Source organism: Anaerococcus sp. (assembly GCF_030825785.1).
Taxonomy (GTDB): domain Bacteria; phylum Bacillota; class Clostridia; order Tissierellales; family Peptoniphilaceae; genus Anaerococcus.
In genome coordinates this window covers 1-50,308 of record NZ_JAPJPG010000009.1, presented here as the reverse complement: position 1 = coordinate 50,308, position 50,308 = coordinate 1, and the positions used below count along the sequence as shown (strand labels likewise).

General features: G+C 35.6%; 45 protein-coding genes, 2 pseudogenes and 1 riboswitch. Of the genes and pseudogenes, 42 read left to right on the top strand and 5 right to left on the bottom strand.

Going from position 1 to position 50,308, the window contains the following annotated elements; genetic code table 11:
* The 31 genes and pseudogenes from RCH56_RS02555 to RCH56_RS02405 all read left to right on the top strand — a co-directional run.
* On the top strand, positions 1 to 321 hold a 321-nt coding region (locus tag RCH56_RS02555; protein ID WP_306483434.1), incomplete at its 5' end, for a hypothetical protein.
* A 157-nt stretch (positions 322 to 478) separates the two neighbouring features.
* A complete protein-coding gene (locus RCH56_RS02550; RefSeq protein WP_306483433.1) occupies positions 479 to 949 on the top strand; it encodes a cation diffusion facilitator family transporter in 471 nt (156 codons plus the stop codon).
* 71 nt (positions 950 to 1,020) lie between these two features.
* On the top strand, positions 1,021 to 1,320 hold the full coding sequence (locus RCH56_RS02545; RefSeq protein WP_306483432.1) for a cation transporter dimerization domain-containing protein: 300 nt from the start codon (positions 1,021 to 1,023) through the stop codon (positions 1,318 to 1,320).
* Positions 1,321 to 1,416: 96 nt separating this feature from the next.
* Complete coding sequence (locus RCH56_RS02540; RefSeq protein WP_306483431.1) at positions 1,417 to 1,611, top strand: hypothetical protein; 195 nt, start codon at positions 1,417 to 1,419, stop codon at positions 1,609 to 1,611.
* Between the two features lie 74 nt (positions 1,612 to 1,685).
* Positions 1,686 to 1,784, top strand: a riboswitch (TPP riboswitch).
* A gap of 29 nt (positions 1,785 to 1,813) precedes the next feature.
* Positions 1,814 to 3,109: a phosphomethylpyrimidine synthase ThiC gene (gene thiC / locus RCH56_RS02535; RefSeq protein ID WP_306483430.1), complete on the top strand. Its 1,296-nt coding sequence runs from the start codon at positions 1,814 to 1,816 to the stop codon at positions 3,107 to 3,109.
* 137 nt (positions 3,110 to 3,246) lie between these two features.
* Complete coding sequence (locus RCH56_RS02530) at positions 3,247 to 4,401, top strand: MFS transporter (protein WP_306483429.1); 1,155 nt, start codon at positions 3,247 to 3,249, stop codon at positions 4,399 to 4,401.
* Between the two features lie 10 nt (positions 4,402 to 4,411).
* On the top strand, positions 4,412 to 5,671 hold the full coding sequence (locus tag RCH56_RS02525) for an amidohydrolase family protein (protein WP_306483428.1): 1,260 nt from the start codon (positions 4,412 to 4,414) through the stop codon (positions 5,669 to 5,671).
* Positions 5,672 to 5,834: 163 nt separating this feature from the next.
* Positions 5,835 to 7,490, top strand: coding sequence for a formate--tetrahydrofolate ligase (locus RCH56_RS02520; protein ID WP_306483427.1), 1,656 nt, complete (start codon positions 5,835 to 5,837; stop codon positions 7,488 to 7,490).
* A 304-nt stretch (positions 7,491 to 7,794) separates the two neighbouring features.
* A complete protein-coding gene (purF, locus tag RCH56_RS02515) occupies positions 7,795 to 9,138 on the top strand; it encodes an amidophosphoribosyltransferase (protein WP_306483426.1) in 1,344 nt (447 codons plus the stop codon).
* Entirely contained in the window at positions 9,135 to 9,680 is a 546-nt protein-coding gene (locus RCH56_RS02510; protein ID WP_306483425.1) for a formyltransferase family protein, read from the top strand. Before purF ends, RCH56_RS02510 begins: the two co-directional genes overlap by 4 nt.
* A complete protein-coding gene (purH, locus tag RCH56_RS02505; protein ID WP_306483424.1) occupies positions 9,677 to 11,182 on the top strand; it encodes a bifunctional phosphoribosylaminoimidazolecarboxamide formyltransferase/IMP cyclohydrolase in 1,506 nt (501 codons plus the stop codon). Before RCH56_RS02510 ends, purH begins: the two co-directional genes overlap by 4 nt.
* A 9-nt stretch (positions 11,183 to 11,191) precedes the next feature.
* Positions 11,192 to 16,087, top strand: coding sequence for a phosphoribosylformylglycinamidine synthase (locus RCH56_RS02500; RefSeq protein WP_306483423.1), 4,896 nt, complete (start codon positions 11,192 to 11,194; stop codon positions 16,085 to 16,087).
* Positions 16,084 to 17,535 carry an IMP dehydrogenase gene (guaB, locus tag RCH56_RS02495; RefSeq protein WP_306483422.1) on the top strand — a complete coding sequence of 484 codons (1,452 nt, stop codon included), beginning with the start codon at positions 16,084 to 16,086 and terminating at the stop codon, positions 17,533 to 17,535. The genes RCH56_RS02500 and guaB overlap by 4 nt, the downstream gene beginning before the upstream one ends.
* Before the next feature lie 8 nt (positions 17,536 to 17,543).
* A complete protein-coding gene (purE, locus tag RCH56_RS02490; RefSeq protein ID WP_306483421.1) occupies positions 17,544 to 18,020 on the top strand; it encodes a 5-(carboxyamino)imidazole ribonucleotide mutase in 477 nt (158 codons plus the stop codon).
* Complete coding sequence (gene purM, locus RCH56_RS02485; protein ID WP_306483420.1) at positions 18,020 to 19,039, top strand: phosphoribosylformylglycinamidine cyclo-ligase; 1,020 nt, start codon at positions 18,020 to 18,022, stop codon at positions 19,037 to 19,039. Before purE ends, purM begins: the two co-directional genes overlap by 1 nt.
* Before the next feature lie 11 nt (positions 19,040 to 19,050).
* Complete coding sequence (locus RCH56_RS02480) at positions 19,051 to 19,731, top strand: phosphoribosylaminoimidazolesuccinocarboxamide synthase (RefSeq protein WP_306483419.1); 681 nt, start codon at positions 19,051 to 19,053, stop codon at positions 19,729 to 19,731.
* 148 nt (positions 19,732 to 19,879) lie between these two features.
* Positions 19,880 to 21,807 (top strand): annotated as a pseudogene (locus tag RCH56_RS02475) (aconitate hydratase).
* A 4-nt stretch (positions 21,808 to 21,811) separates the two neighbouring features.
* Complete coding sequence (locus RCH56_RS02470; RefSeq protein ID WP_306483418.1) at positions 21,812 to 22,819, top strand: isocitrate/isopropylmalate dehydrogenase family protein; 1,008 nt, start codon at positions 21,812 to 21,814, stop codon at positions 22,817 to 22,819.
* Complete coding sequence (locus tag RCH56_RS02465; protein WP_306483416.1) at positions 22,812 to 24,164, top strand: citrate synthase; 1,353 nt, start codon at positions 22,812 to 22,814, stop codon at positions 24,162 to 24,164. Before RCH56_RS02470 ends, RCH56_RS02465 begins: the two co-directional genes overlap by 8 nt.
* Positions 24,165 to 24,324: 160 nt before the next feature.
* Positions 24,325 to 25,221: an NADH:flavin oxidoreductase gene (locus RCH56_RS02460; RefSeq protein WP_306483415.1), complete on the top strand. Its 897-nt coding sequence runs from the start codon at positions 24,325 to 24,327 to the stop codon at positions 25,219 to 25,221.
* A 7-nt stretch (positions 25,222 to 25,228) separates the two neighbouring features.
* On the top strand, positions 25,229 to 26,296 hold the full coding sequence (locus RCH56_RS02455) for an enoyl-CoA hydratase/isomerase family protein (RefSeq protein ID WP_306483414.1): 1,068 nt from the start codon (positions 25,229 to 25,231) through the stop codon (positions 26,294 to 26,296).
* 49 nt (positions 26,297 to 26,345) lie between these two features.
* Positions 26,346 to 26,609: a hypothetical protein gene (locus RCH56_RS02450; protein WP_306483413.1), complete on the top strand. Its 264-nt coding sequence runs from the start codon at positions 26,346 to 26,348 to the stop codon at positions 26,607 to 26,609.
* Positions 26,610 to 26,688: 79 nt separating this feature from the next.
* Positions 26,689 to 27,168 carry a thioesterase gene (locus tag RCH56_RS02445; RefSeq protein WP_306483412.1) on the top strand — a complete coding sequence of 160 codons (480 nt, stop codon included), beginning with the start codon at positions 26,689 to 26,691 and terminating at the stop codon, positions 27,166 to 27,168.
* A 75-nt stretch (positions 27,169 to 27,243) separates the two neighbouring features.
* Complete coding sequence (locus tag RCH56_RS02440; protein ID WP_306483411.1) at positions 27,244 to 27,675, top strand: GNAT family N-acetyltransferase; 432 nt, start codon at positions 27,244 to 27,246, stop codon at positions 27,673 to 27,675.
* A 460-nt stretch (positions 27,676 to 28,135) separates the two neighbouring features.
* A complete protein-coding gene (locus RCH56_RS02435) occupies positions 28,136 to 28,816 on the top strand; it encodes a response regulator transcription factor (RefSeq protein WP_306483410.1) in 681 nt (226 codons plus the stop codon).
* Positions 28,809 to 29,720 (top strand): HAMP domain-containing sensor histidine kinase, encoded by a 912-nt coding sequence (locus RCH56_RS02430; protein WP_306483409.1) that lies wholly within the window; start codon positions 28,809 to 28,811, stop codon positions 29,718 to 29,720. Before RCH56_RS02435 ends, RCH56_RS02430 begins: the two co-directional genes overlap by 8 nt.
* Positions 29,721 to 29,803: 83 nt before the next feature.
* A complete protein-coding gene (locus tag RCH56_RS02425; RefSeq protein WP_306483407.1) occupies positions 29,804 to 30,559 on the top strand; it encodes an ABC transporter ATP-binding protein in 756 nt (251 codons plus the stop codon).
* A complete protein-coding gene (locus tag RCH56_RS02420) occupies positions 30,559 to 32,532 on the top strand; it encodes an FtsX-like permease family protein (RefSeq protein WP_306483406.1) in 1,974 nt (657 codons plus the stop codon). The genes RCH56_RS02425 and RCH56_RS02420 overlap by 1 nt, the downstream gene beginning before the upstream one ends.
* Positions 32,533 to 32,623: 91 nt before the next feature.
* Positions 32,624 to 32,902, top strand: coding sequence for a hypothetical protein (locus RCH56_RS02415; protein WP_306483405.1), 279 nt, complete (start codon positions 32,624 to 32,626; stop codon positions 32,900 to 32,902).
* Complete coding sequence (locus RCH56_RS02410) at positions 32,899 to 33,117, top strand: DUF3784 domain-containing protein (protein WP_306483404.1); 219 nt, start codon at positions 32,899 to 32,901, stop codon at positions 33,115 to 33,117. Before RCH56_RS02415 ends, RCH56_RS02410 begins: the two co-directional genes overlap by 4 nt.
* 107 nt (positions 33,118 to 33,224) lie before the next feature.
* Positions 33,225 to 33,536, top strand: coding sequence for a glutathione S-transferase N-terminal domain-containing protein (locus tag RCH56_RS02405; protein WP_306483403.1), 312 nt, complete (start codon positions 33,225 to 33,227; stop codon positions 33,534 to 33,536).
* A 117-nt stretch (positions 33,537 to 33,653) separates the two neighbouring features.
* On the opposite strand, the gene RCH56_RS02400 is transcribed toward RCH56_RS02405, so the two are convergent.
* The 5 genes from RCH56_RS02400 to RCH56_RS02380 form a co-directional block, all read right to left on the bottom strand.
* The gene (locus RCH56_RS02400; protein WP_306483402.1) at positions 33,654 to 35,264 is read right to left on the bottom strand and encodes a DEAD/DEAH box helicase; all 1,611 of its coding nucleotides are present in this window, start codon (positions 35,262 to 35,264) and stop codon (positions 33,654 to 33,656) included.
* A gap of 94 nt (positions 35,265 to 35,358) precedes the next feature.
* Positions 35,359 to 35,745 carry a dihydroxyacetone kinase phosphoryl donor subunit DhaM gene (gene dhaM, locus RCH56_RS02395; protein WP_306483401.1) on the bottom strand — a complete coding sequence of 129 codons (387 nt, stop codon included), beginning with the start codon at positions 35,743 to 35,745 and terminating at the stop codon, positions 35,359 to 35,361.
* Positions 35,738 to 36,337: a dihydroxyacetone kinase subunit DhaL gene (gene dhaL, locus RCH56_RS02390; RefSeq protein ID WP_306483400.1), complete on the bottom strand. Its 600-nt coding sequence runs from the start codon at positions 36,335 to 36,337 to the stop codon at positions 35,738 to 35,740. The genes dhaM and dhaL overlap by 8 nt, the downstream gene beginning before the upstream one ends.
* Positions 36,337 to 37,314 (bottom strand): dihydroxyacetone kinase subunit DhaK, encoded by a 978-nt coding sequence (gene dhaK / locus RCH56_RS02385; protein WP_306483399.1) that lies wholly within the window; start codon positions 37,312 to 37,314, stop codon positions 36,337 to 36,339. Before dhaK ends, dhaL begins: the two co-directional genes overlap by 1 nt.
* 86 nt (positions 37,315 to 37,400) lie before the next feature.
* Positions 37,401 to 38,939: an NAD(P)/FAD-dependent oxidoreductase gene (locus tag RCH56_RS02380; protein ID WP_306483398.1), complete on the bottom strand. Its 1,539-nt coding sequence runs from the start codon at positions 38,937 to 38,939 to the stop codon at positions 37,401 to 37,403.
* 105 nt (positions 38,940 to 39,044) lie between these two features.
* On the opposite strand from RCH56_RS02380, the gene RCH56_RS02375 reads away from it, so the two are divergent.
* The 11 genes and pseudogenes from RCH56_RS02375 to RCH56_RS02325 all read left to right on the top strand — a co-directional run.
* Complete coding sequence (locus RCH56_RS02375) at positions 39,045 to 39,458, top strand: EamA family transporter (RefSeq protein WP_306483397.1); 414 nt, start codon at positions 39,045 to 39,047, stop codon at positions 39,456 to 39,458.
* A gap of 66 nt (positions 39,459 to 39,524) precedes the next feature.
* The gene (locus RCH56_RS02370; RefSeq protein ID WP_306483396.1) at positions 39,525 to 40,859 is read left to right on the top strand and encodes a GTPase; all 1,335 of its coding nucleotides are present in this window, start codon (positions 39,525 to 39,527) and stop codon (positions 40,857 to 40,859) included.
* A 102-nt stretch (positions 40,860 to 40,961) separates the two neighbouring features.
* Positions 40,962 to 43,400: a phospholipase D family protein gene (locus RCH56_RS02365; RefSeq protein ID WP_306483395.1), complete on the top strand. Its 2,439-nt coding sequence runs from the start codon at positions 40,962 to 40,964 to the stop codon at positions 43,398 to 43,400.
* A 16-nt stretch (positions 43,401 to 43,416) separates the two neighbouring features.
* Entirely contained in the window at positions 43,417 to 44,094 is a 678-nt protein-coding gene (locus tag RCH56_RS02360; RefSeq protein WP_306483394.1) for a TIGR02206 family membrane protein, read from the top strand.
* 215 nt (positions 44,095 to 44,309) lie between these two features.
* Positions 44,310 to 45,089, top strand: coding sequence for a gamma-glutamyl-gamma-aminobutyrate hydrolase family protein (locus tag RCH56_RS02355; protein WP_306483393.1), 780 nt, complete (start codon positions 44,310 to 44,312; stop codon positions 45,087 to 45,089).
* Positions 45,090 to 45,091: 2 nt separating this feature from the next.
* Complete coding sequence (locus RCH56_RS02350) at positions 45,092 to 45,724, top strand: nucleoside triphosphate pyrophosphatase (protein ID WP_306483392.1); 633 nt, start codon at positions 45,092 to 45,094, stop codon at positions 45,722 to 45,724.
* A 2-nt stretch (positions 45,725 to 45,726) separates the two neighbouring features.
* Positions 45,727 to 46,410, top strand: a complete 684-nt coding sequence (locus tag RCH56_RS02345) for a YjjG family noncanonical pyrimidine nucleotidase (RefSeq protein ID WP_306483391.1) — start codon at positions 45,727 to 45,729, stop codon at positions 46,408 to 46,410.
* Positions 46,411 to 46,416: 6 nt separating this feature from the next.
* Positions 46,417 to 47,661 carry a peptidase T gene (gene pepT / locus RCH56_RS02340; protein ID WP_306483390.1) on the top strand — a complete coding sequence of 415 codons (1,245 nt, stop codon included), beginning with the start codon at positions 46,417 to 46,419 and terminating at the stop codon, positions 47,659 to 47,661.
* 167 nt (positions 47,662 to 47,828) lie between these two features.
* Positions 47,829 to 49,154 carry a magnesium transporter gene (gene mgtE / locus RCH56_RS02335; RefSeq protein ID WP_306483389.1) on the top strand — a complete coding sequence of 442 codons (1,326 nt, stop codon included), beginning with the start codon at positions 47,829 to 47,831 and terminating at the stop codon, positions 49,152 to 49,154.
* 192 nt (positions 49,155 to 49,346) lie between these two features.
* Entirely contained in the window at positions 49,347 to 50,066 is a 720-nt protein-coding gene (locus RCH56_RS02330) for an alpha/beta fold hydrolase (protein WP_306483388.1), read from the top strand.
* A pseudogene (locus RCH56_RS02325) lies at positions 50,047 to 50,308 on the top strand (hypothetical protein); the annotation flags it as partial. The gene RCH56_RS02330 and the pseudogene RCH56_RS02325, both read left to right, overlap by 20 nt.

Sequence of the window (50,308 nt, the reverse complement as noted above, 5' to 3'; positions counted from 1 at the left end):
GAGTTATACATGAAATTAGAAGATTTTACACAAAAAGAACAAGAAGAAATAAATGAAGGGTTATCAAGCGGAGAAGTTAGTGATAAGGAAGCAGGAGATAAGATCTTGGCACTGCTACCAGATGGATGGATTAAGAAAATCCCTTTTTTTGTAAGGAAACATTCAACAACTAAGACCATCGAAAGAATCGCAAATGACTATCCAGATCTTTATGCGGTTGCTAAAAAACCAGGTGAACTTCCTGAAAAAGAAGGTGAAGAGCTAAGGAAAATTATTACTGATATATTTACTGAGAAAATGGAAAAGCATAATATAAAATAGTTATTAAGGCAAATACATATTTGATGATATTTGCCTTATATTTTAGAAAGATATAATTTTGTATCAAGGATTTATTAATGGATTACATAAATAATAGATAGATTAATATAATCATTAAGTACATACACTAAGATAGTATATATAATTGGGAGAAAATATGAATCATGATAATTCTGATGTATTATTAATTGCGGAAAACAGAGGAAAAACTATAGTTAAAACAAGCATAATAGGAATACTTACAAATGTAGTCCTTGCAGGATTTAAGGCAGTTTTAGCTTTGTTTGTAAACTCAATCGCTCTGTTATTAGATGCAGTAAATAACTTATCAGATGCTCTATCATCTGTAGTTACAATTATTGGCGAGAAGTTTGCCAGCAAGGCTCCTGACAAAAAACACCCCATGGGCTATGGGCGTATTGAATATTTATCTTCTATGATAATTGCGGGTTTAGTATTATATGCTGGTATTACATCATTAGTTGAATCTATAAAAAAGATAATTAATCCGACAGAAGCTTCATACACTGTAATATCTATTGTAGTAATTGGAGTGGCTGTAGTTATTAAATTTATTCTAGGCAAATATGTTAAAAAGCAAGGAGAGAAGTTAAATTCAACAGCCTAATAGGCTCAGGAGTTGACTCTCTTTTTGATTCGATTCTATCCTTATCTGTTTTTCTATCAGCATTAGTATTTATGAAATGGGGTATATCTCTCGAAGCCTATGTCGGCGTTGTCATTTCTATCTTCATGATTAAGGCAGGAATAGAAATGATGATAACTACAGTAGATGACTTGATAGGGCATAGGGCTGATAAAGATATCATTAGTAAGGTCAAAGAGGTAATAAGCAAAGAAGAGGCTGTCTTGGGTGTGTACGATCTTGCCCTTTTTAATTACGGGCCTAATAAATATTATGCCTCTGCTCACGTGGAGCTTAATGATACTATGAATATCAAAGAAGTAGATAAGATAACTCGAAGCTTACAATACTAGCTTTATAAGAAAACAGGGATAGTTCTTATAGCACTTGGAGTTTATTCTTTTAATACACAAAATGAACAAGCAAAAAAGATTAGAAAAGATGTTGAAATGAAGGTAATGAGACATGATTGGGCCTTGCAAGTGCATGGGTTTTATGCTGATACAGAAAAAAAGATACTAAGATTTGATGTTGTATTAAATTTTGAAGTAGATAGGAAAGAAAGTTTAGATAAAATAAAAGCAGAAATCGAATCGCTATATCCAGACTACCAAGTACAAATTGTTCCAGATTTGGACCTATGAGATAGCTTTAAGGAGATTAAGTAAGTTATTTATTTTACTTAATCTCCCTTTTCTATTATAATAGAAGATGTAAATTAATGATCTATGGGAGCTATATGCTGAGAGGAAGTTTTGACTTCGACCATCTTACCGGTCAGGATAATGCCTGCGAGGGATGAAGCATTTTTTCTCCTATAAGTATTTTAGGAGGTTTTTTTAATTTATGAAGTATAAGACACAGATGGAAGCTGCAAAGAATGGTTTTGTAACTGAAGAGATGAAGATTGTTGCCAAGAAGGAAAATGTTAGCGAAGAATTCTTGCTAGAGAAAATAGCCAAGGGTGAAATTGTTATTCCTAGAAATAAGAACCACAATTCAATTTCTCCAGAAGGTATTGGAACAGGCCTTAGGACTAAGATTAATGTAAACTTGGGTATCTCTAAGGACATCAATGACCTTGATCTTGAGATGCAAAAGGTAGATATGGCCCTTGATATGGGATCTGAATCTATAATGGACCTTTCAAACTACGGCAAGACCCAAGAGTTTAGGGAAAGACTTATAGAAAAATCTACAGCAATGATTGGAACTGTACCAATGTATGATGCGGTAGGATTTTTGGATAAGGGGCTTAGCTTTATCAAGGCCCAAGAGTTCCTTGACGTTGTAAGAAATCATGCGGAAAACGGCGTAGACTTTGTGACTATCCATTGTGGAATTAATAGAGCAAATGCTGAGATTTTTATGAGAAATAGAAGGGTTAACGAGATTGTTTCCCGTGGTGGATCCTTGTTATTTGGATGGATGATGATGAATGACGCCGAAAATCCTTTCTATGAATATTATGATGAACTTTTGGATATTTTAAGAGAATATGACGTAACCTTATCACTAGGAGATTCACTAAGACCAGGTGGCATCCATGATGCGACAGACCCTGCCCAAATAGCTGAGCTAATCACCTTAGGTGAGCTTACCAAAAGAGCCTGGGAGAAGGACGTTCAAGTAATAATCGAAGGACCAGGACACGTTCCAATAAATGACATAGAAATGAATATGAAGCTTGAAAAGAAACTCTGTCACAATGCACCTTTTTATGTATTGGGACCTTTGGTTTGTGATGTGGCGCCAGGTTATGATCATATAACAAGTGCAATCGGTGGAGCGATTGCCGCAAGCCATGGGGCAGACTTTTTATGTTATGTAACACCAGCAGAGCATTTGAGACTACCTGATGTAAGAGATGTGCGAGAGGGAATAGTTGCAGCCAAAATTGCAGCTCATGCTGGAGATATCGCTAAGCTAAAGGATGCTAGAAAATGGGACCTTGAGATGAGTAAGAGACGACAAAAACTTGATTGGGAAGGTATGTTCGATCTTGCCATAGATCCAGAAAAGTGTAGAGAATATAGGGCATCTTCTGCTCCAGAAGAGGAAGACACCTGTACTATGTGCGGGGCAATGTGTTCTGCAAGAAATATGAATCTTATCCTTGAAGGTAAGGATATTGTCCTATGAAGATTGTATCCATTAATTGAAAAGTATATAATAAGATAAGATATATAGCTTAGGGGAGCTTTGCTAGATCAGCCGACATAATTAGACAGGAGGCTCGATGAGGTATAGGCCCCTAGCTTTTAATTTGTGGAGGTATTGTGGTGGCAAAAGAAAAAATATATTGGCCGAATTTCATCTTACTTTTAAGCGTGACCTTTATGGCAATCATCTCAGAGCTTATCCCTTCGGGGATTTTGCCAGAACTTACAGAGGGTCTAAGAATTAGCGAAACTCAGGCCGGAAATCTTTTGGGCTTTTATGCTATAGCAAGTGCAATTTTTTCGATTCCCCTTATATCTGCTACGGTTGGATTTTCTAGGAAGAAATTGATCCTAGCTCTTCTTATGGGCTTTGCCCTAGGTAATTTCCTAGTGGGGATTTCCACTACATATGGCATCGCTCTTCTTGGGAGGATGATTGGAGGAATTTGTGCAGGGATTCTTTGGCCCATGGTTGCATCTTTTGGCATGAAGTTAACTGATAAGGACCACAAGGGTTTTGCCGTCGCCTTTATCATGAGTGGGACGACCTTTGGTATGAGCCTGGGCCTTCCAATTTTTACTGCAATAGGTAGAAAAATTTCTTGGAGAGCAGAGTTTTTTGCTGTTTCACTCGTTATTTTCCTTATAGGAATCCTTATATACTTTATCCTACCAGAAGTTAGCGGTGAGATTCGTGATAGGACGAACTCCCCTTTTACCTTGGTTAGAAACAAGGGCGTGCTCATAGTAATGCTTCTTACTTCCCTTGCAGCCATTGCAAACTACGGGGTTTATACTTATATCACAAACTTAATAAGGGCTATCGATTACACAAGAGGGATTGGCTTTGCTCAAGTTTTGTTTGGCCTTGGCTCTATTATTTCTGTCCTTATTGCAGCTAGGGTAATTGACAGGCATATCAGATCTCTTACGATTTTTATGTTCGGATCAGCTCTTTTGTCCCTAATCATATTTGCTTTTTTCGCAAATTATAGCCTGCTTTGTGATATGGCCTTTCTACTTCGGGGAATAGGATTTGGGGCCTTGGTTAGCCTATTTCAAACAGCAGTAGCTAGGCAGGTTAGGGAAAATGCATCGGCTGTAGCCACATCCCTACAGTCAGCAAGCTTTAACTTTTCTATAATGCTTGCAAGTTCCCTTGCGGGGAGCCTTCTTACAAATTATTCTGTTAAATTTATGCTTAGCTTTATGTGTCTGGTCCTTGTAGCTGGCATATTTGTGGCGTTTTTATCAAAGAAAACTTTATCTTAATGGAGGTTATATGAAGAAAAAATTCATCAATGCAAAAATTTATGGTTATGAAGATGCGAGAGAAATTCTCGTAGAAGATGGTAGTTTTAAGGAATTTGGCAATAAGCTAGAAGCTTGTGATGAAGTAATCGATCTAGTTGGAAGGCTTGTAATCCCACCTTATGTAGATAGTCACCTTCATCTTGATTATTATATGATTGGCAAGACCGATGAGGTAAAGAATGAATCGGGAACTCTTTTTGAGGCAATTGACCTATGGAATGACTTCAAGAAGGGCACAAGCAAGGAAGAGATGAAAGAAAGAATCTATGGGGCTGTAGAAGAATGCCTATCCCACGGAACTCAATATATCAGAGCCCAAACCGATTGTACAGATCCTAATCTTACAGGAATTAAAGCAGCCCTTGAGGTTCGTGATGAATTGAAGGATAAGGTCACAATCCAAGTCGTAGCCTTTCCACAAAATGGTATGTATTCATATGAGGAAGAAGGAAAGACAGGTAGAGATCTTGTAGAAGAAGCCCTAAAGCTCGGTTGTGAAGTAGTCGGAGGCATCCCTCATAACGAATGGTCCAGGGAGCTTGGAGAAAAATCCATCAAAGAAATCGTAAGGCTTGCCGTAAAATACGATAGGCTAATAGATGTGCACTGTGACGAGACAGATGACGTGATGGCAAGATTTGTCGAAGTACTCAATGCAGAGGCTATGATTAATAAAATAGGGGAAAAGACTACAGCAAGTCATACCTGCTCTTTTGGGTCTGCGGATGACTCCTATGCCTTTAGGATGATGGGCTTATTTAGAAAATCTAAGCTTAACTTTATAGCCCTTCCTACAGAAAACGCATTTTTGCAAGGTAGACAAGACTCTTATCCAAAACGTAGGGGACTTACCAGAGTTTTGGAATTTGTAGATAATGGAATCAATGTCTGCTTTGCCCAAGACTCCATAGTAGACTTATGGTATCCTGCTGGAAACGGTAATCTTATGAATATCCTAGACAATGGGATTCACCTAAGCCAACTTATGAGAGAAAAGGACTTCGAAAAAGACTTCGATCTTGTTACCTACAATGGGGCAAGGACCATGCACATAGAAGATGACTACGGTTTTGATCCAGGAAAGCCTGCCAACTTTATAGTTTTGGATGCAGAAAATGAATTTGAAGCTATAAGAAACAGGGCCGAGTGTTTGGCATCAGTACGTGAGGGAGAATTCCTATTCAAAAAGGCCAAAAGAGAATATGATGTGAAACTAAATATAAGATAAATTGATAAGGGGCATGACTTAGAAATGCCTCTTGTTCTAATATTTTCTAGTTGAATTTAATAATTATAAAATAAAATCCCTTAAAAATTTATAATTCAATGGTATATTCATGGTGGAAGCCGATTCTAATTTTAAGTATTTGCGAGTGCGAAAGGAAGTAATGATGAAGACTGATATTGAAATAGCTAAGGAAGCCCAACTAAAAGACATAGATGAAATCTGTATGGATTTAGGCATTAAGGATTATGAGAAATACGGAAAATACAAGGCTAAACTATCACTAGCTTATGCAAACAAAATGAAAAAAGACGCTAAGCTAATCCTTGTTACTGCGACAAATCCAACCCCAAGTGGTGAGGGAAAGACTACCCTAAACATAGGCCTATCCATGGCCTTAAACAAAATCGGCAAGAAGGCAATATCTGTCCTAAGAGAGCCATCTATGGGACCTTCCTTTGGAAGAAAGGGCGGAGCTGCTGGTGGAGGCTACAGCCAAGTTCTCCCAATGGATGAGATCAACCTACATTTTACAGGAGACTTTCACGCCATAACTAGTGCGGTAAATCTCGTGGCTGCTATTTTGGATAATCATATCTACCAAGGTAACGAAAAAAGAATAGATCCAAAAAGAATCGTCTGGAGAAGGTGTGTAGACCTAAACGACAGGGCTCTTAGAAATGTCGTAATAGGACTTGGAAATAGGACTGACGGGGTTAGTCGTGAGGATAAATTTGATATAACAGTTGCGACAGAGATGATGGCAGTTTTATGCCTTGCTACAAGCATCGAAGACTTTAGAGAAAAAGCAAGCAAGATGATCGTAGCTTACGACTATGATAACAATCCTGTAACAGTTGATGATATCAAGGCTACAGGATCTGTCGCTGTAGTTATGAAGGAAGCTCTTAAGCCAAACCTAGTTCAAACAATAGAGCATACCCCAGCCCTAATCCATGGAGGACCTTTCGCAAATATTGCCCACGGTTGTAACTCCCTCCTTGCGACAAAGACTGGCCTTGGCATAGGAGATTATGTAGTGACAGAAGCAGGTTTCGGGGCAGATCTTGGAGCTGAGAAGTTTAATGATATCAAATGCAGGCTAGGAGGACTTACACCTTCCGCAAGTGTAATAGTAACATCAGTAAGAAGCCTTAAATATCATGCTGGAGTGGACTTTGATAATTTGAAAGAAGAAGACCTAGAAAGACTTGAAATAGGTTTTAAGAATCTTAAAATTCATATAGAAAATATGAGAAAATTTGGTCAAAATATTATAGTCGCCATCAACAAATTCGATACCGACACCGACAGAGAAATAGAACTCTTAAAAAAGATGACAGAAAAGCTAGGTGTTAAAGCGATTGAAACAAGTGTGTTTACTGATGGTGGAGCAGGTGGAAAAGCGCTTGCCCAAAATCTAATTGAGCTTTGCGAAAATGATAATGATTTTAATTACCTATATGACCTAGATCAAAGTGTAAAGGGAAAAATAGAGACTATAGCCAAGGAAATCTATAGGGCGAAGGGTGTAGTTTATAGTAAAAAGTGCGAGAAGGATATTAAGAGAATAGAGGACTTAGGATATCAAAACCTACCAATTTGTGTAGCCAAAACACCTTATTCCCTATCAGATGATGGAAATATCAATATCACAGAAGACGACTACGATATAACGATTAGAGAAATTAGGATCAATGCTGGAGCAGGATTTTTGGTTGCCTATACTGGAAATATTTTAACCATGCCAGGACTGCCAAAGGCTGCTAATGCTTACAAAATTGATTTAGATGAAAATAATAAAATAGTTGGATTATTCTAATTCTTTAGCTTTGCGCGAAATAATTTTAAAGAAAATACTTAAAAAAACTTGCAAAATTTGTTAAATTATTTATAATATAGGTATACAAAAATTTAGGGAAGATGGAGGGTGCTATGAAAAACAAATGTCTAACAAATAAAACATTTACTATAAAATCTATTTCTATTGGCATGATTAACTCTATCTTTGCCTGCATCAAAAAGTTGAGATTTACAATTGAATTTCTTTGCCCTGCACTAAGAGGACCCTGTTTAGGGTTCTCTTTTTATGTGTGTAGATAAGTGATATAGGAGAAAAAAGACCAATGAGCGGTGTAGTAGGTATAAAAACTAAAGTAAGAAAAACACAGAAATTATTTTATTCATTAAGCTCGATCCAGCATAGGGGCCAGGATGCTTCTGGAATTATCTTATCAAATGGAGAAAACTTAAGAAGAATAAGAGGTCTAGGACTTGTCAATGAAATTTTTGCTGATGAGAATCTTAAAGATAGCGAGGGCGAATACGGTCTAGGCCATGTGAGAAGTGCTCCAGAAGGATGTAACCAAGATTATAATGTCGAGCCCTTGGTAAGCTTTGCTAAAGGAAACGAATTTTCCTTAGCTCATGATGGAAATCTGGTAAATTATAAAACATTAAAGAAAAAAGAAGAAGAAATGGGCATGGCCTTTCATACATATACAGATAGCGAGCTGATCCTTCTTCTGATTACTAGATACTTTGAGGGCGATATAGTAAAGGCTATAAGACGCGCTATGAAAGATTTAAGGGGAGCCTATTCATGTGTGCTTTGTATGCCAGATAAGATCGTAGGCTTCAGAGACTACAATGGGATAAGGCCACTAATGCTCGGATTTGATGATGAGACTACGATTATAGCGAGTGAGAATTGCTCTATAGAAATTCTTGATATTGAAAATTATAGAGACATAGAAGCAGGTGAGATTGTAGTTTGCGACAAGGACGGGATTAAGTCCTACAAGGAAGACAGTAAGGTAGATTGCAAGCATTGTATCTTCGAATATATCTACACGGCAAGGCCTGACGCCAACATCGAAGGAACTAATGCCTACATGTTTAGGAGAAGAAGTGGGGAGAAGCTTTTCGACCAGGCTCCTGTAGAGGCTGATCTAGTCTGTCCGGTACCAGATTCTGGAACTCCTTCAGCTATAGGTTTTGCCCAAAGATCAGGTATTCCCTTTGCGGCAGGTCTTGTAAGAAATAGATATATGGGAAGGACCTTCATAAAATCAGACCAAAAGGAAAGGGAACTTTCAGTAATGCTTAAGCTAAATCCACAAAAGTCGGTCCTTAGGGACAAAAGAATTGTTCTCGTAGATGATTCCATTGTAAGGGGCACTACGAGTGCTAAGCTTATACAAAGGATAAGAAAAGCTGGGGCTAGGGAAGTTCACCTAAGAGTTACCTCGCCTCCAGTTACAAATCCTTGTTACTACGGGGTGGACACTCCAGATAAGAGCAAGCTTATAGCGGCAAATCATTCGGTAGCAGAAATCAATAAGATGATAGGAGCAGATAGTTTGGAATTTCTAAGCATTGACAATTTGATGGAGCTTGTAAATAATCCTTGTGATTATTGTAATGCTTGCTTTACTGGCGACTATCCAATAAAGAGGGAATCGAAATGAGACTTGCAGTATTTATTTCAGGAACGGGATCGAACTTAAAGGCTCTTATAGATGCGGAAAAGGAAAATTATTTCGATAGCCAGATTGAATTAGTAGTCTCAAATAAAGATGCAAAGGGGCTCTCTTTTGCGCAAGAGGAAGGTATTTCATATATCATAAGCAAAGACGAGGGAGAAATCCTAGAGGTGCTTAGAGATAAAAAAATAGATTTCATAGTTCTTGCAGGATATTTACCAAAAGTTACTAAGAAGATTATAGATAAATACAAAATAATCAATATCCATCCATCACTATTACCCAAATATGGAGGTAAGGGATTTTATGGAATGAATGTCCACAAGGCAGTATTTGAAAATAAAGAAAAGATTAGCGGAGTGAGCATACATTTCGTAAATGAAAACTTAGATGATGGAGATATAATTCTTCAAAGAAAAGTTGACATAAGTAAGTGCGAAAGCGCCGAAGAAATTGCAGAAAAGATTCTACAAGTAGAGCATAAGAGCTTGAAAGAAGTAATCAAACAATTGGAGGAATTAAATTGAGAGCTTTACTATCAGTTACTGACAAGACAGGTATAGAAAAACTTGCAAAAGAGCTTAGCAAATTAGGTGTAAGCCTTATATCAACAGGTGGTACATACAAAAAGATTAAAGATAGTGGAGTAGATGTATCTGAAATTGAAGATATAACAAACTTTCCAGAAATCCTAGAAGGAAGAGTAAAAACCCTATCTCCTTATGTTCATGGAGGAATTCTTTACAAGAGAGATGATGAAGGACATGTTTCAACTGTAGAAGAATTAGGAATAAAGGCGATTGATATAGTAGTTGTGAATTTATACGAATTCCAAAAGGCACTAAAGAATGGAAATCCAGAAGAGATAATCGAAAATATCGACATCGGTGGTCCATCCATGGTTAGGTCTGCTGCTAAAAACCACAAGGATGTACTAATAGTAACAGATCCAAGTGATTATGATGAATTAATCGAAAGACTTAAAAATGATGATATCGACCTAGCTTACAGGCAAAGACTCGCCATGAAGGCCTTTAGCCTTACAGCCTTTTATGATTCAATAATAGCAAGGTACTTCACAAAACTTACTGGAGAAGAATCTAAATATAAGACCTACGGATTCGAGAAAGAATCTGACCTCCGTTATGGGGAAAATCCAGGACAGGCTGCAAGTCTATATAATGACCCATTCGTTACAGGACTAATGGAGGATATAGAAGTAATTCACGGCAAGGAAATGAGCTACAACAACTACAACGACCTAAACCCAGCCCTAGAGCTTGCCCAAGAGCTAGGAGAAAATGCAGTAGTTGCTCTTAAACACCAATCACCATGCGGGGTTGCTGTAGGAAGTGATGTCTATGATTCATACATCAAGGCCTTCGAGTGCGACAGCCAATCGATATTTGGAGGAATACTTGCAGTAAACGGAGTAGTTGATGAGAAAGCAGCAGGAAAAATGCATGAAATATTCCTAGAAATAATAGCAGCTAAGGACTTTACTAAAGAAGCTCTAGAAATTCTTACAAAGAAGAAAAATGTAAGGCTCGTCAAAGTAGATTTTTCTAATGAAAGTGTAAGAGAAGAGATCAGATATCTCAATGGAAAAGTCCTAATACAAGGAAAAGACTTCGGCAAGGACGAAGTAAATATAGTAACCGACAAAAAGCCAAGTGAAGAAGAAATCAAAGACCTCTTATTTGCCCAAAAGGTAGTAAAATATGTCAAATCAAATGCCATTGTAGTAGCCAAGGGAATGAAGACCCTAGGTTGCGGGGCAGGTCAACAATCAAGGGTTTGGGCTCTTGAATCTATCAAAGATCACTTTAAGGATAGGGACTTTGAGGGAGCAGTCCTTGGATCAGATGCCTTCTTCCCATTTTCAGATACAGTAGAACTTGCCCACGAGATGGGAATTAGCTCAATCATCCAACCAGGTGGATCAATAAGAGATAAAGACTCAATCGATAAATGTAATGAATATGGTATGAGCATGGTATTTAGCAAATCGCGTCACTTCAAACATTAAGGAGAAGCAATGAAAATTTTAATTGTAGGATCTGGTGGAAGAGAACATGCCCTGGGAGAGAAAATTAAGTCCTCTGATAGAAAGCTTTATTTTGCTCCAGGAAACGCTGGTACCAGTGAAATTGGCGAAAATATAGACATAGAAGCTACTGATATTGAAAAGCTTGTAGAATTTGCCAAGGAAGAAGAAATTGACTATACAATAGTGGGACCAGAAGATCCCCTATGTATGGGCTTAGTAGACAGATTCCAAGAAAATGATTTAAAAGTTTTTGGGGTTAATAAGAAGGCTTCTAAGTTCGAATCAAGCAAGACCTATTGCAAGAATTTTCTAGAAAAATACAAAATAAAGACACCAGCCTATCTTAAAAGCGAAGATAAAGAAGAAATTCTAGCCTACGGAGAAAAGTTAATAAAAGAAAAAGGAAAACTTGTCCTAAAAAGAGACGGTCTTGCTGGAGGTAAGGGAGTTTATATTATAGATAAGCTAAGCGAGTTTAGGGAGAAAGTTTCCGAAATCCTTGCCATGGATAAATTCTTAATTATAGAAGAATTTATAGATGGATTTGAGATGAGCCTCCTTTCCCTAACAGATTCATCTACTATAATTCCTCTCCCAACAGCTAAGGACCATAAGAAAATCTATGATAGAGAAATTGGACCAAACACTGGAGGCATGGGAACATATGCTCCCAATGTCGAGGCAGAAGCCTTTAAGGAAAAGATAAGTGAAGATATCCTTCCTAAAATCCTAGAGGGTTTCAATAAAGAAAACATCGACTACAGAGGAGTCCTCTTTATAGGCTTTATGATAAATGAATCAGGAATTTATGTTCTGGAGTTCAATGTAAGATTCGGAGATCCTGAAACTCAAGTCGTATTAGAACTTATAGATAATGATATATTAGACTTACTTATGAAAACTTCTTCTAAAAAGCTAGATCAAGTCAAGCTTAATATAAATGACAAGAAAGCAGTCTCTTTGGTCCTAGCATCAGAAGGATATCCTCTATCATATGAAGTCTCAAAGGAGATAACATTTGATGAGGGAATTAAATCAAAAATAATCCATGCTGGCACAAAGAAAGAAGAAGGAAAAATCCTAACAGCTGGCGGAAGGGTCCTAAATATCCTTTCAGTAAGTGATAGCTTTGATGAAGCTATTGCAAAAGCCTATGAGGACAGCGAGAAAATCCACTTTGATGGGAAATACTACAGAAAGGACATTGGCCCATCAGTTAAGAGAGTCTATGTTAAGAAAAAGGATGCTTATGACTTTGAATCAAAAAATTTAAGGAAAAAAATCCAAAATTCTCTAGGGATTAATCTTGAATCTATTAAGATTTACAAAAGATATGACCTAGAAACAAAAGATGAAAATATAGAAAAGCTTCTCTACACGGTCCTTGCCGAAGCTCCTGTAGATTCAGCTTATGCCTTTGATGATGCTCTTAACCTTCAAAGAAGCTTTAAAAATACTATAGTAAGTGAGTACCTACCAGGTCAATTCAACCAAAGAGAGCAAGGACTTTTAGATACAGCTTCCCTTGTAATAGATGATCCAAATCTTCAAGTAAGGGCTGCTACAGTTTATGAAATTAGTGGAGTAAGCTCAGAGGACCTTAGAAAAATAGAAGAATTTATTATAAATCCAGTAGATTCACATAGGGTCAATCTTTTGGGAATTCCTACAAGTCTTAAGCTAAGTCATGAGAAAAATCTAGAAAATATAAGCTATGACGGCTTTAGGGATTTTGATGATGATAAACTTAGGGATTTCATAGAAGAATACTCCTTGGCCATGAGTCTAAATGACTTAAGGATGGTTCGCGATTATTTTATAGATGAAAACCGCGATCCAAATGAAACTGAAATTAAAATCCTAGATACTTATTGGTCAGACCACTGTAGGCATACGACCTTTAACACTTATTTAGATATAAATATAGAGGCAAGGACTCTTCTGGATGAGGCTGTTAAGAAATCCTTTGACAAATACCTAAAAATGAGAGATGAGCTAGGTCTTACAAAGCCAATCAATCTCATGAGTTTTGGAACTATTCTTTCTAAATACATGAGGGTCAATGATAATTTCGATGATCTAGAAGTAAGTAAGGAGATCAATGCTTGCTCTGTCTTTACCAAGGTAAGGGTCCTAAGGGATGGTAAGGAAAGCTTAGAAGATTATCTATTAATGTTTAAAAACGAAACCCACAACCATCCAACAGAAATAGAGCCATTCGGTGGAGCATCTACTTGCCTTGGAGGAGCTATAAGAGATCCACTTTCTGGAAGAAGCTATGTCTACCAAGCCATGAGACTAAGTGGAGCTGGAAATATAAAGGAGGCTTACGAGGATACCCTAGAGGGAAAACTCCCACAAGCAAAGATTACTAAGGAAGCGGCTTTGGGATATTCTTCCTACGGCAATCAAATTGGCCTTGCAACAGGTCTTGTAGATGAATTCTACCATGAAGGTTATACCGCCAAGAGGATGGAGTGCGGGGCAGTTATAGCAGCAGCACCGGCTGAAACTGTTAAAAGACTTGACCCAGCTACTGGTGATTTAGTTATTCTTCTTGGTGGAAGGACTGGAAGGGATGGTATAGGGGGAGCTACAGGCTCATCTAAATCTCACAAAGTAACATCCATTCAGACAGAATCTGCTCAAGTTCAAAAGGGTAATGCCCCAGAAGAGAGAAAGATTCAAAGACTCTTCAGAAGAGGCGAAGTAGCAAGTCTTATCAAAAAATGTAACGACTTCGGTGCTGGTGGGGTATCAGTTGCCATTGGAGAGCTTTCTGATGGAATTGATATATATCTTGATAAGGTTCCATTAAAGTATGAGGGGCTAAAGCCATTTGAGATTGCCATATCAGAATCCCAAGAGAGGATGGCTGTGGTAATTGATAAAAAAGACCTTGATGAATTCATGGCCTATGCTAAGGAAGAAAATTTAGAGGCTACTTTGGTTGCGAGGGTTACAGACAATAATACCATGACCCTTTATTACGAAAACCAGATAGTAGCCAAACTTTCCTATGACTTCATTAACACCGATGGGGCGGAAAGATATGCCAAAGTTTCTTATCTAAGTGAAGATAAGCCAGATATTTTAAATGAAAAAGATGATGATCCAAACAAGTTCTATGAAAAGATAAAAGACCTAGACAGACTAAGCAAGAGAAATCTTATAGAAATGTTTGATTCATCCATAGGAAGAAATACTGTCCTAGGCCCACTTGGAGGAAGGAAACTCCTTAATCCTTCCCAAGTTATGGCAGCTAGGATTCCAGTTGATAGAGGCGTATCAAAGACAGTTTCTCTTATGACCTATGGATTTGACCCAAAACTTTCATCAGAAAGTCAGTATTTGGGAGGATACTATGCAGTTGTAGAATCCATAGGAAGGCTTGTCGCAGTAGGATCAGATTTAAGTAAAATCAGACTATCCTTCCAAGAATTCTACGAGTCAATGGATAGTGATAGAGCCTGGTCTAAGCCACTTAAATCTTTACTGGGAGCCTTTGAAGTATCAAGCTTTTTTGAAACACCTCCTATAGGCGGGAAGGATTCAATGAGTGGTACTTTCGAAGACATAAAGGTTCCACCAAGCCTAATATCTTTTGCAGTAACTACCGAAGATATAGAAAATATTATTACCAATGACTTTAAGGGTTCTGGAAGAATCGGACTTATTAAGACCAGATATAAGGAAGACGGAAGCCTAGATTTAGGAGAATTAAAGGAAAACTTCCAAAAGCTTAGTAAGGATATTAGAGAAGGAAATGTAATATCTGCAATTTCTCTAAGTAGGAAGGGACTTCTTACAGATTTGTATGAGCAAAGTATAGGAAATACTGGTTTTACAATAGATTACGATAATCTCTACAATCCTATGTTTGGATCTTTCCTAGTTGAATATAAGGATGATCGTGACTTTATAGAAAATATTGGAAGCTTTAGCGAAGATATCATCGTAAACGGAGTAAAACTTGACAAGGAAAAACTTAAGGATCTTTACCTTCATGGTCTAGATGAAATATTCCAAGGATATGACAATACTTCCTATGAAAAGCTAAGTCCTAGCAAGGTTACTAGGAGATTGAAATCCAAAAATCACGTTTCAAAGCCAAAGGTTACAATCCTTGCTGCTCTTGGAACAAACTGTGAGCTAGATAGCGAGAAGGCCTTTAGGAAGGCGGGGGCAGATACAGAGATTTTAGTCTTTAGAAACCAAAATGAAAGCGAGATAAAAGAATCTATATACAAACTAGCAGAGATTATAAAAGAATCTCAAATCTTTATGATTCCTGGAGGTTTCTCGTTAGGAGATGAGCCAGATGGTTCGGCTAAGTTCTTGGCTAATATTATAAGAAATGAGAAAATTTCCAAGGCAATAGATTATCTATTAAATGAAAATGATGGCTTGATAATAGGAATCTGTAATGGCTTCCAAGCTCTTGTTAAGACTGGACTTTTGCCATACGGCAGGGTGAAAATCCAGGAAGAGACAGATCCAACTCTAACATTTAATAGGTCATCACGCCACATAGCAAGTTTTGTAAATACTAGATGCTTGACTAATAACAGCCCATGGACAGTGGGAATTGACCTAGATAAGACCTACAGAGTTCCAATCTCCCACGGAGAAGGAAGATTTATTGTAAATAAAGAAAAACTAGAAGAGCTTCTAGACAATGATCAAATATTTTCAGTCTATGAGACTTCTCCTAATGGGTCTAACTATAATATAGAAGGAATCTTATCAAAAGATGGAAAAATCTTAGGTAGGATGGCCCATGCTGAAAGAGTTGATGATGATTTGTTCAAGAATGTTTATGAAGTAGAAAGAGAATTGTTGTTTGAAAATGCTGTAGATTATTTTAGAAAGGAAGAGAAATGAAATTTTTAGGAGATGGATTAACCTTTGATGACGTTCTACTTGTACCAGGACCTTCGGAAGTCCTACCAAACGAGGTAGATACGACAACCAAGCTTACAAAAAAGATTAAGCTAAACATACCAATAATGTCTGCAGGTATGGATACTGTAACAGAATCTCAAATGGCTATAGCCATGGCCAGACAAGGTGGGATAGGAATTATTCACAAAAATATGCCAATCAAGGAACAAGCTAGACAAGTTGACGTTGTAAAAAGGTCAGAACATGGGGTGATAACAGATCCCTTCTACCTTCATCCAGAAAATCTCCTCCAAGATGCCTTAGATATAATGAAAAACTATAGGATTTCAGGAGTTCCTATAGTTGATAAGGATATGTATCTTAAAGGAATTCTAACTAATAGGGACGTAAGATTTGTCGAAGATCCAAATCTTGTTATTGATTCCATAATGACTAAGGAAAACTTGGTTGTAGGTTACGAGGGAATCAAGATGAAGGAAGCTATAGGGCTTATGGAAGAAAGCAAGATCGAAAAGCTTCCTATAGTTGATGATGACTACAAGCTAAAGGGCCTTATTACAATAAAAGATATAGAAAAGTCCAAGCAATATCCTAACTCTGCAAGAGATATTAATAACAGACTAGTAGTTGGAGCTGCTGTTGGTATAACCAATGACATGATGGATAGGGTAGATGCCCTAGTAGCTTCCAATGTTGACGTCATAACCCTTGATACTGCCCATGGCCATTCTCAAAATGTTCTTTCTGCTATAAGAAAAATCAAGGAAAAATATCCTGACCTAGACCTAATAGCAGGAAATGTTGCAACTGCTCATGCAACCCGTGATCTGATAGAAGCTGGCGTAGATTGTGTGAAAGTAGGTATTGGACCAGGATCTATATGTACGACCAGAGTTGTAACTGGTATAGGAGTTCCACAAATTACTGCAATCATCGATTGTGTAAAGGAAGCTAAGAAATACGACATTCCTGTAATAGCAGATGGTGGTATCAAGTATTCTGGAGATATAACCAAGGCTTTAGCATGTGGGGCGGATGTAATAATGGCAGGTTCCCTCTTTGCTGGTACTGAGGAATCTCCTGGAGAGACAATTCTCTTTGAGGGTAGACAATACAAGGAATACCGCGGTATGGGTTCCCTTGCTGCTATGAAGGATGGATCTGGAGATAGGTATTTCCAAACTAATACCAAAAAGTATGTTCCTGAAGGAGTTGAAGGAAGAGTTGCCTACAAGGGTCCTGTTGGAGAGGTAGTCTACCAACTCTTAGGTGGACTAAAATCAGGAATGGGCTATGTTGGAAGTAAGGACTTATCTGAACTTTACGAAAAGGCTCAATTTATAAAGATAACTCCAGCTTCCCTTATAGAAAATCACCCACACAATATCACAATAACTAGAGAATCACCAAACTATTCTAAAAACTAGGAGGAATTATGACAGACGTAAGAATAATAATGGGCTCAGCCTCAGATGTAGAAATCGCCAAAAAAGTAACATCAATCCTAAAGGACTTCGATATTGATTACCAAGTATCTGTAATTTCTGCTCACCGTGCGCTAGATCTTCTGGAAGAGACAATAAAAAAAGATGACTGTAGTGTTTATATAGGAATTGCAGGCTTGGCAGCTCATCTTGCAGGGGTTATGGCAGGAATGACAATAAAACCTGTTATAGGAGTTCCAGTTGGTGGAAGTAACACAGCAGGTCTTGACGCCTTACTATCAATGGTACAAATGCCAAAGGGAGTTCCAGTAGCTACAGTTGCCATAAACGGTGGCAATAATGCAGCCCTTCTTGCTATACAAATTCTAGCCTTAAAAGATGAAAATCTTAAAAATAAATTAAGGGCTTATAAGAAAGAAATGCTTGAAAAAGTTATAGCAGATGATAAGAATCTAGAGGAAATCTAATGGCAAAACTAACTTATAAGGATAGTGGAGTAGATAAGGAAAAAGGATACGAAGAAGTAGAGTTAATAAAAAAAATCGTAAAGGCGACTCATGGCAAAGAAGTCCTAGCTGATATAGGCGGATTTGCTGGAGCCTTTGCACCAAATCTAAAGGGATTAACTAATCCAGTTTTATTAAGTGGGACAGATGGAGTAGGTACAAAAATTAAGCTTGCCATGGATATGGATAAGCATGATACAGTTGGAATTGACTGTGTGGCGATGTGTGTAAATGACATACTTTGCCAAGGAGGAAAGCCTCTATTTTTCCTAGATTATATAGCAACCGGAAAACTTGATCCTAAAAAGATGGCAGAGCTTGTCAAAGGTGTTGCAGAAGGTTGTAAGGATGCAGGAGCTGCCCTAATAGGTGGAGAAACTGCTGAGATGCCTGGTATATATAATGAAGATGATTATGACTTGGCAGGCTTTGCAGTTGGCATATGTGATAGGGATAAGCTAATAAATGGAGATAAGCTAAAAGAAGGCGATATAGCCATAGGCCTATATTCTTCAGGAGTTCATAGCAATGGATTTTCCTTGGTAAGGGCTAGTATGAATCAAGCTAAAGTTTCACTTACTGATAAGTTTAATGAAGATCAAACTATAGGGGATAAACTTCTAACTCCTACTAAAATTTATGCAAAAGAGATAGAAGCCTTGTTAGAAAGGGTCTATATTAAAGCCATATCCCATATCACAGGTGGAGGTCTTTACGAAAATGTCCCTAGGGTTTTAAAGGATGATCTTTCCGTTGACTTTGATTTAAGTGAATTTAAAATAGATCCGATCTTTGAAAAAATTCAAGAATGGGGAAATATCGATATTGATGAGATGTATCATACCTTTAATATGGGTATTGGTATGGTTGTATTTATAGATGAAGAAGATTCTAAGAAAGCCTTGGAAATCCTAGATGGTAAGGCTTGTATTGTTGGAAAAGTTACTAAGGGAAATAAGGAAATAAAAATTAATTTATAAGGAGATTAAAAATGGAAAAAGTATACACAGGAAAAACAAAAGACGTTTACAAATTAAATGACAAGGAATATTTATTGAAATTCAAGGACGACGTTACAGGAAACGATGGAGTATTTGATCCAGGTGCAAACAGCGTAGGTCTTACAATGGAAGGCGCAGGCCATCAAGCTGTTCGTATGACTAAATTCTTCTATGAAAAATTAAATGATAAAGGCCTTAGAACTCACTTTGTTTCAGCAGATCTCGATAAGAATGAAGCAGTCGTTAAAAAAGCAGAAGTATTCGGCCAAGGTGTTGAAGTAATAGTTAGATATTATGCAGTAGGATCTTTCATTAGAAGATATGGAAAATATATAGAAAATGGAACAAAAATCAAACCATATGTAGAAATCACTTTAAAAGATGATGAGAGAGAAGATCCACTAATCACAAAAGATGCTCTTATCCTATTAAACATCATGACATCAGATGAATACGAAGAACTTAAAGAGCTCGCTCTTAATATTGGAGAAATTGTAAAAGAAGAACTAGCTAAAAAAGATCTAGACCTTTACGATATCAAATTTGAATTTGGTAGACTTGAAGATGGAAAAGTTGCTCTTATAGATGAAATCTCTGGTGGAAATATGAGAGCCTATAAGGGAGATAAGTATATCGAACCACTCGAACTTGAAAAAATAATGTTAGGTTAATTAATTAGACTCTAGCTAAAGCTTTGAGAGAGGAAGTTTTAGCTAGGGTTTTCTTTTGTCAAAAATCACTAAGATAATTTCATTTTATAAATTTAAAAGTATAATGATACCTATAATACGATAATGCTTTAATGTAAAGGAGAAAATTATGGGCTTATCATTAGCTATGAAAATACTAAAAAGTCACTTACTCAAGGGAGAATTGATTCCTGGTCAAGAGATTGCAATTAGGATCGATCAGACCCTAACCCAGGATTCTACAGGAACTATGGCCTATCTTCAGCTAGAAGCTATGGATATAGAAAACGTACAGACACAAAACTCCCTTGCTTACATAGATCACAACATCCTCCAACAAGGCTTTGAGAATGCAGATGATCACGAATTTATTAAATCTGCTGCTAATAAATACGGCATCACCTTCTCTAAGGCAGGAGGAGGGATTTGCCATCAGGTAAATCTAGAGCAGTTTGCCAAACCAGGCGATACCCTCCTAGGATCTGATTCACACACTCCTACTGGAGGAGGACTTGGCGAGCTTGCCATTGGGGCAGGAGGACTTGAAGTTGCAGTAGCTATGGCCAGTGGCTTTTACTTTGTCAAAGTGCCTAAGATATATAGGGTAAATCTAAAAGGAAGCCTTCCATCATATGCCAATGCCAAGGATGTAATCTTATACATATTAGGAAGGCTAAGTGTTAAGGGAGGAACTGGTTATATTATGGAGTATAGCGGTGAGGGTGTAAGGTCCTTATCTCTTACAGATAGGGCTACTATTTGTAATATGGGGGCAGAGCTTGGGGCTACTACTTCGATTTTCCCGACAGATGAGAATACTAGAATGTATCTTAAGTCACAAAATAGGGAGGATGATTATATTAAGCTAGAAGCAGACCCCGACGCCTCCTATGATGAGACTATCGACATAGATTTAAGTGAGATTGAACCTGCTGTAGCAAGACCCCACTATCCAGACCAATATATGAAAGTTTCTGATTTAGGAAAGATAAAGGTTGATCAAGTAGCTATAGGATCTTGTACTAATTCATCCTACGAAGATTTGATGAAAGTTGCTTCAATCTTAAAGGATAGGACAGTTCATCCAGATGTTTCCTTAGTTATTTCCCCAGCATCTGCAACTATTCTAGAGAAAATCTTAGAAAATGGAGCCTTTGCGACCTTTATCAAGGCGGGAGCTAGAGTATTAGAGTCAGGATGTGGACCATGTATAGGGATGGGATAAGCTCCAAAGGCGGGAGCAGTTTCCCTAAGGAGCTTTAATAGAAACTTTAAGGGAAGGTCTGGGACTATGGATGCTCAAATCTATCTAGCAAGTCCAGAAACTTGTGCTGTAAGTGCTGTACTAGGCTATATAGCAGATCCAAGAGAGCTTTCATATGAAACAACTTTTGATAAAAATGTAAGCTTTAACCAAAGCCAAGCCTATTTTATAAAGCCAATCGACGATAAATCAAAGAGGATAAAAGAAACAATTAAGGGGAAAAATATCAAAGACTTTCCAAAGGCAGAAAAGCTTAATGATATAGAAAAGAAAGTAATCTATAAGGCAGGTAATGGGTAACCACGGATGATATCTGTCCATCTAATGCCAAACTCTTACCATTTAGGTCAAATATAGCCTATCTATCAGACTTTGCCTTCACTACCAAAATCAGCGACTTTAAGGAAAGATGTGAGAAATATGGGGGAGGAATTATTCTAGCAGGAGAAAACTATGGTCAAGGCTCTTCTAGGGAGCATGCTGCCCTCATTCCTTTATATCTAGGAATCAAGGCGGTAGTTGCCAAGTCCTTTGCAAGAATTCACAGGTCAAATCTTATTAACAGTGCAATAATTCCCCTAGAATTTGTTGATCCAGCTGATTATGACAAGATAGATGAATATGACGATATTAGAATTTCAAATATAAGAGAGGATATAGGAAAGGGCGAGTTTATCCTAGAAGATTTAACAAAGGATATAAGGATTAGATTAAAAGCCGATCTATCAGCAAGGGAGAAGGAAATCCTCCTAGAAGGTGGCTATCTAAATTATGCGAAAGGATTGGAATTATAGGAGTATGTTTGTAACTTTAATTAAGGGGGATGGGATAGGGCCAGAAATTACAGAGTCCCTAAAGAAAGTAGTAAGTAGTTTAAAAGTTGATATAGAATTTGAAGAAGTAAATGCAGGTCTTTCTGTATTTGAGAAGGAGGGGGTCTACATTCCCCAGTCCCTATTTGACTCTATTAAGAAATATAAAATTGCCATCAAGGGACCAATCACAACTCCCATTGGCCATGGATTTAGGTCTATTAATGTAGAGCTTAGAAGGAAATTTGACCTATATGCAAATATCAGACCCATCAAGGCCCCAGGCCCTCTCGATTTGAAGTTTGATGGAGTGGATATGGTTATATTTAGGGAAAATACCGAAGATCTATATGCTGGAGTTGAAGAGGAGATATCTCCTAATGAGGCTCATTCGATTAAAATTATCACTAGGGAAAAATCAGAGAGAATAATTAGGGCAGCCTTTGAATATGCTAGGGCAAATAAGAGAGAAAAAGTCAGCGTTATAAGCAAGGCCAATATCATGAAGTTAAGTGATGGGATTTTCCTTGATGTGGCTAGGAATATTGCCAAAGCTTATCCTGACATAGAATTCGAAGAGCTCCTAGTAGATAATACAGCCATGCAGATGGTGATTAATCCAGAAAGATTTGATGTAATAGTTACAGAAAACCTCTATGGAGATATCCTATCAGATCTTGGGGCGGGTCTTGTTGGAGGACTGGGCCTTATGCCTGGAGTAAACAAGGGTAAGGACATTGCAATTTATGAATCAATTCACGGTTCTGCTCCAGATATAGCAGGGAAGAATCTCGCAAATCCTATAGCCCTCATCCTAAGCTTTTGTTTGCTACTCGAGGATATAGGAGAAAAAGATAAGGCTAAAGCTCTTAGAGACGCTATTTATGAAACTTTGAAGGATAAGAAGAACTATACTAGGGACCTCGGCGGGACAAATTCAACTTATGGCATTACAGATACAATAATTTCTTTCTTGGGTGATAATAATGGATAAGAAACAAGAAGAAGGACTAAAGTTCTATGCCAAAGAGATTGAAAGAAATAATAAAATAAAAAAAGAAGTTTATGAAAATTATAATATAAAAAGAGGGCTTAGAAACAAAAACGGGACTGGAGTCCTTGTCGGAGTAACCCAGGTGGGGGATGTGTGCGGATATAAAATCATAGATAATAAGAAAATCCCCAGCCGAGGTGAACTCTACTATAGGGGATATCCTCTTACAGAAATTGTAGAAGATATAGATAAGGATAAGAGATTGGGCTTTGAAGAGATTATCTACCTTTTACTCTTCAGCAAACTAGCCAATGAGGCAGAGCTTAAATCTTTTAAGAGTATCCTTGTTGAAGAAAGAGTCTTGGCGGATGGTTTTTTTGAGGACATAATCCTTAAAGTTCCAGGTACTGACATAATGAATAAAATGATGAGGTCCATGCTCGCCCTATACACCTACGACAAAAATCCAGATGGGACAGATGCCCTAAACGTACTAAGTCAATCCTTATCTTTAATTTCTAAGATACCAATCCTTGCAGTCTACTCCTACCAGGTCAAAATCCACAATTTTGACAAGAAATCACTGATAATCCACAATCCAGATGATAGCCAGACAATTGCAGAAAATATCTTAGCCATGCTTAGAGCTAATCAAGAATATAGCAAAGAAGAAGCTGAGATACTTGACTTGATGTTAATAATTAATGCAGAGCATGGTGGAGGAAATAACTCAGCTTTTGCAACTCACGTAGTATCTTCATCTGGAACTGATACCTATTCATCTATTGCAGCTGGTCTTGCTTCCTTAAAAGGACCAAGACATGGTGGAGCCGATATAAAAGTAAGTAGGATGCTTGAGGATATTAGGGAAAATGTAATTGATATAGAAAAGACAGATAAAATTAAGGCCTATCTAGAAAAGATATTGGATAAAAAAGCCTTCGATAAGAAGGGCCTTATATATGGTTTGGGCCATGCGGTCTATACACTTTCCGATCCAAGGGCAGTTTTATTAAAAGAGAAGGCTAGGGAACTTTCAAAGATTAAGGGTCGAGAAAAAGACTTTTATTTTATAGAAAATGTAGAAAAAATCGGTAAAGAGTTAATAATGGATAGGCAGAATAGATTATATCCGCCATGTGCAAATGTTGATCTTTATTCTGGCTTTGTCTATGATATGCTCGATATACCAGTAGAGCTCTACCTTCCTATGGTTGCCATAGCAAGGACTGTTGGTTGGTCTGCTCATAGGCTTGAGCAAATAGAAGATTCAAAGATTATTAGGCTAGCCTATAAATCGCTAAATCAAGTAAAAGACTACCTTCCTTTAAATTTAAGAAAATAAGCTTACATTAAAATTTGAGGAAATAGTTTGTAAGAAGAAAAAAATTATATATAAGTAAGATTGAAAAAATATAAGAGAAAATCAAGCTAGGATTTAATCATTTGCTTGATTTTTTTTATTTTGGGTAAAGTTATAAGGTAGTAAAAAGAAAGAAGGTTATATGGAATTTAAAAATAATATTTATCTTCCTCCAATGGCGAGGGAGTCTTCAATAAATGGAAAAATAACAGACGCTCTTATTGACTATTATGAATCCATGGCTAAGTTAGACTTTGGCCTTATTATATTAGAGCACGCCTATGCTGATATAAAAGGAAAGGCAAGCCCTAAGCAGATGGCTATTGATGAAAATTACGATAGGAAAAATCTTATTAAGATAAAAGATGTAATCCACAAAGCAGGAGCCAACGCCATTATGCAGATTTCTCACTGTGGAAGACTTACAAGACTTGATGGTGAAAAATTTGGACCGACCAAGGAAGATGGTGTAAGCGAATTGTCAGTAGATCAAATAAAGGATATTGAAGATAAGTTCGTAGAAGCTGGTAAAAGAGTTAAAGATATGGGCTTTGATGGACTTGAAATACACTGTGCCCACGGTTATCTCTTAAATCAATTCTATTCACCCCTAGTAAATAAGAGAGATGACGAATACGGTGGAAGTATAGAAAATAGGCTCAGAGTGCTACTTGAAATTTTAAAGAAAATGAGAAGAGCCTTAGGCGACTTTCCAATAATGGTAAGACTTGGGGCGTGTGATTACGAAGAAGGCGGCAATACTTTAGAAGATGCTATCGAAGCTGTTAAACTCATGGAAGAATATATAGATTTTATAGATATATCAGGTGGTATCAACGGCTTTATAAAACATTCTGATAATGACCTTGGTTATTTTACAAAAGAAGCTAAGACTATTAAAGAAAATACAAAAGTTAAGGTATTGATGACTGGTGGAATAAAGAATAAGAAAGAGGCAGAGGAATTAATAAGTGAGGGGGCTTGCCATATGGTAGGAATAGGAAGAGCTTCGTTAAATAAGGATTTTACTTTAGAATAGGATTTTTATGATTAAAGAAAAAATAAAAGAAAAACTAGGAATAATATATTTAGATAGACCTCAAAAAATAAACGCCCTAACTCTAGCTATGATTAGAGAAATTAGAAAAATACTAGAAAAATGGGAAGAGAACGAAGAAATTAGGGCAATTCTTTTTGATTCTACTAGCGAGAAAGGCTTTTGTTCTGGAGGAGATTTGAAAGAAGTCTATAATGACTATCTTTTAAAGCCTAATAAAAAAGATAAGAGTGAGTTCTTTAGAGAAGAGTTTGAGTTGGATAAGTATATAGCATCTTACAAAAAACCTATAATTAGCCATTACTTTGGTATTGTTATGGGAGGGGGGATAGGTCTTAGTATAAATTCTGATATAATTATTACAGATGAGACTACAAATTGGGCTATGCCAGAAACTCGACTTGGCTTTCTTCCAGATGTAGGAGTATGCAAGGAGCTTTCAAAGCTACCCCAAGCCCTAGGCCAATACCTTGCCTTGACAGGATCAAGTCTTGGGGCAAGTGACCTTATTAAATATAAGCTAGCAGATTTCTATATAAAGTCATCTAAGTATGAAGAAATTATAAATAAACTGTTTGATTTATCTGGCCAGTACGAAGGAGATAGGTTATTAGATGAGTTTAGGAAAGTTTTAAGAGAATATGGAAATAAGGAAAATACTTCAAAAATAAAAGATGATTTAGGAAAGATTGAAGAATACTTCTCCCTCGATTCCTATAAGAAAATCTATAAGAAACTCAAGGCAAATGCAAAAGATGACTTTGCTAAAAAAACTCTTGCCAACCAAAATGAGAGATTTCCTTTTATGCTAAGCCTACAATTTGAGAAATATTTCCTCTGCAAGGACTTAACTTATGCTGAAACAATAGATTTAGATTATGAAATATTAAAATATTCAGTAGAAATTGGCTCAATGGAAGAGGGAATAAGAGTAACCATGATCGATAAAGATGACTCTCCAAATTGGCCAATTAAAAGCCTAGATGATGTAGATATGGCTAAGGTTAAAGAGCTTTTAGGAATAGATAAGACTTATGAAGAAAGGCTTAGGAAATAATTAGCTCTAGCTTAAATTGGGTATAAATTTACTAGTAGAGGAGGGGAATATGAATAAGAGAAAGATAAGTATGATATTTTTCATAATAGGTCTTTTGGCCTTTGGAATATCTTTGATACTACCTGTTGATATCTTAGAAGCTTATACGAACTTAAGACCTGTAGGAATTGGAACTTTAATAGTTTGCCCAATACTTGGTATAGTTGGCTTATTATTTGCTATCAAGGAAAAAACAATAACAGTTGCCTTATTAAATGTCTTACTGATTTTAGCATTTCCAATAGTGATGCTTATAGGCTACAGCTTTATGTAAATACTAGCTTCTAGCTCAGGCTGGGAGCTAATTTATTTATGACAAAGAAAACATTTGCACAAATCAGAAAGGAAAATATATGATTGATAACAAAATAGCAATTCAAGACACCTACGGAGATAGATTCAAACACTGCTGGGGATGTGGATCGGATAACGAATCAGGACTTCACCTAAAATCCTACCCAAGTGAAGATGGGAAATCTTGTATAGCAGAAATCGTCCCAGATGATAAATACACAGGCGGAGTTCCACAAAACTTATTTGGTGGAATGATAGCCATGCTATTTGACTGCCACGGAACAGCTTCTGCTGCCTACTTCAAACACAAGGATAAGGGCCTTGACCTTACTGAAGATACAGTAATAGGAAGATTTATCACAGCAAGACTTGAAATAAACTTCAAAAAAACAACTCCAATGGCTGAGACTGTAAGAATAATATCAGAACCTTTGGAAATAGGAGATAGGAAAGTGATAGTAAATATGAAAATGTACGCCAAGGAAGAACTTAGAGCTGAGGCAAAGATGGTTGCTGTAGGCGTTAAGGATAATATGTGATATATAAAATCGCTTGAATTACAAATTATTTCTGGCTATTGTTATTATTAATATTAATTAGGAGAATCGATAGTAGTGAATAATAAAGAGATTCGATTAATAGATTATTATGATGATTTTGATAGGACTTTGTCTTGGTATCAGGACCCTACCCTATGCAAGCAGGTTGATAATATAGACTACACTTATGATTTGGATAGACTTATCAGAATGTATAGGTATTTATGTAAAAATGGTAACTGCTTTTATATAAAGTTTGGTCAATCTATAGTTGGGGATATAACTTTATTAGATAATAATGAGCTTGCGATTGTTGTAGCAAAGGAATACCAAAATAAGAAAATCGGAAGACGTGCCTTAGAGATATTAATTGATATAGCAAAGGAAGATGGAAGAAAGTATCTTAAGGCTGAAATCTATAGTTTCAACATTCAAAGTCAAAAGCTTTTTGAATCATTCGGATTTATAAAAAAGGAAAATGAAATGTATATCCTCAATTTAGACTAGAGATTAAATCAAAATGAACAATTGTCCCTAACAAGTTTATGAATATTTGCAAAATATATAGAAAAATTTCATAAGCAAACCATAAATTAATATTTTCACTTATTAAGGAGTTTCTAAAAGATTTCTTATGATTTAGGGACTTATGTTCATATGTTTTCATAATATACTAAGCTACGTGCCTATTATAAATTATATACAAGAAATTAATTTCCTTGCAGACATTTTTAATATTTCTATACTTATCTTTAATCGCAGATTCTGTAGATAATTATTTCATGTGTTCGTACAAATTTATTCGTATTTTATAAACCAACCAACAATTATCCACGCCTAATCCATCAAATCTTGTAAAAATTCCTCTATTAATATAAACTATAACTAATATAGGAAAGATTGAGCTTAAAGGAAAATGGTATAAGATTGATATTTGCTATTTTCCTTGAGGAAGGATGGAATCTTAATGAAGATACTAATAGTTGAGGATGATAGAAATATAGCAAGGCTTTTGTCAGAAGAACTTAAGGCCTGGGCTTATGAGACCTATGAAATAAGGGACTTCTCCAAGGTGGTAGAGGAAGTAGAAGATTTAAAGCCTGATCTTATCCTTATGGATATTTCTCTTCCTTTCTTTAATGGATTTTACTGGACCCAAGAGATAAGGAAGAATTCAAAAGTCCCTATTATTTTTATATCCTCTCACACAGAGTCAATGGATATAATCCAAGCTATGAATTTCGGAGCGGATGATTATATTACAAAACCAATTGACGTAGCAGTAACTAGGGCAAAGATTCAAGCGGTCCTTAGGAGAGCTTATGATTATAAGATAGATTCAAATATTTTAGAATTCGATGATGTCTATCTCGATCTTTCCAAGGCGTGTATTTCCTTTGGGGAAGAGACTACTATTTTGACAAGGACTGAGCTTATGATTCTTGAAAGTTTATTTGAATCTAAGGGAGATATAGTTATGAGGGAAGATATTATAGAAAAATGCTGGCAAGACGAGAACTTCATAGACGATAATACTCTCGCTGTAAATATCACAAGATTAAGGAAAAAGCTAAGACAAATTGGCAAGGATAATTTCATAAAAACTAAAAAGGGAATGGGATATTTCCTAGAGGCAAGGGATGAGTAAATTAAAGGATTTTCTAAAAAGTCAAAATTATATAATCGGATTGTTCTTTTTATTTGCCATTAGTTTCTTTGCTATATTCATTCTATCGGAATTTCCTTTAGACAAATTCCTCTTGGGATTTGAAATTTTAGGATTTTTCTTGCTAATATATTTATCTATTCAATATTCAAAATTTAGAAAGGAAGAATCTTTTAGGGAAAAATACGAAAACTTATTGGATGAGAATAAGAGATTAAGAAGTACCTATATCAATGAGAAGAAAGATTTGGAAGAGTATTTTCTCCTATGGACCCATCAGATCAAAACTCCGATAACTGTTGCCAACTTAATCTTAAACAAAAAGTCTGATCCTGATACTAAAAAGCTAAAAGAAGAGATTTTTTATATAGAAGAATACACAAATATGGCCATAAATTACATCAAGCTTACAGATAGGGCAACAGATATGGATATAGAAAAGGTCGACTTAGATAGACTTATCAAGACCCTTCTTAAAAAATATTCCTTGATTTTTATTAACAAGAGGATATCTCTCGATTATAAAGATACCAAGGTTGAAGTTCTCACAGATTCTAAGCTTCTTTCCATAATGATTGAACAAATCATATCTAACGCTTTAAAATATACCCAGGAAGGTAAGATTAGAATTTCCTTTGATAAGGAGAAAAATACTCTTTCAGTCATGGATACAGGTATAGGTATTAGAGATGAAGACTTGGTCAAAATATTTGATAGGGGATATTCGGGTTTTAATGGTAGGATCAATCATAAATCAAGTGGATTGGGCCTATTTTTGGTAAGGGAGATTTCTAAGATTTTAAAGCTTAGGGTAGAAGTTAAGTCTAAGTTAGGTCAAGGAAGTGAATTTTTAATATTTTTTCCAGCCAATCTTACAAAATTGTAAGTTTAGGAGTCATATTGTAATATTAGATAAATGCTAGAAATATTTATATATTCTATAATATAAGTATAGAAAAGGAGGCATACATGCCAATACTAGAATTAAAAAATATTAAACGCATTTATGAAAGTAAGAACATAAAGACTGAGGCCCTAAGAGATGTGAACTTATCGGTAGAAGAAGGCGAGTTCATTTCTATAATGGGAGAGTCGGGAGCAGGTAAGACTACTCTTTTAAATATTATAGCTACCCTCGATAGGCCATCTTTTGGAAATATTAGTCTAAAGGGCAAGGATATGACAAAGCTTAAGGATAGTGAGCTTGCATCTTTTAGAAGAAAAGAGCTGGGCTTTGTCTTCCAAGACTTCAATCTATTAGACCATTTTACAAATAGAGATAATATCTATTTGCCTCTTGTCCTATCAGATGAGAAGGAAGAGGTTATGAATAAAAGACTAGAAGAGATTAAGGGAAAACTTGCTATAGAAGAAATCCTAGATAAATATCCTTATCAAATTTCAGGTGGGCAAAAGCAAAGGGTAGCCATAGCTAGGGCCTTAATTACAAGGCCTGCCCTACTTTTAGCTGATGAGCCAACGGGATCTCTTGATTCAAATTCTTCAAATATGATCCTGGATTTATTTACTAGGGTAAATGAAATGGGTCAAACTGTCCTTATGGTAACCCACTCCCTAAATGCAGCTTCTTTCGCAAAAAGAGTTCTTTTCATCAAGGATGGAGTTGTATTTCATGAAATCTACAAGGGAGAAGGAGAAAACCGCCCAGACTTTATGGAAAGGATCAACAAGTCACAAATCATGCTATCAAGGGGTGATTTATAATGAATAAGAAAATCGCCCACAAATTCGCTCTTAAAAACCTTAGAGCGCACAGATTAGTCTATCTTCCCTTTATCCTATCATCTGGGATAATGCTTATGGTATTTAATATTATGGCAAGTCTTTCTGCTAACACTTATGTAAGAGAAAGACACGCCTCTCTTCCTATGATTATTAATATAGGAATTGTTATAATTGGAATACTAACTTTTATATTTTTATTATATAGTACAAATTTCCTAAACAAGAGGAGAAATAAGGAATTTGCTCTTTATGGAATTCTAGGACTTGAGAAAAGACATATAAGAAAAATTATTTTTCTAGAGTTATTGATTGCTTTTGTCATAATAGGAGTGATTGGTCTTATCGGAGGATATATATTTGGTAAGCTATCTTTCCTTGCCTTAAATAAACTAATGAAAGATGTCGCGGGAGGCTTGATGGATTATCCTTTCTCATTAAAAGCGATGACAGAAACTATTCTTCTTCTTCTATTAGCTCTTCTAACAAGTTTATTTGCAACGAGTCTAAAAATATATAATTCTACTCCTGTAGAGCTTTTAGCTGATCAAAAAAGTGGGGAGGGAGAGCCTAAATCAAGATATATTTTGATGGTTTTAGGTTTTGTCTTGCTTTTATCAGGCTATTATATAGCTATTACGACACAAGGTATCCTAAAAAGTCTAGGATATTTCTTCCTTGCAAGTCTTATAGTAATGCTTGCGACATATATTCTGTTTGTGTCATTTTCTGTAATTTATCTAAAAAGACAGAAAGAAAAGAAGTCCTACTACAAGAAGGAAAGATTCCTAGCTGTATCTGGCCTTTTGTATAGAATTAAGTCAAATGCTATATCCCTTGCTAGTATTTCTATAATGAGCGTTGGCGTAATAATTGCCCTATCCGCATCCTTATCTATATACGATCGAATAGAGTATTCAGCTACAAATGTTGTTCCAAGAGAGTACAATCTGGATAGTCCAGTAGAGATTGATAAAGACAATCTAGAAGAAGAAAAAGAAAAACTTAGAAGTATTGTTCAGGCCACTACAGCTAATGGTGGAAAGATTACTAATGACTTCATATCCTATGGACTATTTACCAGTATCCAAGTAGAAGGAGATAAGTTTGAAACCTTTATGGGAGATGGTAAACATAAACCATATTTTCTAGTGGCGTGTGACTTAGAAAGTTACAATAAGAGAGTCGGTAAAGACAATAAATTAGCTGATGATGAAATTCTACTTACGGCCAATCAGAAATTTATGCTAGATAAAGATAAAATTGAAATTGCAGATAGGACTTATAAGGTTAAGATTATCGATAACTTTATCCCTTCTAATGTCGCTATCGAGACTTATGGCATAGTTGTAAAAGATTTTGATACAATTAGATTTCTATCTAGTGAATTTAAGCTATTTGATAGGAAGACGTCAAGTTATAAGGACTCAATTATTTCTCTTTCAGCAAACTGGGACGTCACTGGTATAGATAAGAAGACCTACAGGAAAAACCTAGAAGAATATTCTAAGGATAAGGATATAAATATCGAATACGCAGATAAGTATCTGGAAGATGCCTATGAGCTTTACGGAGGGTTCGTATTCCTGGGAACAATAATCGCCATAATCTTTCTCATTTCAACTATTTTGATAAGTTATTACAAGCAAATAAGCGAAGGCTTTGAAGATAGAAGGAAGTATGAGATTATGAAAAAGATTGGTCTAGAAGATAAGCTTATCAAAAAGACGTCTGCTTCTCAGATAAGCTATCTATTTGGAGCTCCTCTGGTCTTTGCTATAATTAATTCTCTAGTAGCTTCCAAAATAGTCTACCAGCTCCTAGCACTTTTTGGAGTGATGACCTTTATGCAATACGGAAAATACTTCTTCATCATGATAGGAGTCTTTGTAGTAATATATTATATGATATTTAAAATAACAAACAGGGCCTACTACAGGATAGTAAGTAGGTAAAAGTAGCCGCTTAGGATATAATCCTGGCGGCTTTTTTAATCTTATGTTATAATTAGATAAAGAAAAAGTTGAGATATTTTTAAGAGGTTTTATGCAGATATTACTTATGATATTATCCCTAGTAAATGGGATTTTTTCCATAATTAGGGATAACGATCAAAGAATCATATATTCCTATAAAAGCATGGGAATTGGTCTTATGACAATTGTCGTATCATATTGTTTTGATGCAGAAAAAATATCCAAAGAAGATTTGACCTATGCAATGGATGTAGTCCCAACTATGGCAAAAGTTTGTCTAGGCTTTGCTGTCCTGCTTATCTTAATTAATGGTCTTGTGATTTATAGATATTGGAAGGAGATTAAATGAAAGTTTTTGCTCTTATATTAGCTCTTACTGGCCTTGTTTTTCTATTCTTTGGCTATAAGATTTACTTTAAAAAGTCCTATGATTTAATCAATGGCTTCAATAAAGCTTATAAGAAGGGACTTAAGGATGAGAATTATGCTATAAGAGTGGGTAAGATTTATTTTCTTATCTTTATAGCTATCGAGATTTTGGCAATTTTTTTATATTTCTTATAGAAAGACCTGAATGGTAAACTTTACACAGATCTCTCAAACTATAAGATTATAGAAAGATTAATGGGGTAGTTATATAAGAGAGATGATTAGTAAAAGAAAGGATTACTATGAGAAAAGAAATTAAAAGAGAATGGGATTTTGAACTATTCTTCAAACCAGATTGTCCATTTTGCCTAAAAGTTCTTAATTATTTTAAGGAAAATGATATAATTAAATTCCCTTCATATAACATAGAAGATGTCGTTTCAGGATATGAAAATCAAGATAAATTATATGAAGTAGGCGGCAAGGCCCAAGTTCCTTGTATGGTAATAGATGGCAAGGCCATGTATGAATCAGATGATATTATAGCCTATGCCAAGGAAAACTTCCTAGAAAAAGCCAAAGAAAATAAGGCTAAGAGAGAAGAAAATAAGTAAAAGAATTTAATCTTATAAATAAATCGTTCCATTCTTAGAATTTGACTCTTAGGGGGGCTTCTAAGCCCTCTACCTATTGGAGACTTCTTCTAAGCAATGGAACGATTTTTAAATCAACTATTTATTTGATTCTTCTATTTTAACTTTTTTGCCAGAAATTTTCTTATTGTTAATAGATCTAATAGCCTTATAAGCTTCGGACTTTTCTAAATCTATAAAGCTATAGGATTTCTGGATTCTAATTTGCCCTATCTTATCCTTTGGGACTTTGCCCATCCTCGCTAGGGCCTTTATAATCTTATCCTTGGTGAAATTATCAATCTTACCCCTGTTCATAAAAAGTGTCGTCATTTCTTTATCGTATTTCTTTTTAGTTTTATTATTTGACTTACTCTTAGATTTCTTCTCCGATTTAAGGTCAATTCCTTCAAGCTTTTCGTGATGATTATTAGCAGCTAATTTATCTTTAAGTAAGATTTGGCATATCATAAAAGGATCATAACCCTTTTCCATAAGTCTTATGAGTATATCTTTTTCCCTATCAAGCTTTTCCTTATTATCAAGCTTTGATGAAATATCCTCTATAAGACGAAGGTCGCTTTGCCTATCCATTTGGACAAGGGTTGGGACAGGCATCTGTTTTATATTGGCCTTGGTATAATTTTCGATTTGCCTTAGCCTATTATTATCACGACCTGAGATTAGGGAAAAGCTTAGGCCGCTTTTGCCAGCTCTTGCTGTTCTTCCAATCCTGTGGACGTAGTATTCATCAAGCTGAGGTAGGTCATAGTTAAAGACGATATCCACATCATCCACATCAAGGCCACGAGCAGCTATATCAGTTGCAACAAGGATTTGGATGGTTTTATTCCTAAACTTCTTCATGACTTGGTCACGACTACCTTGTTTGAGATCTCCATGGAGGCCGTCTACTAGGTAGTTTTTCTTGGTGAGACTTTCTACAAGCCTGTCGACTTTTCTCTTGGTATTACAAAATACGATAGCAAGATTTGGCTTATGAATTTCTAGAAGTCGCATCAAGGCTTCTTCCTTCATAGATTCTTTAAGTTTGATATAGTATTGGTCGATACTATCAACAGTTACTTCTTTAGATTTTATTTTGACTTCGTAGGGATTAGTTTGATAAAGCTTAGAAAATTCTTGAATTTCAGATCCCATAGTAGCTGAAAAGAAACAAGTCTGTCTATCGGGATTTGTCCTATCAAGGATGAACTTCATATCATCCCTAAAGCCCATATCAAACATTTCGTCAGCCTCATCCAAGACTACTGTTTTAAGTTGGTCGAGCTTTAAGACCTTTCTTCTCATAAGATCCATAAGTCTTCCAGGAGTGCCAACTACAATTTCTACTCCCTTTTTTAGGCTTTTGATTTGCCTTACTATGTGACTTCCTCCATATACAGGAAGGATTCTGATTTCTTTCTTGTATTTACAAAGCTTTTCGATTTCTTTTGATACTTGGATACAAAGCTCTCTTGTTGGACAGAGGATGAGGGCTTGGGTTAATCCGTTCGCCTCTATTTTTTCTATAGCTGGTATGGCAAAGGCAGCAGTTTTCCCGCTTCCTGTTTGAGATTTTCCTATTAGATCATTCCCTTCCAAAAGATGGGGGATAGACTCTTCTTGTATAGGGCTTGGCTTTTCGTATCCTAAATCATCAATTGCCCTTAAAATTTCATTTCCTATATTTAATTCATTAAATTTCATTTATTATCCTTTTCTATATATTACAAACAAAAAAGCAGTCGCCATCAGACAACTGCCAAATACTATCTATATTATCCTTCTTTATATTTAATTATCAATCCAATTTATTAAATTTATAGGAAGAGATTTTCTCTCTTATTTTCTCTAGACTAGTTTCTTCATTAATATATAAACTAATTTCTAGAGCTGATTCCACTAGGGGACTTCCTGCAATTAGAATTTTTTCTTGTAAGTCTTCGTCAAGCATAGAATAAGCTGTTTCGACATTCATCATAGATGATCCCATGTCGAAGAAAACTACAAGACCTTCTGGGGCAAGCTCGTTCATTTTAGCAAAGATCTCTTCGAAATTTGACCCTAGATTTCCCTCATCATCCCCACCAGAATACTCAATTCTAACGTTTGTTGTCATTTGCCCTATGATATCAGTTAGACCCTTGGCCAAGTCCTTGCTGTGGCTTGCTATTAATATATTAATCATCACATCCTCCGAAGGCTTTTTTGATTATTAGATAGGAGCTATAGGCACCTGGGTCGATGTGACCGATAGATCTTTCCCCTACATAGGAAGCTCTACCCTTTAGGGCCTTGATTTCTTTAGTGTAGGTCATTTTCTCTTCTGCAATTTTTACAACTTCATCAAGACTTTTATCTTCCTTAAGGGCATTAGAAACTGGCTCTAGGACATCTACCATAGTCTTATCACCAACTTGGGCCTTTCCTCTTTTTTTGACAGCAGCAACTCCTTCGTCGAAGGCCTTGTTTAGTTCATCTCTTGATAAATCTTCCTTGCCATCAAGTGCTTTGGCAAAGCTCATGAAGAATGATCCATAGAGGGGACCACTCGCTCCTCCTACCTTAGATAAGAGGTTCATAGCAATCTTATTGAAAAAATCCTTGAGGCTTGAATATTCCTTATCTAGGTCAGTCTTTATAGCCTTAAAGCCCTTGGCCATATTGTAGCCATGGTCCGCATCTCCTATGCTTCTATCCAAATCGGTTAGGTATTCTTCATTAGCTATTATTTCATCTGATATTTCTGTAAATAAAACTTTTAACTTATCTATATTCATTATCTTCTTCCTACCTTAACTTCTCTATCGAGATATTTTACAATTTGATCATCTACGGCAAAGAGTGTGAGTGAAAATCCTGCCATATCCATACTTGTCATGAAGTTACCAACGTAAGTTCTCTTGATTTCTAGGGAATTTTCCTTAAGATAATCAGTAACGAAATTATTTACTAGATATAGTTCCATTTCTGTAGTTTGACCCATGCCATTTACCATAAGGGCATACTCTTTCTTGTCCTCAGGTATTTCTTTAAGTAGTCTATCTACCATTTCCTTGGCCATTGTATCAGCACTTTGGATTTTTTCTTTCTTGATACCTTCTTCTCCGTGGATTCCAATACCCATTTCGATTTCGTCTTCTTCTAGGCTAAAGCTTTCCTTGCCGTCATTTGGATTAGTGCATGGTTTTGTGGCAAGTCCTATGGTTTTGATATTTTGAACGATCTCTTCTGCCTTTGCTTTTATCTCTTCAAGACTCTTTCCTTCTTCAGCCATAGCTCCAAGAACCTTGTGGACGAAAATAGTTCCAGCAACTCCACGTCTGTCCTCATAGTTTTCTATAGCTATATCATCTCTTACGATTATAGAATCGACTTTGATATCTTCCATTTCTGCCATTTCTTGGGCGATCTCAAAGTTCATTACATCGCCTTGGTAGTTTTTGATTACCATAAATACGCCACTACCGCTGTCAGCTTTCTCTATTGCCTTTAAGATTTGATCAGGGGTAGGGGAGGTGAAGATACTACCGCATATAGCACAATCAAGCATACCTTCTCCTACGTAACCAGCGTGGGCTGGCTCATGGCCACTTCCTCCACCAGAGATTATTCCGACCTTGCCTTTTTTAGAAGGTCCCTTTCTTGCAACAACCGTACTATCGTCAAGTCTTTCTAGAATCTCTCCATTAGCTTTTACTAAGCCATCAATCATTTGATCAATTATCAAATCTACGTCGTTGATGATTTTCTTCATAATATTCTCCTTATTTTTCTTTTACCCAAGGTTCTATCTACAAGATATATACCCATTTCTTTAAAATTGAAAATTATAAGGGAAACTTAGTTTTCTAAAACTTCTATTGCGCATTTGAGTCCATCAAGGGCAGAAGAGACTATTCCTCCCGCATATCCTGCTCCTTCACCGATTGGTCTTAGATTTTTATACTTGGTGGAATAATTTTCTCTCACTATTCTTACTGGGGAGGATGTTCTAGTTTCTACACCTGTTAGTATTGCATCTGGATTCTTGAATCCATGAAGTCTCTTATCGAATACTTCAAGGGCTTCTTTTATAGCGTAATTAATTTTATCTGGATAGATTTCATTTAAGTTAGCTAGCTTAAATCCGGTCATTATACTAGGCTTAATTGATCCAAGCTTAGTCGTTGGTCTATTTTCATAGAAGTCTTCTAGTCTTTGAACTGGAGCCTTGTTGTTTGCTCCTCCGAGGAGAAAGGCTTTTTTCTCAATTTGTCTTTGAAAATCTATTCCAGAAAGATTGCCTGGGCCTAGGATTTCCTCATTTACAGTACATACTATAGCAGCATTGGCATTTGTATTTGACCTGTCATGATAGCTCATACCATTTACGCAAAGCTCATTTTCTTCACTTGAGCCGTTAACTACAAATCCTCCTGGGCACATGCAAAAGCTGTATACAGAAGTATTTTTTTCTTTATTGGTGTAGTTTAGTTGGTAGCTTGCCTGAGGGAGTCTTTCATCTTTGATCTTGTATTGGCTTAGATTTATATGATCTTGTAGGTGCTCAATCCTAAAGCCAACTGCAAAAGGCTTCTGGACAATTTCTATATATTTATCGAGCATGATGAAGCTATCTCTAGCGGAATTGCCTAAGGCTAGGATGTATTCATCTGCCTCGTAAGAATCTTTGTCGGTAATTAGACTTGCGATTTTCGAATCTTTAATTTCCAGATCTATAAACTTCTCTCCAAAATGAAAGCTTCCTCCCATAGCTTCGATTTCCTTTCTAATATTTATAATTACTTTTCTTAGAATATCAGTGCCTACATGAGGTAGGTGGTCGTAGAGGATATCTTCGGGAGCTCCATTTTCTACAAATATTTTAAATATTTCTCTACTTCTTTTATCCTTAGACCTAGAGGTGAGTTTGCCGTCAGAAAATGTTCCAGCACCGCCTTCTCCAAATTGGATATTAGATCTTGGATTAAGATATCCGCCATTATTAAAGTTATCAATAGTCTTTACTCTTTCTTCTATTCTTTCACCTTGTTCAATTATGGTAACTTTAACTCCTCTTTTAGCTAGAGTGTAGGCAGCGAAAAGTCCAGCAGGACCAGCTCCAACTATGATAGCAGATTTAACCTTGTTCTTATTCTCTATTTCTAGCTTTTCTTCCTTGTATTCACTGATATTATGCTTAAGCTTTTTGTAGATTTTAGGACTTACTTCGGTATCAATTAGTACTTGGTAGACATAGTAAACACCACGTCTTGCATCGATTGATTTTTTGTAAATCTCAAATGAATCTATTTTTTTATTTATAGTTTTTTCTATTTCTTTTTTTATATCTTCATAGCCCTTGTCAAAGGGAACTTTTATATTTCTTAGAAGTAACATATATCCTCCATTTTTAATTATTGTACCTGAAAAAAGATATGAGTAATTAAATTTTTAAAGTAGAATGTATATGAAGATTTTGTAAAAATATTTAAAGGATTTATTATGTGGTTAATTTTATCGATTCTTTCGGCCTTTTTTGCAGCAGTAACATCAATACTGGCTAAAATCGGGATCGAAAATGTCAATTCGAATCTTGCTACTGCTATCAGGACCCTAGTAGTAGTTGGAATGAGCTGGTTTATAGTTTTTATTACAAATGCCCAAAGTGGTATTCATGATATATCTCATAAATCTTGGATCTTTCTAATTTTTTCAGGACTTGCAACAGGATTTTCTTGGCTTTGCTATTACGCAGCCATTAAAAACGGCGAGGTATCCAAGGTTACAGCGATAGATAAGACAAGTGTTCTTATAACCTTTGTTCTATCCTTTATTTTTCTAGGGGAAGAATTTAGCAGAAAATCCATCATAGGTGCAATACTCATAGGTATTGGAAGTCTTGTCATGGTTATCTAGGGGCTTAGGCCTCTTTTTTATTTGTTAATTTTATGTATAATGATATTAAGAAGTAAAGGAGATTTTATGGCTGATAAAAATTCGACCTATGCAATCGAAAGAATTAGAAATATTTACAAAAATTTAGAAAAAATAATCGACTCTGTTCCAGATCCTATGCAAGATAAGCTTAGAAAAATCATCCTAAATGATGAAGAGCTTAAAAGGGTCATGGATGATATGGATAATTATAGACCGCCTAGGATTTTTCTTATGGGTAGGACTGGAGTTGGGAAAAGCTCTCTAATCAATGCTATTAACGGAAGATATCTCGCTCCTGTAAATGATGTCTACTCTCAAACCGAAGCATGCGATATGTACGATTATGAGGAAAATGGCGAAGTTCTAATGCAGATTTTAGACACTAGGGGAACTTCCGAGTCTCTTGCCCTTGATGAGAAGATATCAGCAGAAGATAAGATAAAAAGCGAAGTAAAAGATTTTATGCCTGATGTGACAATCTTTATGCTAAATGCTAGTCATAGGGATGATGTCTTAACAGATGTTAAGTTTGTTAAAAGTATTTGTGAAGATTATAAAAAGGCAAATGGGGTAGACTTGCCAGTAATAGTTGCCATAAACAAGGTGGATGAGCTCGCTCCATCAAGGATAAAGGATCCAAAGGAGTATCCTATAAGCAAGAGTAAAAATATTAGTGAAGTTGTTAAATATTATGGCAAAATCATAGAAGAAGGAGACCTTGAAGTTAAGGAAATAATCCCTGTTTCTTCCTTGATTGATTGGATGATTGAGGATGAATTTATAGATGTCGATTCTATAAATGATCTTTCCAAGTCTAGACTAAGTGATCTTGAAATTCAATTTGATGGGAGATTCGGTATTGATAATCTAATCGATGCTTTAGAAGAGTCCATAAGCGATTATGATGCCATAGTGGGTTTAAGGCTTGCTTGTAGGATAAATATGGTCTTAGCAAATCTCAGTGATAAGTTTATAAACATGTTTTCAGGCTTTGCTGCAACTGTAGCCATAACCCCAATACCCATAGCTGATATTTATCCTCTGATAGGTCTACAAATCGCCCTAGTAAGCCTAATAGCAAGTCTTTCTGGACGAAATATCAGCAAGGAAACAGCCAAGGAATTCCTCTTATCTCTAGGAGGAGTAGGTCTTGCTGGAAATCTCTTTAGACTTGGGTCCCAACAATTATCTAAGCTTTTAAATCTAATCCTTCCAACTGCTGGAACTGCAGTAAGTGCAACAGTAGCTGCTATGGGGACCAAGGCAATTGGCGAAGCGAGTAAGAGCTATTACATAGAAGGCATCGATTTAGCTAAGGTTAAGAATGAGTATAAACATAGGGTTAAGGATATTAAGAAAAAAGATAAGGAAAGTAAATAAGATATTTGCCTAAGGGGATAAGCTTTCTCTTAGGTTTTTTATTACTTTATAAATTATTAGTTCTATATTATAATTAAATAAACGAAGAAAAGAGGTGAATTTATGGATAAGCAGATGTCTTTGGGTATTGATTTTATAGAAGATAGGAGAGAGAGCCTTCATATTTGTAAGGATAACAAAAAAGTCGATATGTCTATAGAAGAAATATTCGATCATGATAAATACGATTCGATTTTGGCTGTTACTTACTCAATATCTACTTCTTTCCTTAATAAATATATCAAGGAATTTAACAAAGTAGAGATTATAGTTGGAATAAATGAAGATAAGGTCCAACATTCTGCCAATCTTTTTGCCAAAAATCTCAAATCACAGATAAAAGAAGTCCTTAAAAACACGAGCATCAAGACCTACCAAGGTCTTGATATGGATATGAAAAGAAAGCTAGAAGAAAAATCATTTGAGGTGAAAGTTCCTTTTGGAGCAACGATTCACTCCAAATTCTATCTACTAGAAAATAGGAAAAGTTCTGAAAATAGGATAATTCTAGGATCTTGTAACTTATCAGAGATGGCTTTTAATAATACTACAAGCCAATACGAGAATATTATAATATATGATAATAGCGAGCTTTTTGATATTTATAAAGATTATTATGAGTCTTTAGCTGATATCACAACTAACTACTTCCCAAAAGAGTTAATGGTAGCTAACAAGAAGAAGCTAGAAAATATTAAAGATAGGGACTCGGTAATTGTCTTAACTAACGAAGAAGTAGAAAAAATTAAGAAAAGTCAAGTAATAGATTTAATCCTAAAAGTAGAAGGCTTTAAGGCAAATTCAACTATTCCACCTGATGCCATAGGACAGATTAAGGACATGGACGAGGATAAGAAGGCCCTCGATGATGAGAAAATTAGAGAAAATGACTTGGATAATCAAGCCTATAAGCTAGTTCGTGAATCGGTAAATAATAGAACTAAAGAGACTGCAATCAAGAAGTCTCCTGCTATCAAAAAGCTTGTCAACGATACAATTAAGACTATCAAAGTAAATGCTGATATAGATTCAGATGAGAGAGCGCTTTTATTCTCAAAGCCGGAGACTAGAAATATAGGAAAGGGAAACAGTGGTTTTCTAGTTAAAAGCGAGCTTACAGATGAATATATTCCTTTTGGAGAAAATAAAGATATAGAAGAAATAAGAAAGGCTCTAAGCCTACTCGATGAGTTTATACATACATTCGAATCCTTTGTCCATAAATATGATGATAAGTACGGACAGAGGATAATGGAAGCAATATTTTATGCTTTCACAGGTCCGTTTCTCTATGAGATTAAAAAACTAGCTAGAACTAGCGAAGATAGAAATGATATTCCCCAATTTCTATTTATTGGAGGAACTGCAGGAAGTGGTAAGTCTTCTCTAATAAAAATGATTAACAAGATGCTTGGACTAAGTGATAAGGCTTATTATAATTTCTCTGAACTTGCAAGCGGAACCCAGGCCAAGGCCAATAGGGTCAAGGTAATCGAAGGCCGGGCTAGGGAAGATAATGTATACCCTATTATAATAGATGAATTTTCCATAGAATTTTTCACAAAAGCAAACTATGGTTGTGATCTAATATTAAATACAACAAATAGTCAAGTTGAAATAGTAAGTCCCTTTCCTGTAACTATAGGTACTACTAATGCTGATGGGTATACACTCCCTCCTGAAGCAAGGAGAAGGTCATATTATCTAAAAATCGACAAGAAGTTTGACGATAAATATAAGAAAGATTCTCCTTTAGTATACAAGGATATTTATGAAAAAATGAATAATGACTTGTTTACCGATTTTTCTCTAAAAATGGCAGATAGACTTGATAATAGTGATGAATATGAATGGAATCACTTTGCCTATGGAGCAGGTAAGGTTGACTTTTTGTATCAGACAAGAGAGATTTTTAGAGAATATTATAAGTCCTGTGGCATGCCTCTACCAAGGTATTTTCCTACTAGAAGGTACACGGATGATTTTGAATCCAATCAGGAAAAGCGGAGAAAATTATATAAAAGAGCAGGGGAGAAGGAATTTGTCTTCGATATAGAATCGGGTTCTTTATTTTTCAATACAGCGACTATTGATGAAAATAAGGGAAATTATGAAAAGCCATCAGAAATCTACAAGCAAGCCCTAGATCAAAGTGTCCTTGTAGGGACGATAGGAGGGCTAGATATAGAGCTAGATGCCAAGGCCTTTTTTGAATGGATTGAAGTAAGAAATCCTTATATAGAAGACTATAAGAAATACTTAAGAGATTTCTATTATGATAAAGATAAAAAGATTAGAAAAGAAAATGGGAAAATAATATTTCCAATAGATAAAACTTCGAAAGATAGCAATATAATAAAACAAAGTCTGACCTATATGTCAAAAGATACACTGATAGAAAAAAGTGATAGCGAGTTTTATTTTGATGAAGATAAGCTTCTTAAATGGCTGGGGATTGAAGAAAGCAATATCCTGTCTAAGTTTTTGGACAAATTTAAATAGAAGTAAGGATTAATAAATGATTGAGTACTTTTTTAGACACGGTGAAGACCTTAATACCAATATTAAAATGCCTATAGTATGGGGAATTTTGATGATATACTTGATAGCGGTTTATAAATTAAGATATAAAAGAAAAATTCTTTCTATACAATTGGTATGTCTATCTATCGTGGAGATAGCTTTGTTTCTCTGGTATTATGCTGGCAGAAAATTATTTTTAAGAGAAGGCCTACCCCTTTATCATTGTAGGATAGCTGCTCTTATGATGGCTATTAGTTTTTTTTCTAAAAATTATAAGCTAAGTAATTACTTTGCCTGGCTTGGGATCATAGGCACACTTATAGCCTACAGCTTCCCAGATCCTTCGAAGTATCTTTGGCCACATATAACAAACCTTACCTATATACTAGGTCACATCTTATCTATAGGATCTGCACTTATGATACTTGCAAATGAGAGAAGAGAACTTGACCTTAGTTTTATTTGTAAACTAACCTTAACCATGAATCTCATAATTTACCTTTTAAATAAAACTTTGTCCGCAAATTATGGTTACTTAAATAGCTTGCCAGATTCCCTAGCTATAAACGTCGTAAGCCCAGTCTTGTATATAGGTATAAGTTTGGGACTCATTTTTCTAATATATTCCCTAAGTAAGATAAATTTCAGGAAAATTTTAACAATTATTGAGTAGGAAATACTTGCTCGATAACTAAAAAGACCTGTCAAGCTAACAAATAATCGCTTAAGAAAATAGGAGGGTGAAATCAGAGAGTACTTATGTAAACTATGGAGATTATTATAAGGATTTTCAATCGTGCTTTAAATTTATTAATAAATTTATAGAAAATATTCAATAAATTCTAACTTTATGATATAATAATTAAAAGAAGTAATTGGAGGTATTCTATGAGAAAGAAATTTGCTAAGTCTATAAAAATAGTTTTACTAATTATTTTGCTGATTCTTGGATATTTTATAGTTAGAGATAATTTTCTTACTAAGAAAACTATAGCAGTAGTGCATAATCATCAAAATATCAACCCTATAAAAATCGCCCTAGATGACAACAGAATAGATACCAACGATGTCGATACAAGTAGGATGGATATCGAAATGTGCAAGAGGAAGATAGAAAGAGTTGATGGTGTTATTTTTGCCGGAGGAAACGACTTTGATCCAGAGATTTATGGTGGAGATAGAAACCTTGTTGAGGAATATAGCAGGGAAGATGATGAAAAGAGTCTTGCTATTTTAGATTATGCAATAGGACTAGAAAAGCCAATTTTAGGTATCTGTAGGGGTATGCAACTTATTAATATCTATTATGGTGGAAGTCTCTATGATGATTTGGAAAAACAATTCTCTAAAGAAATAATTCATAGAGGAAGTGATAAGACCCTTACTTACCATGAGATTAACATAAATGAAGGTTCAAGACTATCTAAAATAGTTGGCTCTGATAGGATTGAGGTAAATTCCTACCATCACGAGGGAATAAAGGATTTGGCAGAAGGCTTAAGTGTGAGTGCTACAAGCGATGATGGCCTAATAGAGGCAATAGAAAATCCATATTACTCTTACATGCTAGGAGTGCAGTGGCATCCAGAGCTTTCTTATGAAAATGATAAATACTCTAAAAAAATCCTAAAAGATTTTGTAAAACATTCGAATGCGGGTAAGAATTAACTATGAACTATGTAAATGATTATGAAAAATCAGGGAAAATTGGAAAATATAAGAAATGTATCTTAATGAGCAAGTCTCCCAGAAGGAGGGACTTGCTTAGTTTTCTTAAGCCAGAAATTGCCTCTATAAGAATCGACGAAAGAGCTATCGAAGAAAAATATATGGAAAAGTACAAGGACTGTGACTTCATAGAAAGATCCGGCAAGACCTGCGCCGAGATTGCCAAGGCTAAATCCGATGTCGACTTAGTTAAAGATTGCCTTTATATATCGTCTGATACTATGGTTATCCTGGATGATAAAATATATGGCAAGCCAAGAGACATGGCCGAGGCGAGGGGTATGTTTATGTCATATTTTGGCAAAAGTCACTTTGTAATAACTGGAGTCTGCTTAAGGAGTAAAAATTATTTGGATGTTTTTTATTCTATAGCCGAAGTTAGATTTACCGATTACTATAGGGCTTTGGATGGTATAATTGATGATTATTTAAAGGAAGAAAATGTAATGGATAAGGCTGGGGCCTATGGGATCCAAGACCTAGATCCTAGACTTATTTCTTATATAAATGGAGATATAAATGCTATAATTGGTCTTCCAGTGAGTGAAGTTAGTAGAAGAATTTTAGGAGAGTAAAATTGATAAAATATGTTTTGTGGGACATTGATGGAACTTTATTAAACTTTCACCTAGCTGAAGAAAATGCCATTAGAGCTTGTTTCGATCAGTATGGTTTGGGTGACTTATCAGATGATAGGCTAGGAGTTTATAGAAAGATTAATAATAAATACTGGAAGGCCCTAGAAAGGGGAGAAATCACTAGAATTGAGGTACTAGAAGGAAGATTTAGAGAATTTTTTGAAAAATACGGTTATAATACCGAAATTGTCAGTGACTTTAATATATCCTTCCAGGAAAATTTGGGTAAGACTTATGTTTTTAATGACAAGGCCTACGAAACCCTTAGCAAACTTTCAGGAAAATATAAGCAATACGCAGCAACCAATGGGTCTGCCATAGCCCAAGAAGGAAAGCTTAAAGGAGCAGGACTAGATTCTATTTTTGAGGACGTATTTATATCAGAAAAAATAGGATTTGAAAAACCGAGTATTGAGTTTTTTGACTATATATTCGATACTGTTGGGTCTAGAGAAAAGTCTGAATATGTGATAATAGGAGATTCCTTGACCTCTGATATAAGAGGAGGAAACAATTCTGGCATCAAGACTATTTGGTTTAATCCTGATAGGTTAGAAAAAGATAGAGATACTGATTTCGACTATGAAGTAAATAGCTTAGAAGAAGTGCTCGATATATTGTAGGTTACTATGGAAGAGAAAATAATAAAAGATAAATTATTGGAAAATTTCCTAAAATATGTATCTATTTCTAGCCAATCGAATGAAGAAAATAAAGACATCCCCTCTAGCAAGGGCCAGCTAGTTCTAGCTAAGAAACTTGCCAAAGAATTAGAAGAACTCGGAGCTAATAACATTAGGATAAATGAGTATGGAGTTTTGCAAGCTGTAATTGAAGCCAAAGGAGTTGATGAAAAAAAGACTCCAAAAATCGGCTGGGTATGCCATCTAGATACAGTTGATGTCGGACTAAGCCCCGATATAAATCCTAGAATCGAAAAATCCTACGATGGGACAGATATTATCCTAGATTCAAGAGAAAATATCGTAATTAGCCCAAGTGAAGAAAAGAGCCTAGAAAAATATATTGGGGATGATCTAATAGTTACAGACGGTAAGTCCGTATTAGGAGCAGATAATAAGGCAGCCATTGCAAATGTCATGACAGCTATCAGCTATCTTAGAGAAAACCCATCAATAGATCACGGTAAAATCTATATAGCCTTTGTTCCAGATGAAGAAATTGGCCTAAGAGGAGTACGTAAGATTGACTTCGATAATTTTGATGTCGACTTTGCTTACACTATTGATTGTTGTGAGCTTGGGGAGCTCGTATATGAAACTTTTAATGCAGCAGGTGGTTATCTTACAATTAAAGGTCGTAGCGCCCATCCCATGTCAGCCAAAAATAATCTCATAAATCCAATAATGATAGCCCATGATTTTATATCTATGCTTGATAGGAGTAAGATGCCCGAGCATACAGATGGAAGGGAAGGTTACATTTGGATCACAGATATTAAATCTGATGTAATTAATTGTGAGGTCAAATTCAACATAAGAGATCATGACAAGAAAAAATTTCTCAATAAAAAGGCTTATCTAATGAAAATCACCGATGCACTTAGCGAAAGATACAATAAGGCAAAAATTGAAATCAAGATAGAAGATACTTACGCCAATATTTTAGATAGTGTAAATGAAGATAATTACCTTGCTATTGAAAAACTAAAAAAAGCTTTCGATAAACTAGCTATTAGACCTAAAATAATCCCTATGAGGGGTGGAACCGATGGGTCTTATTTATCTACGAGGAATATATTAACCCCAAATTATTTCACAGGAGCTCATAACTTTCATTCAAACAAGGAATTTATCCCTATGAATTCTTTCTATAAGTCTTTCCTAGTAACTTTAGAGCTTATGAGCATATAGGCATCTTATAGCTTTATTTATAAAAAAAGGTATATTAAATAGGAAATTCATAATATTTATAAGGAGGAAATATGGATAAAAGTGGGCCCAATCTGAGGCTTAATTAAATAAGGCTAGTTGAGGTTTACTTATTCATGCCTCGATTAGTTAGTCTAATGGAGGTAAAAATGACAGATAAAAATTATGATGTAGAAAGGCTTAACAGGACCCAAGAGATGATCAATAAGATGGATCCTGTTGATATAGCCGACAAACTTGAAATTTTGCCAGAGAAGGACGTAGCGATTTGGATTAAGCTACTTAAAAAGGACCTTTTAGCAGATGCATTTACTGAACTAAAACCTGAAAACAAGGCGAGAATTGTAAATATTCTATCAGAAGAGAAGATAAAAGATCTGGTAAGAGATTTGGATGAGGATGAGCTTGTAGATACCCTACAGGAGCTACCTGCAAATATCACGAAGAAACTTATGACCTTCCACATAGATAAGGATAGGAGAAAGGTCGTCAATGAGCTTTTAGGCTATCCAAAAGAGTCAGTCGGCTCTATAATGACAGTTAACTTCTTGTCAGTGAAGGAAAATATTAGTCCAAAACAAGCTCTCGATAAGATAATACAATCAGATCTAGATGCAGAAAAGCTTGAGCAAATATGGCTAACCAACAACTCACTAGTCCTTATGGGTTTTGTCTACATAGCAGATCTTATAAGATATCAAGATAAGTCCCTAAAGGATTTAGCCAATAGTATAAATGCAACAGTTAATCCTAACGATGACCAAGAAGTTGTAGCTAAACTTTCCTATAAGTATGATTTGGGAGAAGTACCTGTAGTTGATTCTGAAAACAGACTAATCGGTATAGTTCCAGCAGAAGATGTAATCGATGTTGCACACGAAGAGTTCCAAGAAGATATGTCAAATATAACAGGTATTTCTGATAATTCTGAATCTTACTTAGTTGAATCGAGCTTTAAAATTGCAAAAACAAGGACTACTTGGCTTATAATATGCTTACTCACAGCGACTATGACAGGTTTTATAATCCACAGATACGAAAATTTACTTGCAAGTGCTGTAGCCCTAACAGCGTACATTCCAATGCTTATGGATTCGGGTGGAAATGCTGGAAGTCAGGCTTCTACAACTGTAATTACATCTCTATATAGAGGAGATATTGGATTTAAAGACTTTTTTAAGGTGGTTATGAAAGAATCAAGCATTGGTCTAATAACCGGTATATTGCTTGTAATCATTAACTTTATAAGGCTAATGATTTTAGATCAAGCTCAAATTGGAGTCAACCTTACAGTATCGATTACCCTATTACTTACAATAATATTTTCCAAAGTCATGGGTGGAGTATTGCCGCTAATAGCAGATAAATTTAATATAGATCCTACGGTAATGGCAGGACCACTCATTACAACAATAGTTGATACACTTGTACTTCTAATATATTTTGAAGTTGCATCAATTTTGTTGGGACTTTAAATTCAAATTAATTTCATCCCCTTAATCAGTAAAAAATGATTAAGGGGTTTTTTAATGTAGCAGACTTGAAATTTAATAATTTAGATTTGATGTAAATTCTTTATTATTTTTTATATTGTTGAGATGAAACTCAGTGATCTTTTTTTGATTGTACAGATTACTTATGAGGTATAATTAGCAGGAGAGGTATTTATGACAAAGGGAATGATAAAATTGAGTGATGGGACTGATATTTACTATGAAGAGTTTGGATTTGGAGAAAGCCTTTTCCTTATTCATGGAAATGCTGGCGATTCGTCCTATTTTGAATACAATATTGGGGCGCTTTCTAAGAAATTTCACTTATATCTCATAGATTTTAGAGACCATGGCAAAAGTGATAATTCTAGAGATAAGCTTAGCTTTGATCTTATGGCAAGCGATCTTAAGGAGATTTTTGAGAAACTGTCTATAAAAAGGGCAAATATTTTAGGATTTTCTGATGGAGCAAATCTTGCCCTTTTATTTACAATCAGATATCCTGTTCTAGTAGAGAAATTAATTTTAAATGCTCCCAACATAAGATTTAGTGGAACTAAGCTTTTGAGTAGAATAATTAGCCTTGGGGAGAATATTTTTTGGAATATATTGCCCTTTTTTAAGAGAAATAAGAGGGTTGCTGCCTTACTTTTGAAAGACTTAAGATTAAATAGGACGGACCTAGGAGATATTAAAAGTGAGGTTTTGATAATAGTTGGATCTTACGATCTAATAAGGCTTGATCATGTAAAGAATATTTCTGAATCAATCGATCGTTCAAGGCTTGTTATAGTAAAAAAAGCAGGCCATAAGCTAGCGAGATCTCATCCCTATTTGTTTAATAAACTTGTAGTAGAATTTATGGAGGGAAGTAATGAACAAATTAGGAAATAAAAAGAAAGCTACGATATTTTTATCCTTGGTCTTACTTGCTCTTATTGCTTTTATAGTAGGAAAGGCAAGTAAAGATCATTATATTAATGGCTTACTTCTTGTCTTTGCCATACTTTCATTTACAGGAATAGGATTTCTATCTAAAGACCTTTTTAGGAAAATTAAAGAAAAGTATGGTGACTTCGCCCTAAGAGTAATTAAAGAGCTCATACAGAAAATAAATAGTATATTTATAATTCTAT

What these genes read in the sequence shown, in the direction of transcription:
- RCH56_RS02550 (WP_306483433.1), top strand. Translation starts at nt 479, where the DNA reads ATGAATCATGATAATTCTGATGTATTATTAATTGCGGAAAACAGAGGA.
- RCH56_RS02545 (WP_306483432.1), top strand. Translation starts at nt 1,021, where the DNA reads ATGAAATGGGGTATATCTCTCGAAGCCTATGTCGGCGTTGTCATTTCT.
- RCH56_RS02540 (WP_306483431.1), top strand. Translation starts at nt 1,417, where the DNA reads ATGAAGGTAATGAGACATGATTGGGCCTTGCAAGTGCATGGGTTTTAT.
- thiC (WP_306483430.1), top strand. Translation starts at nt 1,814, where the DNA reads ATGAAGTATAAGACACAGATGGAAGCTGCAAAGAATGGTTTTGTAACT.
- RCH56_RS02525 (WP_306483428.1), top strand. Translation starts at nt 4,412, where the DNA reads ATGAAGAAAAAATTCATCAATGCAAAAATTTATGGTTATGAAGATGCG.
- RCH56_RS02520 (WP_306483427.1), top strand. Translation starts at nt 5,835, where the DNA reads ATGAAGACTGATATTGAAATAGCTAAGGAAGCCCAACTAAAAGACATA.
- purF (WP_306483426.1), top strand. Translation starts at nt 7,795, where the DNA reads ATGAGCGGTGTAGTAGGTATAAAAACTAAAGTAAGAAAAACACAGAAA.
- RCH56_RS02510 (WP_306483425.1), top strand. Translation starts at nt 9,135, where the DNA reads ATGAGACTTGCAGTATTTATTTCAGGAACGGGATCGAACTTAAAGGCT.
- RCH56_RS02500 (WP_306483423.1), top strand. Translation starts at nt 11,192, where the DNA reads ATGAAAATTTTAATTGTAGGATCTGGTGGAAGAGAACATGCCCTGGGA.
- guaB (WP_306483422.1), top strand. Translation starts at nt 16,084, where the DNA reads ATGAAATTTTTAGGAGATGGATTAACCTTTGATGACGTTCTACTTGTA.
- purE (WP_306483421.1), top strand. Translation starts at nt 17,544, where the DNA reads ATGACAGACGTAAGAATAATAATGGGCTCAGCCTCAGATGTAGAAATC.
- purM (WP_306483420.1), top strand. Translation starts at nt 18,020, where the DNA reads ATGGCAAAACTAACTTATAAGGATAGTGGAGTAGATAAGGAAAAAGGA.
- RCH56_RS02480 (WP_306483419.1), top strand. Translation starts at nt 19,051, where the DNA reads ATGGAAAAAGTATACACAGGAAAAACAAAAGACGTTTACAAATTAAAT.
- RCH56_RS02470 (WP_306483418.1), top strand. Translation starts at nt 21,812, where the DNA reads ATGTTTGTAACTTTAATTAAGGGGGATGGGATAGGGCCAGAAATTACA.
- RCH56_RS02465 (WP_306483416.1), top strand. Translation starts at nt 22,812, where the DNA reads ATGGATAAGAAACAAGAAGAAGGACTAAAGTTCTATGCCAAAGAGATT.
- RCH56_RS02460 (WP_306483415.1), top strand. Translation starts at nt 24,325, where the DNA reads ATGGAATTTAAAAATAATATTTATCTTCCTCCAATGGCGAGGGAGTCT.
- RCH56_RS02455 (WP_306483414.1), top strand. Translation starts at nt 25,229, where the DNA reads ATGATTAAAGAAAAAATAAAAGAAAAACTAGGAATAATATATTTAGAT.
- RCH56_RS02450 (WP_306483413.1), top strand. Translation starts at nt 26,346, where the DNA reads ATGAATAAGAGAAAGATAAGTATGATATTTTTCATAATAGGTCTTTTG.
- RCH56_RS02445 (WP_306483412.1), top strand. Translation starts at nt 26,689, where the DNA reads ATGATTGATAACAAAATAGCAATTCAAGACACCTACGGAGATAGATTC.
- RCH56_RS02435 (WP_306483410.1), top strand. Translation starts at nt 28,136, where the DNA reads ATGAAGATACTAATAGTTGAGGATGATAGAAATATAGCAAGGCTTTTG.
- RCH56_RS02430 (WP_306483409.1), top strand. Translation starts at nt 28,809, where the DNA reads ATGAGTAAATTAAAGGATTTTCTAAAAAGTCAAAATTATATAATCGGA.
- RCH56_RS02425 (WP_306483407.1), top strand. Translation starts at nt 29,804, where the DNA reads ATGCCAATACTAGAATTAAAAAATATTAAACGCATTTATGAAAGTAAG.
- RCH56_RS02420 (WP_306483406.1), top strand. Translation starts at nt 30,559, where the DNA reads ATGAATAAGAAAATCGCCCACAAATTCGCTCTTAAAAACCTTAGAGCG.
- RCH56_RS02415 (WP_306483405.1), top strand. Translation starts at nt 32,624, where the DNA reads ATGCAGATATTACTTATGATATTATCCCTAGTAAATGGGATTTTTTCC.
- RCH56_RS02410 (WP_306483404.1), top strand. Translation starts at nt 32,899, where the DNA reads ATGAAAGTTTTTGCTCTTATATTAGCTCTTACTGGCCTTGTTTTTCTA.
- RCH56_RS02405 (WP_306483403.1), top strand. Translation starts at nt 33,225, where the DNA reads ATGAGAAAAGAAATTAAAAGAGAATGGGATTTTGAACTATTCTTCAAA.
- RCH56_RS02400 (WP_306483402.1), bottom strand. Translation starts at nt 35,264, where the DNA reads ATGAAATTTAATGAATTAAATATAGGAAATGAAATTTTAAGGGCAATT.
- dhaM (WP_306483401.1), bottom strand. Translation starts at nt 35,745, where the DNA reads ATGATTAATATATTAATAGCAAGCCACAGCAAGGACTTGGCCAAGGGT.
- dhaL (WP_306483400.1), bottom strand. Translation starts at nt 36,337, where the DNA reads ATGAATATAGATAAGTTAAAAGTTTTATTTACAGAAATATCAGATGAA.
- dhaK (WP_306483399.1), bottom strand. Translation starts at nt 37,314, where the DNA reads ATGAAGAAAATCATCAACGACGTAGATTTGATAATTGATCAAATGATT.
- RCH56_RS02380 (WP_306483398.1), bottom strand. Translation starts at nt 38,939, where the DNA reads ATGTTACTTCTAAGAAATATAAAAGTTCCCTTTGACAAGGGCTATGAA.
- RCH56_RS02375 (WP_306483397.1), top strand. Translation starts at nt 39,045, where the DNA reads ATGTGGTTAATTTTATCGATTCTTTCGGCCTTTTTTGCAGCAGTAACA.
- RCH56_RS02370 (WP_306483396.1), top strand. Translation starts at nt 39,525, where the DNA reads ATGGCTGATAAAAATTCGACCTATGCAATCGAAAGAATTAGAAATATT.
- RCH56_RS02365 (WP_306483395.1), top strand. Translation starts at nt 40,962, where the DNA reads ATGGATAAGCAGATGTCTTTGGGTATTGATTTTATAGAAGATAGGAGA.
- RCH56_RS02360 (WP_306483394.1), top strand. Translation starts at nt 43,417, where the DNA reads ATGATTGAGTACTTTTTTAGACACGGTGAAGACCTTAATACCAATATT.
- RCH56_RS02355 (WP_306483393.1), top strand. Translation starts at nt 44,310, where the DNA reads ATGAGAAAGAAATTTGCTAAGTCTATAAAAATAGTTTTACTAATTATT.
- RCH56_RS02350 (WP_306483392.1), top strand. Translation starts at nt 45,092, where the DNA reads ATGAACTATGTAAATGATTATGAAAAATCAGGGAAAATTGGAAAATAT.
- pepT (WP_306483390.1), top strand. Translation starts at nt 46,417, where the DNA reads ATGGAAGAGAAAATAATAAAAGATAAATTATTGGAAAATTTCCTAAAA.
- mgtE (WP_306483389.1), top strand. Translation starts at nt 47,829, where the DNA reads ATGACAGATAAAAATTATGATGTAGAAAGGCTTAACAGGACCCAAGAG.
- RCH56_RS02330 (WP_306483388.1), top strand. Translation starts at nt 49,347, where the DNA reads ATGACAAAGGGAATGATAAAATTGAGTGATGGGACTGATATTTACTAT.